This is a genomic window from uncultured Metabacillus sp. (assembly GCF_947503125.1).
Lineage (GTDB): Bacteria > Bacillota > Bacilli > Bacillales > Bacillaceae > Metabacillus.
In genome coordinates this window covers 1-45,423 of record NZ_CANNCR010000036.1, presented here as the reverse complement: position 1 = coordinate 45,423, position 45,423 = coordinate 1, and the positions used below count along the sequence as shown (strand labels likewise).

Sequence of the window (45,423 nt, the reverse complement as noted above, 5' to 3'; positions counted from 1 at the left end):
TGCGGCGGTCAACAAGTTCACTTCGGTGTTAATTAAAACTAAAACGTTGTTTTTTCATAGAACTTTTGACACTACCTACTTTTTTTAAATTGATTTAATCAGTCCGCCATCTATTAAAAGTGTTTGCCCTGTCATATAGCTATTTGCGTCAGATAATAGGAAGGCAACATAATTGGCAAATTCCTCAGGTTCACCATAGCGTCCTAACGGAATCGCGTTTTTTATTTTTTCTTCAATGACATCTCTTGATACTCCTTGCTTTTCGGCTGCTTTTTCATCTAAAAAGGCAACACGATCTGTTGCGATTCGACCAGGTGCAACTGTGTTAATCAGGATATGATATGGTGCAAACTCAGTTGCAAGTGTTTTCGTTAAGCCAACAATGCCTGTCCGAAAGGTATTTGATAAAATAAGTCCTGGGATAGGTTCTTTAACAGAGGATGATGCAATATTCACGATTTTCCCGCCATTTTTCTTCATATACGGTAATACCTCTCTAGTAATGCGAATATAGCTTAATAGATTTAATTCAAAGGAATGCTGCCAATCATCATCTGTCATTTCCTCAAACGTTCCAGCAGGCGGACCGCCGGCGTTATTAACAAGTAAATCAATCGAACCTAATTCAGAAACTGTTGTCTCAACAAGTAGTTTAATGTCTTCCTTATTCTTTATATCACATGCTTTATATTGAATTTTTCCTTTTGCCGTGCGCTCAAGCTCATTTTTTACCTGTTTCAATTTTTCTTCATCACGGCTGGAGATCATTACATTTACACCTTGTTCTGCAAGCTTTTTCGCGATTGCCTTTCCAAGTCCTTGACTTGAAGCAATAATTAATGCACTTTTCCCCTGATACTCTAACTGCATTGTTAAACACCCCTTATGTAAAGATACGTTTATTTTACCATTTCCTTTATAAAGCTTTAACTAAAGAATCCTGAAAACTTGAATATAGTGTTGAAAGAACATGCCCAGCTATCATTCGAATAGTCAGAACAAGTTAATTGAGGCATTTGTTCAAAAAGTTATGGTTTGGATACAAATGCTTTTGTAAGTTATTTAGAGGGGAATTTAAGAAGAAGGACAAGTCCCCACATTCTTTGTGAGGACCGTCTTGAGTAAAAACTACTGATGCCATATTATGTGAAATATTCAACCTTACCATTTGGAAAATAATCATCGACATAGCCTTCAAGTGTTTCACGGAGTTCTTGTTCCTGATCCTTTGGATAGATGTATTTCCCTATTCCATATCTTCCCCATTTGTATCTTCTTTCTTCTTCATTTAACTCCAACTTTGTTTTCGGATAGTTTTTTTGAATCACACGTTTTGCTGGTTTTGTAAATCTATGCTGGATCATTTCAAAGGTGATATCATCGCGAACATCTGCTGGAAGATGGGCATTGAGCTTTTCAAATAATGTCTTGTAGCCTTCCTGCCAATTTTCGTGTATATAAATTGGTGCAACAATAAACCCTAACGGATAACCTGCTTTCGCCACCTTTACAGCTGCCTCAATTCTCTGCTCTAATGGAGAAGTACCCGGTTCAAAATTTTTAATCACATAATCGGCGTTTATACTGAAACGAAACCTGGTTTTTCCATTATGTTTTGCATCTAATAGATGATCAACATGATGAAATTTAGTTACAAAGCGCAGCCTTCCCATATCCGTTTGACCGAAAAATTCAATCGCTGCCTTTAATGAATGTGTTAAATGATCAATTCCGACAATATCTGACGTACATGAAGCTTCGAAACGGGTCATTTGCGGACTACGCTCTTCCATATACTTTTGTGCTTGGTCAAGAATCTCATCTACATTAACATAAGTCCGTATATAAGGCTTACTGCCCATTGTCGTTTGCAAATAACAATAATGACAGTGGCCCATACATCCTGTAGCGAGAGGAATAGCATATTCTGCAGAAGGCTTTGAGCTGTCAAATTCAAGTGTTTTTCTAACACCAATGACTAAAGTAGATTTTGCTGACCGGTATTGCTGAAGATGATTATTACCAGGTATATTTCGCACTTGATTATGGGAAGTTGTTTCCCTAATCTCCAACCCCATTTCTTCAAACTTTTGTTTCAATTCAACTCCACGAGGATACTCTAGTGCTCTCGGTTCGATATAAACTAATTGTGGAACAAAAGGTTTTATCAACACTACCATCTCCTAAAAAAGAAAGACATATTATGTGATTAACCTTTCCATATCTCTTTTTTATTAATCAGTAAGAAATTTCAAATTAATCATATTGCTGATAATCAAATAATTGATTATAAAGCTTTTCTGCTTCAGCATAACTTGAGAATACAGCATCTTCCTCTTCTAATGGATGGTATGCATCATAAAGAAACAAAGCCAGCTCATTCGGATTTTTTGGATGCCTCACAACTTCTGCTTTTTCGATATTTGCTACATTTACTGCATGCGGGTTTCGATAGATCACATAAACCTCTTCCCCGATTTGAAAATGATTATGTTCCATTTGGACCTTCCCTTCAAAATTAGTTCATTCTAGAATAGGTTGTCCAATTGAAAAAAATTTGAACATAAGAAAAGAGCAAGGCACAATCATAAGGCGAATAGGAATTACATTCAATTTCTATTTGAATAGACCATTTAGCCGATGGCACATGAATCTGGACACAAAAAAGAAATAAATCGTTAAAAAGGACAGGTATAATACCTGTCCTAAAAGATTCATTATGAAATTTTAAAGGTTTCTTTTACAAATGCAACAACTTCTTCGGTTGTTGTCATTGCTAACACTTTCTCTTTAAAGCTTTGTGCTTCTGCTTTAGAAAGATCTTTAATTTGTGAACGTGCCGGAAGGATGGATGTAGCACTCATAGAGAACTCATCTAGTCCTAGACCAAGTAATAATGGGATGGCAACTGGATCTCCTGCCATTTCCCCACACATGCCAGCCCATTTTCCTTCCTTATGAGCAGCATCGATCACCATTGAAATTAAGCGAAGAATCGCTGGATTATATGGTTGATATAAGTATGATACACGTTCATTCATACGGTCTGCAGCCATTGTGTATTGAATTAAATCATTTGTTCCAATGCTAAAGAAGTCAACCTCTTTTGCAAATTGATCTGCCATTACTGCTGTTGATGGAATTTCAACCATCATACCAATTTCAATTGAATCAGATATTTGCACACCATTTGCAACTAGCTTTTCTTTTTCTTCTAAAAGAATCGCTTTTGCTTCTCTAAATTCAGAAACTGTAGCAATCATTGGAAACATTATTTTTAGATTTCCGTAACTGCTTGCACGTAATAATGCACGCAATTGTGTACGGAAAATATCCTGCTCTTCTAAACATAAACGAATCGCTCTGAAGCCTAAGAATGGATTCATTTCTTTAGGAAGATTTAAGTACGGAAGCTCCTTGTCACCGCCAATGTCTAGTGTACGAACAACGACCGGCTTTCCTTCCATTCTTTCTAGAACTGTTTTATAAGCATCAAATTGCTCGTCCTCTGTTGGAAGTTGGTCTCTGCCCATGTAAAGGAACTCTGTACGATAAAGGCCGACAGCCTCTCCGCCATTTTCTACTACACCTTTTACATCCTCAGGTGTACCAATATTAGCAGCTAATTCTACATGCATTCCATCTTTAGATAGGGTTGGCTCATTAACAAGCTTTGCCCACTCTGCTTTTTGTGCTTCATATTTTGCTTTTTTCTCTTCGTATTGAGCAATGACTTCTGGCGCGGGATCGATAATGACATCTCCATCAAGTCCGTCAACAATGACCATTACACCATTTTCAATAGAAGAGGTTGCTTGTTTCGTACCTACGACCGCTGGAATTTCCATTGAGCGAGCCATGATAGCTGAATGTGAAGTACGACCTCCAATATCAGTGGTAAATCCTTTTACGTATTGACGATTTAATTGTGCAGTATCAGAAGGTGTCAAGTCTTCAGCAATAATCACTACTTCTTCAGAAATTAAGCTTGGATTTGGAATTTGAACGCCTAGTAAATGTGCGATAACACGTTTCGTCACATCACGAATATCAGCAGCACGCTCTTTCATGTATTCGTTATCCATAGCTTCAAACATTGAAACAAACATATCAGCTGTTTCTTTCATTGCAAATTCAGCATTTACACCCTCAGTGCTAATCTTGTCCTCAACAGGGTTAAGCAGCTCCGGGTCGCTTAAGACGAGTAAATGAGCAGCAAAGATTTCTGCTTTATCCGCGCCTAGTTCACGATTTGCATGTTCTTTAATTTTTTCAAGCTCAGCTTTTGATTGACTAATCGCTTGTTCAAATCGTTGCTTTTCAGCTTCTTTATCTGTGACTTCTATCTTTTCGATCTTAAGTTCTGGTTCCTCCAGGCGGTATGCTTTTGCAATTGCAATACCAGCAGAAGCTCCAATCCCTTTTAGGTTTGCACTCATTATTCGCCAAGCCCTTCTTTTTTCAGTGTTTCTTCGATGCCAGCAATTGCATCGTCTGCATCTGAACCAGCTGCAGTGATCTTAATTTGAGATCCTTGAGGAATTCCTAAAGACATAACACCCATGATTGATTTTAGATTAACTGTTTTGCCGTTATATTCTAAGTTAACATCTGCATCATATTTACTAGCTGTTTGTACTAAAACTGTTGCTGGACGTGCGTGAATTCCTGTTTCTGCTGTTACTGTAAATGTTTTTTCTGCCATTTTTCATCAATCTCCTTTTAGTTACATTATTCTACAAAATACTATTTTATCAGTCCCAAATCAAAAAACAAGTTTTATCTTATTGAAAATTCAAATTAATCTTCAATCGAAATGATATTATCATCCTTTGCACTTACCTTGCCTTTAGTTTGTAATTTAATGGATTGACCTTCTTTTAAGTTGGTAAACACAATTGGTGTCATTGTTGTAGGTGCATGTTGTTTCACATAGTCAAGGTCAACTTCAAGTAATTTTTGTCCTTGTTCAACAATGTCACCTTCTTGAACAAATGCTTCAAAGCCTTCACCTTTAAGGTTAACTGTATCTATACCGAAGTGAATTAAAATTTCTTTTCCTCCGTCAGACTGAATACCAATCGCATGTTTGGTTGGGAAAACATTTAAGATTTTACCATTAACTGGTGATACAACAGTTCCATTATCAGGTAAAATAGCAAACCCGTCTCCCATCATTTTGCCTGAAAATACTTGGTCAGGAACTTCGGTAATGTCTTTCAATTCACCTGTAAGTGGAGATACGAATGTTTCATCTGCCACATCATTTTTCAAGCCATCTGCCACTACATCTTCTACTTGTTCTTGAACTTCTTGAGTTTGAGAGTGTGTTTTTGTTGCTCTTGGCTTTTTACCGGCCATAACATCCTGAATTTGTGTTTTTAGATTATCTGACTTAGGTCCAAAAATGGCTTGAATATTGTTTCCAACTTCTAATACTCCTGAAGCTCCAAGCTTTTTCAAACGGTTTTTATCAACTTCTTTTGCGTCATTAACTGTTACACGTAAACGTGTGATACATGCATCAAGATGTTTGATATTCTCTTGTCCACCTAATGATTGTAAAATTTGGACTGGCAAATCATCAGAAGCTCCTTTTGTTTCACCTTCATCAGCTGTTTCAACATCTGCAGCTTCACGTCCAGGTGTTGCAAGATTCCATTTGCGTATCGCAAAGCGGAAACCAAAATAGTAAATGACCGCAAGCACTAAACCAACTGGAATCACTAGCCACCAATTTGTTTGCGGGTTCAATACTCCAAATAACAAAAAGTCAATTAATCCCCCTGAGAATGTCATCCCGATTTTTACATCCAATAGATGCATTGTCATAAAGGATAAACCAGCAAAGATAGCATGAATTCCAAATAACACTGGTGCGACAAACAAGAATGAGAATTCAAGAGGTTCTGTAATACCAGTTAAAAAAGAAGTTAATGCAGCAGACCCCATTAAACCAGCTACAATTTTTTTATTTTCAGGTTTTGACTCATGATAAATCGCTAATGCAGCAGCAGGTAAACCGAACATCATGAATGGGAATTTACCAGTCATAAATGTACCTGCAGTTAAATCCTGTACTCCATCTTTAATTTGGTTAAAGAAGATCGTTTGGTCACCACGGACTGTATCGCCTGCAGCGTTCACATATGAACCAAATTCAAACCAGAACGGGGAATAGAAAATGTGATGTAACCCAAATGGAATAAGGGAACGTTCGATCACCCCAAAAATAAATGCTGCTAACGTTCTATTAGCATCCAACAAATTTGTTGAGAATGCATTTAAGCCTGATTGAATTGGCGGCCAAATGAAATACATAATAATTCCAAGAACGACAGCTGAAGCAGCTGTTGCTATTGGTACAAATCGTTTGCCGGCAAAGAAACCTAAATATTGCGGCAATTCAATTGTAAAGAACTTATTGTACATATAGGAAGCTAAAACACCGACAATTATTCCACCGAAAACCCCTGTTTGCAAGGTAGGAATTCCGAGTACATTCCCATATGCAGCACTATTAGCTGCTAAAAATTCTCCTAGTGCAGCTGAATCTGTCGGCATAACACCTAAACCTTTTAAAATACTACTCATCGTAACATTCATGATTAGGTATCCAATTAATGCAGCAATGCCTGCAACCCCATCACCATTAGCAAGACCGATGGCAACACCGACAGCAAATAATACCGGTAAATTTGAGAAAACAATATTACCAGCATTCTCCATAACACTCGCGATTAATACAACCCAATCGCTAGTTAAAAATGGCGCTATTTCAATTAATGTCTCATTTTGCAAAGCATTGCCTAATGCTAATAAAAGACCTGCAGCAGGCAATAAAGCAACCGGCAACATGAGTGCACGTCCAATTTTTTGCAGGACGCCAAATGCATTTTTAAACATGATAGTTAACCTCCATTACTTTTTTAGTGACAACTAGCAGTTAAAAACCATTGAACAAGAGCTTTATAAATTTTTTGACCGTTTACATTAGTACAGATATAAAAAGGTAAAAACAAATAAAAAAGGCATGGTGAACAGAGGTTTATCCGCTAATAGGTATACTTCCCCAAAATAGCAAATAAAAACACTTCTTGTTCACTCATGCCTGATCGAATCAGTAACACGTGAAACGCATCGTATCTTCATTTATTTGTTAATCGATATAAATGCATGGTTAAATACACAGCTTCTGCTTCATAGACTGGTTTCTTTAACGCCTGTTGCATCACTTTAATCATTTTCCAAGAGGTATTGTAGCATAGAGGATATTCATTTTTCAACAAAAAAGCTAATTTTTCGGGTTCAGCAACTGTTTCACCTGTATTAACTCTTTCAATCGTGTACCGAAGATGCCGAACCAGCCTTAAATAATTCACACTTTCCCGATCCACTTTTATTTTTAATGAATCCTCAATGACATCTGTTAAGCGGCTAATTAACTGAGAATATTGGTTTACTTCTGAAAGCGGTTTATTTGTAATGGAACTATGAATGTGTAAAGCTATAAATCCAATTTCCCCATCGGGCAGCTTGACATTCAGTTTTTTATTAAGGCGTTCAATGACTTCTGTTGCAAGCTGAAATTCAAAAGGATAAAGAGATTTCGTTTCAATTAAAAATGGATTTTTTAAATCCATCCCTTGCTGTAAACGCTTTAACGCAAACGTGATGTGATCTGTTAAGGCAATATGAATATGTTCATTTAACGGATGCTCAACACGATCGGATATATATCGGATCACATCCTGTACCACATCAAGCATATCTTCATCAATATCCGTTAATAGCTTTTTATATTGTTCCTGTTCCTTTTGATTTGTTAACACAAACATTTTTTCAAATCGATTTTCTTCAAGGATGTCGTCTTTCTTTTTACCAAAGCCGATTCCCTTACCAATTAAAACAACCTCACCAAAAGAATGATGATGGGCAATTAATACATTATTATTTAATGCTTTTTTTATTTGAAAGGACTCCTTCACGAAATCCACAGCTCCTTTTCATTCAATCTTTCTCATCGTACAAGAGTTCACAAAGAACGTCAATGAATTTGTCGCTTTATGTAGAAAAAAATAGCGGAATTATCACTTGACATTTATGATACCAAACCCGAAGCATGATAAAAACACTTACCTTCAAGCTTTTTTACTATAATGAAAATTGTTATTTGTAAGGATCGAATAAATTGGGAACGATAAACTAGAGGTGAATAAATTATGAAAAAAGCAATAAAGATTATGCTGCTATTTCTTTGCTTTTTCATTTTCGACAAACAGCAAATCAATGCAGAGAATCTGAAAATTAAGGTTTTGGATATTGAAACAAGCAATATCATTAAGGAGATTGAGAGCTCAGAGGAAATAGATGCGGAGATACAAAAGGCAATACGATCAATTAAAAGAGTAACCGTACAAGCAAATCCAATTCCAAAGAAAGGGTATTTAATAAAAATTCCGCTTACAAAATCGATAAAAGTTAAAAACAAATGGTTTGAAGATATTGTAAGTGAGGTTCTGTTGTTATACATTCCCGAAACAAAGAATGAAGGTAAAATTATTCTTTATAATGATGAAAATAATCCCATGTTTTTTGATATTGAATATGTTTTTTCTCCATTATTAAAAAAATTAAATCTTGAATAAGAAAAAGGTTCCCTGCATTCATCATAGAAGTTTGCTGTATCATATTTATCTTTATGCTATAATATATTTAAGTAATGACCGTGGATGTTGCCGCATCCACAGTCTACAGTCAAAATTGGATCTAACGATAATGTTTTATAGACCTGGCCAAGGTCTATTTTTTTTGTGAAAAGGCTAATATAGCTACTATCAAGGAAGCAAAACTAAACATAGCGACTAAGCTTTCATAAATGGTCAACAGGCATCACCCCCCTTCACTAGGGGCTTGTTTGATCCATTTGACTGTATCCTTATTGTATCATAAACCGAAACAAGATTGGAACATATGTTCTTATTTAGTTATATCATCCTATCCTTATGAACAATTCAACCCCTCTGATCATTTACCAGGTAACTTTTTAAGTTTGATTTATTCTTGTAACATGCAGCTTAGTTGTTTTGATCCGCTCAAGAGTATTATAAGCAATCTTTACTTTTGCAAGTGTCCCTTTAAGGGCTTCTTCATGGTTTGTCTGTGGTGATAGGTACATAACCGAAAAATCATATAAAGCTCTAGCTAGTAATTCAACTGCTTTTTCCTGTTCACTTCTTCTTTTCTCTTGATGATCTTTAACAGAAAGACGAATGATATCCTCTGTTATTTCTTGAATTAATTTCACCTTTTCCTGCTCAGTCATTACCTTCTCCCCTTTCAAAAGTTAATAATTGAATAAATAAATCCTTTAAAAATTTTCTTTTTATCATCATACGTTTTTAGAGGAAAAAATATGGCAAAACTAGGTAAGGAAAGTAGAAAATATTTCTGCTTTCTTTTATATAAAAAACCGAACATATTTTCGGTGAAATCGCGTATAATAGAATGTATGTTCGCTTATTCTTTTTATGTTGATGGAGGTGTATTATTTTGAAGCAATATTTTAGATTAAGCCTGGAAAAGCAACTACCAATCGATATTATTTACCATTCAAAAGGAGGAGAGTTTTCACATCGAAAAATCATCGTGAAAAAAATCAGCAACAATAACGTTTTGGCCTACTGTTACTTACGAAACCAAGTTCGCAGCTTTTCTATTGAGCAAATTTTATCTGCAGGGTGGTGTAAAAAAACAAACGTTTCATAAAAAACAAAGATCATGTTAAACTTAAACTTTGTGTTTAAACCTTATTCCCTCACTTTCAATCTAATCTTCTTAAATCTCCCAAACAACAACCATTTCGTAATATCAAGCTGACATTCGTATTCTGTTTTGTCAGCTTTACTAGATCTTACAAACTGTATATTTTTTATGCTAAAGGTTTTGTCATCTGAAAAATGGGTATTAAAAAAGTAGCGCGCTTCTTGGATGAATGGTCAACACATCATGACGCTTCTTTACTTTGGCGCGGCCTAGGAGCCGTATTGATATAAGAGAGGTAGGGCTTATATCGTTTATGCGTCAATGTTCTATTGTCTATATCTTGAGCTAAAGAAACTTCACATTAAAATGTACAAATTTTACATAGGTTTACGAAAGATGGGATTGCCGAATCAAATATTTGTCAGTTTCAATTACATGATGCAAAAAGAGCTGCTAATAAGGCAGCTCTTTGTCAATTTTTCACTATCTGTTTACTGCTCGATACCCTTCTGCAATGGCTTCAGCTTCTGTACAAAACATTTTTTCAGGCTTTGTTACCTTATAGGAAGGGGAATTCTCAGTATGGAAAATCTTTTCGCCCTTTGAATTAATATTCCCTTTGATCGTACATTCATCTGTCTTATTTTCTGCATGAACAGCTGAGGGATCTTCATTAAAGCCTTGATCTGTGGCATAATTTTCAATACTCCAAATACCAATCCCCTTTGCCATAGCATGTTTTTGAATCTTATAAAATTTATCAACATATTTTGTATTAGGCTCGAAAACATAGGCAACTCTTGCTAAACCTTTTTCGAGAAGTAATTGATTGACCATTTCATCGTTAACATAAAGATAAGCCAATAACCTGCCGTATTTATCACGTTCACCAATATCCAGCTCTAATTCTACATCAGCATCATGTAATAACTTTTTTACAAAACTGCTAGCCTCTGGACCGAATGGTTGGACTTGTTTAGTAGGGTGTACTGTTTCAGGAGTATCTACTAACAATAGCCTGACAGTCTCCTCTTTCCCATTTACAGTTACATGAACAGTGTCGCCGTCAACAACTCTTGTGATATGTGCAGAGATTCGATCAGAACCATTCTCTTTTAATACACAGGCAGTTGTCAAAAATAAGGTGATAACAGCTATCATCCAAATTCTCAAGTTTCGTTTCCCCTCTGGAATAATTTCACTCGTAATTATTTTAGCTTAAGAACAAATGTTACATTTAATTAATCACAGTAAACTCTTTCGTAAATTTTGTTAATACTTCAAAACCATCTTTCGTAATCATTACATCATCTTCAATTCTAACTCCGCCAACGGTTGGTACATAAATTCCTGGTTCAATAGTAAAAACCATGCCTTCTTTCAAAACTTCGTTATTTGTATGACTCATGGAAGGATATTCATGAACGTTTATACCTAGGCCATGGCCAAGACGGTGCGGAAAGTAGTCACCATATCCAGCATTTGTAATAATTTCTCTTGCAATTAAATCCAAATCGCCGATTCGCTTTCCAGGTTTACTGGCCTGTAAAGCTGCTAATTGTGCTTGCAAAACAGTATCATATATTTGCTTTTGTTTTTCAACATAGGACTTATATACAAACGTTCTCGTAATATCCGAGCAATATCCATCAAGAACCACACCTAGATCAAACAATACAAAGTCTCCTTCACTTAACGTTTTTAATCCTGGGTTCCCATGAGGCTGACCTGACTTTTCTCCGAACAATACCATCGTGGAAAAGGACATTTCACGAATACCTTTTTTCTTTAATTCATATTCGATCGCAGCAAGTACTTCCATTTCGGATATCCCTTGTTTTAGTGCATGAACACCTACTTTGACTCCATAGTCCGCTAATTCTGCTGCCTGCCGTAAAATCTCTGCTTCTTTTTCGTCCTTTATAACACGGTGTTCGTTTAAAATCTGTTCAATTGATACGATTTCTTCAGGCTGAATGATTTGCTGTAAATTCTCAGCTCTACTGTATGAGATTGTTTCTATTTCAACTGCCAACTTCTTAATAGATTTGAGATCACGTTTATCAAGAACATCTTGTATTCGTTCCCAAGGGTTTTCATGATCACCGTAGCCCACAACCTCGTAATTCCATCCTGCTTCCTTCACTTGCCCTGCTTCCATTTGCGGGCAGATGAAAAATGGCTCATTTTCTTTAAAAAGAAATAAACCCATTAATCGTTCGTGCGGGTCACTATAAAAGTTAGTTAAATAAAAAACATTTTCTTTAGAGTGGATAAAACACATGTCAATCTCCTGCTCTTGCAGCGAATTCATTAACTTTATTAAACGTTTTTCCATTCACCTTTCACTCCTATGCTATTTCACTATAATAACATCATAACAAACCTGATCGATTCTGTGGTACATGATCATTGACATTTGTAACAAGTTTTTAATAATTCTCGTGTACTCTAAATAATTATTTTCCTGTATAATAACTACATACAAATATTCGAACAATAATGATTAAGAAATAAACGAGAATGAAGCTTATACTCTTATTCTAAAAAATTTATTATCTTTATTTAATCTTACTTAATTTTTTCTTCCTGCTAAGGAGTTGTTTTCCGTGCTTCATTGGGTAAAACGTCAGCTAGTTCCGATTCTTTGCATAATTGGCGTTCTCTCGCCAATAATTGGTATGTCATTAATTGATCTATATTATTATAGTACAGTGTTCGGTTGGATTATAGGCTTTTGTTGCTTTGTTACTTCCTATATCATCGTTAGCAAAAGACCTGATGATGAAGAAAAAACATCTTCTCCTTCAGCTAGTGAAACTTGACTAAAAAGAAAGGGACTGTCTCAAAAAATGAAACAGTCCCTTTAATAAACTAATATAGTAACATGATTGACTTATTGATTGACAGAGCATGAGCAAGGCACTGACGTTTTTGTTTACCCTCTTAATAAACGAAGACCATTCAAAATAACAAGAATTGTGCTTCCTTCATGACCTATTACACCTAATGGAAGATCAAGTACTTGAATAAAATTCGAGCAAATTAAAAACGCAATGACTGACATCGAAAATACAATATTTTGTTTGACAATTAGATTCATTTTTTTCGATAACGTAACAGCCTTCGTAAGCTTAGATAATTCATTTTTCATGAGCACAATATCCGCGGTTTCCAAAGCAACATCTGTTCCTTCGCCCATTGCAATTCCTACATCAGATACAGCCAGCGCTGGCGCGTCGTTAATCCCGTCTCCAATCATCGTTACAGTGCCATATTTTTCTTTTAAAGCCTTAATTTCATTTACTTTATCTTCAGGAAGGCACTCTCCAATAAAATAATCAATTTGTAATTCTTTCGAAATTGCTTCTGCTGTAGATTGACTGTCACCTGTTAGCATAACAGTTTTTATGCCATTTCTCTGTAAGGTTTGAAGAGCTACTTTTGCATCCTCCCTAACAGTATCTTTTAATGCTAAAAGACCGACAATTTGATCTTCACGTACAACATAGACAATTGTTTTTCCTTCCTTAGCCAGCTTCCCGCTAACGCCATCACCAAAACTGTCCGCTAGATCTCTGCCAACAAAATCAGCTTTTCCGATTTTCCATTTAACATCATGTAAAACGGCACTTATTCCAAAGCCGGATTTTTCATCCACAGATGCCATATTGGCAATACTCATCGGAAAATCCTTTTGAATTTTTGCAACGATCGCACGAGCTAATGGGTGATTTGATTGATTTTCAATTGATAAAACTGCTTCATAAAATGAATCGTGATCAACAGAATCTGTAATGATGATATCTGTTACAGTTGGTTCCCCTTTAGTTAATGTACCTGTTTTATCAAATACAACAACCTTTGTTTTACTCAATTGCTCTAAATGTACGCCGCCTTTAAATAACAGACCATTTCTTGCTCCATTTGAGATAGCCGATAAAGTAGCCGGCATAATGGAGGCAACTAAAGCACATGGGGAAGCAACCACCATTAAGACAAGTGCACGATAAATTGTTTCATTCCAGCTCCAACCAAGTGCAAAATGAGGAAGCACCATCATAATTGCTACAAGAGCTAACACTGCTTTTACATAGGTTCCTTCAAATTTTTCGATAAATTGCTGTGAAGGAGATTTTTCAGATTGAGCCGATTGGACGAGATCCAGGATTTTCTGGAACATTGTTTCGGTACTCTTTTTTGTTACCTTTATGGTTATAGATCCGTTCCCGTTGACAGTTCCGGCAAATACTTCATCACTTATCTCACGTTCAACAGGCATTGATTCACCAGTGATTGCAGATTGGTCAATATTAGTTTTACCAGATAAAATAATTCCATCAGCAGGAACACGTTCACCAGGCTTAACTAGAATCGTATCACCGATTTGCAATGAGGAAATATGAACCCTTCGTTCATTGCCATAATGATCAATCACCCATGCCTCTTCAGGCTGAAGACTCATCAAAGCCGATATTTCCCGTTGGCTTTTATTCATCGTATACGTCTCAAGTGCCCCACTTAATGCAAAAATAAAGATTAAAATAGCTCCTTCTGTCCAATAGCCAATAATAGCTGAACCAATGGCCGCAAAAATCATTAACAGCTCAACATTTAGTGTTTTTTCGGAGATTGTTTCCTCAATACCCTCCTTCGCCTTAGCATAGCCGCCAATGACAAATGCCAAAATAAATAAAGGAATCGCAATTGATTGATTTCCGTTGCTCTCCAAAAAACAGCCTAACCCAATAAGCACTCCAGCAATAATGGCATTTATAAGTTCAATATGTTCAGTCCATTTTGAAAAGGTATGATGTTCCGATTGTATAGGATTTGCTAGTTTACTTGCTGTATTTAGTTCCAATTCTCTCACTCCCTCTAACCTAAGAATAAAACTATCTTTCGTATTTTCTTACACTTCATGATTAAGCAATATCCACCTAAAATTTTTACTTATATTAATTATTATATATAATAAAGTAATATTTTCAAGTAATAATTATTATAATTATCATTTAATAATTATTATTGATAACGATAACCTTTCTCATTCTTTTTCAAGAGAAATTCATAAATGCTCTTCTTTTCTTTTACCCTTTAGTATAACGTTTAAAGCTTGTAAAGGTTCAAACGCAAAAAGCCAGAGGTGTTAAGCTTCACCCTCTGGCTTTTTCTATTTTTTTATATGTATAATGGTTTCTTTAAGAATAGGAGAAGTTACGGGCCCTAAGATTTTTTTTTGAACAATTCCTTGCTCATCTATGATATAGGTTGTTGGGATTCCGATAATCCTATACAATTGTGAAACTTCGCCCTTTACATCTAATCCAACTCTATAAGGCATGTTAGCATGGCTAATAAATTGAATAACCGCTTGTTTATTCTCTTCAGCTGATGTCACATTTACGCTTAAAAGCTCAACGTTAAATGACTTCATCTCTTCACTGAATTTATTTAGTTCTTCCATTTCTTCTTGGCAATACGTACACCAAGTTGTCCAAAAATTTATAACAACAACCTTGCCTTTATATTCTGATAAAGATACTGTCCTCCCTTCAACTGTCTTTAATGTGAAATCTATTGCTTGCTTTCCTTCCAGCACAACCTTCCTCTCTGATGCTTTGACAACGTTAGCTGATATAAAAAAATGACAAATTAGCAGACTTAAAAGGAAGCGGATGATCAGATTTTTTTTCATTATATCCACCTTTTTTAATACTATTTATATAACCGTTTAACTTTAGCTTCTGCAAAATAGAGAAATGAAATGCAATTTAAACAAAAAAAAACGGTTGCAATAAAGCTCACCGTTCCCTTTTTTTAATAAATAAATTTTCTTTTCATAAAATAGACACTCACCCCCAGTTTCTTACAGATCGTGACATAATGCATCAACATAAGCAGTACAGCCCCCATATTCATTCCTATTATAATTCCTTTCATATGAAGAAAATCCAATGAACCTAGGACATACATCATCCCAAATGAAATTACATGCGACCAAACTGTATGGTACAGTGCATCCTTAACAAGACCTAATCCAATTAAATAAGCCTGCATCGGAATGATGAAGAAATGAAATAGAAAATACGGCCACAATAATTTTAAATAGAATGAGGCTGAGGTGGATTCGAAAAATAAATGTGTTAAAGGTTCTGCGAAGATATAAATGGCGATAACAGCAATGGTACCATATATAACAGTAATCATCATTGACTGTTTAAGCAACCGTATAAGCCTTGCCATATCATGATTCGCAAATGCCTCAGATACATTAGGAATTAGCATGATCATTAAGGAATGTCCGATAAATGCTGGAAAAAAGCCGATTGACATTGCAACTCCAGCCAGCATTCCATAATGCTCAGTTGCCATGACACTAGTAAACCCCGCACTTATTAACGCAGCTTTAACTAAAAAAGGCTGAATTGCATGTGTAAAAGAATGAAAAAGCCTTAAGCCAGTTGTTGGTAATGAGACTGAAAACAGCGCCCTTCTAACATTCCTTCCATTAATATACTTATTAGTTTCTTTTCGTAATAGTTGATACTGAATAAAATATGCAGCCACTAAATATGTACATACGAGAAGCTCACTTGCAATAAGAGTTCCTAGTGCAATGAGCAGCGCTACCTCTAGTTCGAAATTAAAGGTTTGATAGACCCAAAATAAGAGGACAAGCTGTACCGCTTTTTTCAAAAAATTTGAGAATGCGATCTTCCCCATATGCTGTACACCCATAAAATAGCCTCTTGCAAAAGAGGAGAATGAGACAATTGGAATAATTAGGATGACCAGCCATTTAACATATGGATGGTATTCCTGAAAAACGGAAATAGAAGGCAATAACAACGCTGATGCAAACATAAAAACAATCGTAAGAAAAAGGGTTAAATGAAAAGAATGCCTTAGCATATGATAATGTGTTTCACGATGCTTCTCAGCAATAAACTTTGAAATGGAAATCGGAAGCTCTAAACTAGCAATAATGACAACGAAGAAAATAACAGGAAGGATTGTCATATACAATCCCATACCCTCTTCGCCAAGCTCTCTAGCCAATATCATATTCACAAAAAACTCAAGGCACTCTCCAAAAAACGCTGCTATAACCAGCAATAATGTTCCTTTAACAAAAGTATTCATGATGTCGTCCCCTCATTTTAAACTAGTCCACTATTAAAGAATATGAGACAAGGCATCAAATTATTATTGAATTTAAAAGCAATAAAAATGGTTTTCCATGCTAATCAATGACTCCTGTTTCCGAAATAAGAACATCTGCTTTGACATCAACGTTTAAATCTTTAATTTCTTCTCTCCAATTTGAAATATCGAAATCTCTTGATTGTGACCGGATATCATCTCCAATACCAAGAGGGTCAATCTGTAATTCCTTAAATTTGTCAATAAGGGCCAATGATTCTTTTTCAATTTCGTCCTTAAATGCTTTTTCTGCCTTCTTAATAACTTCTTGGGTTATTTTTCTCCCCGTGTACTCATTTATATAACCCTCGACATGTGCTGAAATTTCTACTTTAAGGGGATTGAGTGAAATTAAATTTAATTTTCTTGAAGATGAAATACTTCTTATTCCAGCTTTTTCTTTTGAATCAGGGATATTTAATGTATACGAACCCTTTGAATATTGGTCTGCAAGAATCTTAAAGAAAAGCAATTTTTCATTCGATATTTCTCCAACCAACTTAACATCATCAAATAATGCTAACCCGTCAATTAAAACATCCTTACCTTTTTTTGAAAGAATCGGTAAAAATGGATCTTGTCCCTTTGAATAATATTGATATAAAAATAAATGCAAATTAGACCTTGGCAAATCACGGTGAAGATTATTATGGAGGATTAAACTTGATAAAAACCTGGACGCTCCTTGTGTGCCAAAGTCCGCTTCCAAAACGCTTTTCGCTTCATCCCGTGTAACAGCAAGCAAAAGCCGCTCGCTAATCGAAGCATCACGCTGCAGCGTATCTACCAGATCGGTTATTCCTGATCTTGATAAGGCTTCACCAAATAAAACAACCTGAAGCTTTCCGAGTACTAGAGGATCCGGTGATTTCTTTTGCATGTCTGAAAGGATATCTCTGCTTAGTTCCGAAATTTCAACAAGTTGGTAATCTTGTACAGGCTGATCTTTTAAATAAGTATTAATAATTGCTGTTCCCCTAATTTTATCTTTTTCCACTTTATCAAAACCAGTAACAGTAACAAGGTTTACATCATCAATAATTTCCTGTTCTACACAACCTATTAAAAACAACGGAAAGAGAATGATTAGCAGGAACATTTTTTTCATTTACTTTTCTCCTTTGCTTTACGAATTTTTCGGATAATGATCGTTAGAAAGAAGATGACTGGAATATAAGCAAATATGATATAAAACCCAACTTGACCGACAATATCATTAACAAGGCTTATTTCTCTGCGTGTTTCTGATAAATTTACAAAAATATAAGCGAGAATTAATACAAATATTTGCGAGAATTTTTGCTTAATAGAAAAAGCATCCTTTAAACATCTGCTCGCAGACCAAATGGTTAAACAGACATTAGGCAAAATAACCAAACTCCAATTCGCGATACCGATATATTCAAAACGCTCAACAAATGGCAATTCGATAATTTTCCAAATTGTTAACGTTGCCCAAACATTTTTCCCGAGCTGTTCTTCACTAAAATAAATGATGGTGATAATGCAGACAAAGGTATATGTTAACGTACTAAAAGCAACGGCCATATGGGCCCACTTTTTTGATTTATTTTTATTTTTAAGAAAAGGATAATAAACAAGCAACGCTTCAAAACCGATAATTGTCAGTGACATGTTCTTTGTTGACATGGCAATATCTTTAATTGAATGATCCATTATTGGAAGTAGATTTTTTATCTCCGAGAACTGAAGAGGAAATAAGAAGGTTAACAATAAATAGAGCGTCAGTACAACCCCAAAAAAACTTATTCCTGCTACCACACGGGACCCTCCGCTTATTACATATAAAACCAACAATAAAAAAATGAATGAAAACACCCAAACATTTAAATCCGGAAACATCCATACCTCAACGATTTCGACATAGGTTCTTAAAACGGTGATCGCCATTAAGATAAAATATAATGATAAAAAAATGCTAAGGAATCCTCCGACCCATTTTCCAAAAAGCTCCTGATGAACGGAAACTATATTGCCGTCTGATTCCTGAAGAATCCGATAAATCATCCACAATGAAACATGAACAAGAATTCCAGACACAATAACAGCTATCCATGCATCCCGACCAGAATCTTCCGCAATAACCCGTTGAAATCCTAATACACCAACTCCAAATTGCACAGAATGAATTAAATAAAACACTAAAAAATGAGAAACCTGGAACCTCTCTGCTATTTTTATCATGGAATCATCACCTCAGTTACTCATCGATGTCTCTGTTCCTTGTCGCATTTGCTTTTGAAAAGCGTTTAGGGTTATGTGTTCGCAATTGCTGTGGTCGCTTAGACATCCATGAAAAGGGGAGCCGTATAAGGGCATCCTTCATATCAATTGATCTAGGAGGATAAATTGGTTCTAAAAAAGGTCTACCTAACGAGGTTAGCCTTAATAAATGGGTTGTTAAAAAACTAAAACAAATAACGATGCCAACTAAACCAAACCATTGTGCTAATATTAAAAATGGAAACCTAAGCATCCTGATCGTATTACCCATCGCATAAATTGGTGTCGTAAATGAAGCTAGTGCAGATAAAGCAACAATTATCAGCAGAATATTACTTGTTAACCCAGCTTCAACTGATGCTGTCCCGATTACGATCCCTCCAACGATACCGATTGTCTGACCGACCTTCGATGGCAACCTTGCTCCAGCCTCTCTTAATAATTCAATAGTCAATTCCAAGAACATAGCTTCTAAAATTGGCGGTAACGGGACATCTCTGCGAGAGGAAATTAATGTATTTAATAAATCACTTGGTATTAACTCATAATGATAGGTTAGAGCTGCCACATAAACTGGTGTCACCAAAATTGAGAATGCAACGGCAAAGAGTCTGATTAGCCTAAAAAAAGAGGCGGTTAGCCAATTATAAAAGTAGTCATCAAATGCTGAAAAAAACTCAACAAGAGTTGTGGGTCCAATTAATACATGTGGTGAACCATCAACAATAACTCCTACTTTCCCTTCTGCTAAGATTGAAGCAACACGATCCGGCCGTTCAGTATCTAAGAGCTGTGGAAAAGGGGAATTATGATCATCTGAAATCATCTGGGTTATGAATGAACTATCACTGATTTGGTCAAATTGAATATCTTTAATACGCTGTATGACAGTATGGACGTTGTCTTCATTACAAACACCTTCAACATATAATACCGCAAGCTTTGTATTCGATAGATCTCCAATTTTCATTTCGAATATTCGAAGCTTATCATTTGTCACTCTTTTACGAATAAGGTTAATATTGGACTCAATCGATTCAACGAATGCTTCTTTAGGACCAACAACACTAAATTCTACTTCTGGCAGGGATACGTCACGGGCCTTGTTAAGGGTCGCCTTAACTAGCAAGCTCGGAATTCCATATTCGGACAGGCTGATCAATACATACCCATCGAGAAGCTTTTCCTTAATAACATCTGTATCAATTGTTATGATAATGTTTTCAATCGGGATCCCTTTTTTTAATTCATCTAACGTATTCCAGCTATCACTTTTTAGAATAGGCATGATTAATTTTTGGAGAGTTTGCATGTCTACCAATGTTCTTATATATGAGACCCAGTACACAAGCCGATTTGTTCGTTCTTCAAATTGAATGAAGTCAGATGAAGTTCGAAACCGGGCAATCACTTTAGCTAATGAAGGTTTGTTTTTCCCATTCTCATACCTCATATTGTTCATGACATCCACCACACGCTTTTCGTTTTCTCTGGGAATAGTATTCGTTTTGTTCACTTTTAGTGTTCTGCTATTTTTCATATCATGCCACTAATGAATGGAATTATGCACCATTAGAGGAAAAGTTAAATTAAGGTTAAAGGGTAAATTATTCAGCAAAAAAATAAGAGGTCGTCTCGAAACGAAAGAAGTGGACCTTTCAGAGACAGCCTCTTATTAATATTCTTTCTATTTATTTTGCAAATCGATGCTTGCCGATTGTAACAGTCACTTCACGTGTAGTGATCCATGGGCTTTTTGCTGTTACAGGATTGTAAAAATACAATGAACCATTCCCCATGCCACGGAATGCTAATGCTTCCTGAACGGCTTCTTTTGCTTCAGTGTCAGCTGGTTGATTAATCGTACCATTTTGTACAGGTGTAAAAGCATAATAGCCTTGATCAACTTGATAAATGACACTTTTAATATCATTTGGGAACAATGAGCTATCAACTCGATTTAAAACAACAGAGGCAACAGCAACCTTACCTGCATATGGTTCGCCTTTTGCTTCCGCATGTACAAGACGCGCTAATAAGTCTTTCTCCTCTGCAGTAATCGATTGAGGAATCGTTAATTTTTCTCCGGCATATAATAAATCTGAAGACTTCTGATTAACAGATTTTAACGATTTTACAGATACTCCATACTTTTTTCCAATTAACCACAACGTATCACCTGTTTGAACTTGATGTGTTGTTGCAGCATTAGCTTTTGATTTTGGTACTGTCATCGCAGTAAGCGATAAAGCTAATGTTGAAACAGCAACAAGTTTTAAAATTGTCTTTCTCATGTTTTCGTATCCTCCTACTGATCTCCTTATTTTGAAATTTAGGACTTGCACATGAACTAGACTAACAGGTTTTAAGATCTAAAACACCCCTCAATTTCTGGAAACGATTCCAATAGTTTAATGGCCTGCTACGGTCATAAAATAAGCTAGAATCATTAGGGTATCGAAAAATTTTAAAAAAGCGAAGAGGTTAGATTAACTAACTTCTCGGCTCTTGCAAATAACGGTAAATAACACTCCCTCCTTGTTGAGCAATTCCCCGAAAATGTTTAAAATCTTCTCGATTAACAAGAACGGTTCGAAATGACAAAAACCGGTCCTTTGTTACAAGGTATTCATGTAATTCACCATCCTTAAGCTTATCTAATATTTCGTGAATCGTTTGTTCATCCATGGTAATACCTCCACCTGCCCTATAAATTTCATCTATAGTTTACTAGAAGGAAGTTCTATATGTCTAATTTTTCGAATAGATTCCTCTTCCCTAAGCCTGCAGCCAGATTTCCAACTGTGAAACGTTTTGTTTTGTATCCCTAGTGAATAGGATTGTTCATGCTTCCCTTGATTCCTTTCAATTTTGCCCAAAATCACTAATGTCGATTCTTAAGTAATCTTCCATGATCTGTAAAGTTTTTTCCTTTAATTAGAGTGAATGGCTTTACTTACAAAGAGAAATAGTGTTAAATAATGCTAATAGAAGGTTTCTAGCAATAGTAAGTGCCTATGGCTCAAGGCGCAGCAATAACTTAGATTGATTAGTGTAGGACATACAGAGATTCTGATCGTCGAAGAATATGTAAAGGAGCGAGGCAATGAAGATCGCTAAAGTAGGAAGCATTATTGAATTTAAAGAAGGTTTAACAGGTGTTGTTGAAAAGGTAAATGAAAATTCCGTAATTGTTGACTTAACGTATATGGAAAATTTCAGAGAATTAGATCTTGATAGACGCACCGTTGTCAATCACAAAAACTATAAAATTGTAAAAGAGTCTTTCTCTTAGTATAAGACAAAAAAGGGTCAGCCTCCCGCAAACACTACGGATCATCACTGTGTTAGCGGGTGGCCGACCCTTTGATCTTGAAATTACTTAACGATTATCAATTTTTTCAGGATACAAGTCATGGTTCATTAAGCGGTATGCCGCCATTTCCTCGTATTTTGTTCCTGGTTTTCCATAGTTTGTATAAGGATCAATGGAAATCCCGCCGCGTGGGGTAAATTTCCCCCATACTTCAATATAGCGGGGATCCATTAGCTCTATAAGATCATTCATAATAATGTTCATACAATCCTCATGAAAATCTCCGTGGTTTCGAAAACTAAATAAATATAATTTTAATGATTTGCTTTCAACCATTTTAATATCAGGAATGTAGCTGATATATATTGTGGCAAAGTCTGGTTGATTGGTAATCGGGCATAAAGATGTGAATTCAGGACAATTAAATTTTACAAAATAATCACGATTAGGGTGCTTATTTTCAAAGGTTTCTAAAACTTGTGGTGAATATTCAAATAGATATTTTACTCCTTGATTCCCAAGCAGTGTTACATCCTTCATCTCTTCTTGTTTTCTTCCAGCCATGTCTTTCCCTCTTTTCATCGATTATACACCGCGCTTATTGCCCCAGACTAATGTATGCAATTGAGGCAACACACGAACATGATTTAATTCAGAATCAGCAACCACTTGATCAATTAGCCATTCATATTTTTCTAATAAAGACTGTACTAATCGTTTTGTGTCTGATGCGAAAACATCTTCATTTCCTACTTGTAAATAAAACGAAATCTCCGGATATCGCAAGTGGATATTCTTTGCAAAACGTAAATCTTCTTGATCAAATACAACAACCTTGAGGCTGATAAATTGTTTTTTATTTGCATTTATTAATGTATGAATAATCTCATCCAGCTTTGCAAAATCAGTTTTCATACCAGAGCTTGGCGGCTTGGGAGAAATCGTCAAATCATCAATTTCCTTCAGCCAATCCTGATATTTACTGCCTTGTGTTTCAATCGCAACCTTTTTTCCATTCTCTTTTAACAATGAAATAAGCTCATGTAAATTTGTTAATAGTGCCGGATTGCCTCCTGAAATCGTGACATGCGAGAAACGATCTCCTCCTAGCTCCACTAACTCTTCCCAAATTTCATCCGCCGTCATTTGACGGATTTCATCCTTAGCAGTGCCATCCCATGTAAAGGCCGAATCACACCAGCTGCATGAATAATCACAGCCTGCTGTACGAACAAACATCGTTTTTTGCCCAATCACCATTCCTTCACCTTGAATAGTTGGGCCAAATATTTCTAATACAGGGATTTTTTTCAATGTTGTTCCTCCTTCAGCTTAGGACGAAATACGACATAGCTTGTAGGTGTCTCCCTGACAAAAACTTGAACACATTTTGGTTTATTTGGTTTTGTATCAAGCTCCTTTTGAATCACTTCCCAAATCGCCCGTGCTACCCCTTCGGTTGTCGGGAAATAATCCGGATTTTCGTCCGAGAATAAATCAGTATGATCATTTAAGAGCGAATGATCAAAACGGTCATGAATCAGCTTTTTCAAACTTGCAAAGTTCACTAAAAAGCCGGAGTCATCTAGGTCATCACCAGCAATCGTTATATTAACAAAATAAGTATGTCCGTGCACCTTTTGACATTTTCCTGCATCTTCATGCGGAATAAAATGCGCTGCTGCAATATGCATATCTTTATTTAATTCAAATTGATAAGAATGCTGTACTTGAGGATAGATTTGTTGAATCATCGGACATCAGCACCTTTTTCAAGTAAATAATCATCCAAGCCTTTTTTTCTTAATTTACATGCCGGACATTCACCACATCCATCAGCAATCACACCGTTATAACAGGTTAAGGTTTTCTTTCGCACATAGTCAAGTGCACCAAGTTCATCTGCTAACTTCCATGTTTCCGCCTTGTTAATCCACATTAATGGAGTATGAATAACAAACGGCTTATCTAAAGCTAGGTTTAATGTAACATTACATGATTTAACAAATGCGTCCCTGCAATCCGGATATCCGCTAAAATCCGTTTCACATACACCTGTTACAATATGTTTCGCACCAATTTGATCAGCCAAAATTGTCGCAAAGGATAAGAATAAGAGGTTTCTTCCTGGGACGAAAGTGGACGGCAGCTCTCCATCCCTATGCTCGATCTCAATATCTGCTCTTGTTAATGCATTTGGTGCAAGCTGATTTAATAAAGACATATCTAAAATATGATGCTTTACGTTAAGCTCTTCTGCAATTGACTTCGCCACTTCAATTTCTAAGCTATGACGCTGATTATAATTAAAGGTCACCGCGATAACCTCTTCAAATTTCTTTAAGGCCCAAAATAGACATGTTGTACTATCTTGTCCCCCGCTAAATACAACAACTGCCTTCTCATGTTTCATTTAAAACGTTCCCTTCTTACTTAATAAAGAAATAAAGAAAACTTGACTAGCGCCAAGCATTAAAGCGCCGGCGATTGCCTAGTTACCCTGATACTTTAAGCTTAAAATTGTCCTCTACGTCGAACTTTCATCTTTGCTGACAATTTATACTCTTAAAATATAAAAAAACACCTGCGAAATTAATTCGAGGTGCCTAGCACTTTTTTCTATAATAAAACTACAATAAGGATCTATTAGTTTTTTATAGAGGGTTTTGCTAGAACCTCTCCCGATTCTAAAAAGACTAAATCGGATTTGCTTTTTAATTTTCAACTAAAAAAATATATCACGAAAGTAACATTTTTGCAATGATCATATAAATGGTTCATCTACAAATATCATTATACCATTATGATATTATAATCACTTTGAAATAATTACGGAAGTAAATTAAAAACTTTGCTTGCATGAACTAAAGCGCAAGCATAAGGCGAATAGGAATAGAAGGTGTTCTTTACCTTCAATTCCTATTTGACTAGACCCTAGAAGCAGTTAAAAACTAGGGCGGCCTTATCTCTTAACTGCATTTGCACGTCCTGTGCTTCGCCGATGGCGACTGGTGCTAGACACTAAAACTAAGTACAGAATTTTATGCTTTCTTAAACTTTAAAAAACAAGGTGTCTAAAGTCCAGACACCTTAGACACCCCATTTCTCCACTATTTCTCTTCTTTTTTTCCCGCTTCACTTGCAAGCTGATCAAAGGATTTTACTTTGCCATGAGGATTTTGTGATTGTTTACGAACAGTCCATTGACGCTCTTGCTGTGATTTTGATTGTGTCATAAGATAACCCCTTTATCATCTAAGTGAACTACAGAAGCTCTTTAGCTTCTTATCTATTTTTTCTAATGAAGCATTTTCATTCTAGAACCATTATGCTTTAAGAAAACTCATCGACTGGCGAGTGTTAAAAAAAAGAACTTACAAATGTAAGTCCTTTAAGAAGTGGCAATATTTTTTTCAAGTAAGGCGGGGTTTGGCATTGCTTCCTTGTGCATCTTCGTTATTTCAAGATAACGGATATGATGATTTTCCATTTCTTTCACCTTAAAATTGTAGGAACCAAATTCAACAATGCCTCCTGTTTCGATCTCATACTGATTGGTTAAGACCCAGCCTCCAATTGTATCAACATCGGTATCGTCAATATTGATACCAAGCAGCTCATTTATTTCACTAACAAGCACTTTACCGTCAATAATATATTTCGAATCACTAATTTTTTGAATAAGCGGAACCTCGTCGGCATCAAATTCATCACGAATTTCTCCGACTATTTCTTCTAAAATGTCCTCAACCGTAACAAGACCAGCTGTTCCACCGTATTCATCAATTAGGATCGCCATGTGAATTCTTTCCTTTTGCATTTTTAAAAGCAGTTCTTGAATAGGAACCGATTCTGGTACCTGAATAATTGGCCGAATATACTTTTTAATGGAAAAAGACTGCCCGGCATCGACATGGATGAGATCAGTAAATATTTCTTTGATATTAACCATACCAACTACATGATCCTTGTCTCCATCTACAATTGGATATCTGGTATATTTTTCATCTTTAATAATTTCTAATTGCTCCTGGATCGGAGCATCAATTGATAAGGAAATAATTTCGGTGCGCGGCACCATGATTTCTTTTGCAATTCGATTATCAAATTCAAAAATTTTATTAACATATTTAAATTCAGACTGATTAATTTCTCCGCTCTTATAGCTTTCAGAAAGAATGATCCTTAACTCTTCTTCACTGTGTGCTAGCTCATGCTCTGAGACTGGTTTTAAACCAAAAATTCCTGTAATAAAGCGAGCTGATCCGTTTAAAGCCCAAATAAACGGGTACATAATACGATAGAAGCCCATCAAAGGTCGTGCAAACCATAAACTGATTGCTTCTGCCTTTTGAATGGCAACCGTTTTCGGTGCTAATTCACCAACAACAACATGTAAAAAGGTAATCGTTGAAAAGGCAATGACAAAGGATAATACTGTAGCGATCGAGTTAGGAAGATCAAAACGTTCAAATAAAGGTTTTAACAAATGTTCAATTGTTGGTTCACCAAGCCACCCTAAGCCCAATGCTGTAATCGTTATTCCTAATTGGCATGCTGACAAATATTCATCTAGATTATCAATGACTTTCTTTGCAGCATTTGCCTGTTTGTTTCCTTCTGCAATTAATTGGTCAATACGAGAGCTCCTAATTTTAATGATTGCAAATTCAGAAGCAACAAAAAAACCCGTAAGAGCGATTAAAATTGCAACAAGCAACAAATTGACTATGTCCAAATAAGCTTCCTTACTCCGTCATAAACGGAAAAGGAGTCACCTCCTGAGTGTTAAATCAGAATCAAAAAACACAGGCTCCTTGTTTAGCTCTCTAACTTTAGACGTTCAGGTATAATAGTTTAAACATATCCATTCATCATAAAAATGTACTTTCAAGGCTAAACAAAAGTGCCAAGTCAATTTCTAATTATTTATATGAGCGTCCGCTTGGAGTAAAATAAGGGATGCTGTTTGTATATTCAATTTTAACACTGCCCCATATTATCACCCCACAATATATATTGAATTAATCATAATACGATCAAACTATACAGTCAAACGTAACACTTAGCTGATTTCTTAAATAAATATGTGAAATACCGTTTAAAAATACCTTTTCCATTGAAAAACAGCTTATTATGACCGTAAATGAGTGATAAAGCGATAATTGGCAGGTTTTAACTAGAATCAAGAGTATTTTTTTGAATTTTTCAATATTTCGAATGGTGTTTATGTATGTAGCTTTACAATATTAAAAAAATCCTCATAAGTATCCAAATAAAAATCAGCGCCTTTTTCCTGGTTTTGAAACAAGCAAGTATACAAACCCACTTCTTTAGCAGGAATAATATCTATAAGACGATCTCCTATTGCTAAATCCAAACTGTATTTTTCATGTAAATACTGATAGGCCGTAGAATTAGGTTTCCTTGGAAAACCATCATCGCCGGCTACAATTTCACGAAAATAATGATTCCAGCCATAATAATCGAGAATAAATTGAACCTCTTCTCTCGGCTTATGTGTCATAATAACATTTACATTGGAATATTTTAAAACCTCTTCAACAAAAGGAAACGGTTTCTTACGCTCTGGTGACAAGGATTTATCCTTCTCTTTAAATTCAACTATGCTTTCATTTGTAAGATTAAAATACTTAGCGGCATTTGAGACAGACACTTTAAGCTGATTTAAAATGTCTTCCTTTGGTATTTTTCCATTTAATATCTCATACATAACTTCTGTAAATGCAGGGTATGTATCAAACAAAGTGCCATCAAAATCCCATAAAATGTTCAATATATTCTTCCTTTCAATGGTTAAAATTCTTAGTGGTTTTGAGATTGTTAATATATATCCATTTTATCATATTCAACTTATTTTCTTGGGACCTTCTTCAACATTAATAGAGCTAACACCCCTAGGCAAATATAGCCGAAAATTGGATACAATAACGATATTAAAGAACTATAACCAAACTTACTAATAAAAGCAGCAGCACTTAAAATAGCAATCACAATGACCATCCGCGGTAGATTAATATAAGATAAAACCTGTTTTTCAAGTCCAAATAAGTTACCAATAACCGATGTAAAAACTTCTCCATAAATTACTGCAATGTAGATAAAATAAAAGGCATAAAACGTCGTTTTCATAGCTTCAGCCATCGGTATTTCATATTGAGTTAAATTTGGTAATGTAGATAATGCCAGATGGCTGCTGATTAAAATAATCGTTAAGATAAGTCCGCCAAGAAATCCTCCTCTTTTCAACACTTTTTCATCCTGAATCTCATTTGCTAAAGGCACTAGAACAGCTGCAGACATTGTCAAGTTAAACGCGGCATATGAAAAAGCAGACAATATCCATTTAAAAGACGAAGCTGGTTCGCTCGGTATGTTAAAAAAAGGTTCAATAGAAAACGACCGAACAGCAAGTATGGTACTAAATAATATTAACATCGGAACAACAATTATATTTACGCTGAATAGCCCGTTTACACCAAAAAACATAACTCCGATTGTAAGCAAAATCGTTATGATTACTCCGATTCTTACGGGAAGATTAAGCTGCTCATAAAAAATCGCACCAGCACCAGATAACATAATTGAAGTTAAGCCTAATAGAATGATAAGCATAAAAAGATTAACAAAGCTCCCGAACTTTCTCCCAAATAAAAAAGTCATTAAATCCTGGTACGACGCTGCATTTATTCTTTTTGAAAGAACAAGCATTTTGATCCCAAGAGATATAAAAAGAAATCCGGCTAACAAAATACCAGCAAGTCCAAAAACACCGTATTTCGTGAAAAATTCAACGATTTCCCTCCCTGTTGCAAATCCCGCTCCAACTACAGTCCCGACATATACTGCTGCAACCTGAAAGGAAAAAACCCAAGATTTCTTCTTCATCCAACACACCTCACTAAAGTTTACCAAAGCTTGTATCATTATATGAAGAAAAGCTGGGATGATTCTTTTCTCTTTGAAACTATGATTATAATGGTAAAAATTCCTATATATTTTTTAAAAGCAAAACACTTGAAAGTCAAAAAAGGTCAAAGTATACTATAGTCAAAGATGGTCAAACAAATGACCATTTTCTTTATCACTCATTGGTCAAAAAACATCAAAGCATCTTATTTAAAGAACTTTACAAAAAATTTATCCCATCTTAACGGGCAATAACCCTCCACCTCAAGATTCAAAAGAAGCTAAGAAGATAAGTGGGGGATAACTTTCCGTAAAGGTCCGATAAGTCTTGCTAACCATCAGTGGGGAAGCAGAAAAACCCCACTGATAGAAGTCTCACTTTATAGAAAAGGGGTTTTTTAAATGATGTGTGAAAAATGTAATAAGAATAAAGCTGCTATCAATTTAACAGTACAAATTAATAGTCAAAGAGAACAAGTAACATTATGTCATGATTGCTATTCAACCTATAAACAGTCAATTCCTACAGGATTTTCAAGCGGATTCTCAGCATTTCCATTTGATGAGTTCTTTAAAGGAATACAACAAAGCCAAGCTTCACAATTTACAAGTACTAAGCCGCAAACACAAGGAAGCGGCGGAGGAATATTAGATCACCTTGGCCGCAACTTAACAAATGCAGCTCGTGCCGGACTAATTGATCCTGTCATTGGCCGTGATGAAGAAGTTGACCGTGTTATCGAAATTTTAAATCGCCGTAATAAAAATAACCCGGTTTTAATCGGTGAGCCTGGTGTTGGTAAAACAGCAGTTGTTGAAGGTCTAGCCTTAAAAATTGCAAATGGCACTGTTCCATCAAAGCTTGCTAATAAAGAAGTATATCTTTTAGATGTTGCTTCACTTGTTGCAAGCACAGGTATTAGAGGTCAATTTGAAGAGCGCATGAAAAAACTAATTGAGGAGCTTCAACAGCGTAAAAACATCATTTTATTCATTGATGAAATTCATCAGCTTGTAGGTGCCGGTTCTGCAGAAGGTTCAATGGATGCAGGCAATATTTTAAAACCTGCATTAGCCCGTGGTGAACTTCAAGTTGTTGGTGCAACAACACTTAAAGAATACCGAACTATTGAAAAGGATGCTGCACTTGAACGTCGCTTCCAACCGGTAATGGTTAACGAACCGTCCCTTGAGCAAGCTGTAAATATTTTAAAAGGACTTCAAGAGAAGTATGAAAATTATCATCATGTAACATACTCAGAGGAAGCAATTAATGCTTGTGTTACTTTATCCCATCGCTATATTCAAGATCGCTTCTTACCTGATAAGGCAATTGACCTATTAGATGAAGCAGGTTCTAAAAAGAATTTAGCGATTACAAACGTTAATGAAGAACAAATAAAAGAACGTTTAAAACATCTGGCTAAACAAAAAGAAGAAGCAACAAAAAATGAACACTATGAATTAGCTGCTAATTTAAGAGATGAAGAAGACCGTCTCGAGGCTCAATTAAACAAAGAAGCAAATTCCGAAAAACCGACAGTTGATGTTGAGGATATTCAAGAAATCATTGAAAAGAAAACAGGCATACCTGTCGGAAAGCTTCAAGAAAATGAACAAGCAAAAATGAAGAATTTAGAGAAGCGTTTATCGGAAAAAGTAATCGGACAAGCTGATGCAGTCAAAAAAGTCGCTAAAGCGATTAGAAGAAGCCGCGCAGGCTTAAAGTCTAAAACAAGACCAATTGGTTCCTTCCTCTTTGTTGGACCAACAGGGGTAGGGAAAACCGAATTAACTAAAACACTGGCTGAAGAGTTATTCGGCTCAAAAGATGCTATGATTCGTCTTGACATGAGTGAATATATGGAGAAACATTCTGTTTCCAAAATCATCGGTTCACCTCCAGGTTATGTTGGCCATGATGAAGCAGGTCAATTAACCGAAAAGGTTCGCCGAAATCCTTACAGTATCATTTTATTAGATGAAATTGAAAAAGCACATCCAGATGTTCAGCATATGTTCCTGCAAATTCTTGAGGACGGCCGTCTCACTGATAGTAGCGGACGCACAGTAAGTTTCAAGGACACCGTCATTATTATGACAAGTAATGCAGGGATTGGAGAAAAGCGGATCACTGTAGGCTTCGAAACGGACTCAAATACTGGAGTTGAAGAAAGCCAGCTTTTACAATCACTAGGATCTTTCTTCAAGCCTGAATTCTTAAACCGCTTTGATAATATTATTGAATTCTCTTCGCTTAAAAAGGACGACCTTAACAAGATTGTTACATTAATGCTTAATGAATTGGCTTCTGTTTTAGCAGAACAAGACATTACCTTAAAAGTGACAGATAAAGCGAAAGAAAAACTAGCGATTTTAGGCTACCATCCAACATTTGGTGCAAGGCCGCTTCGTCGTGTCATCCAAGAACATGTTGAGGATAAACTAACTGACCTTCTATTAGATGAAGGGGATGTGACAAGTATAACCGTAGATGTTGAAAATGATGAAATTATCGTTAAAAAGTAAAATAAATATAAGGCTGTCTCACTCAGATGAGGCAGCCTCTTTTTATATTTTATCTAATTAACAACATGAAATATGGTAAAATTTCCTTATTATAAAACGTATTGACCTTTAAGAGAGGAGAACTTAGATGATTTTTTTTCGACGATTTTTCACTAGAATCATTCATATGAATAATTGGATTCTTATTTTCGCTACTTTATCGTTAATTCTTGGCAGCAGCTACATCATTTATTTTTTAGAGCCTAAAACCTTTACCACCCCTTTTGAAGGTCTTTGGTGGACAATGACAACCATTGCCACTGTAGGTTACGGAGATATTTCCCCTACAACTGTCAACGGGAAATTATTTGCCATGTTTTTGTATATAGTCGGGATTGGACTTATGACGATTTTCATTGGAAAGGTAATTGATTTTTTGAGCATTCGAAAAAGGTTGAAGGAGGAAGGTAAATTGAAAATTACTGTAGAAGATCATATTATTTTAATCAACTGGACAAAAAAGGCTGAAATTACGTTAAAAGAACTCTTAGCTACATTCCAAAACATACGAGTTGTTATTATTGATGAAGAGATGTCCAAAACTCCTATTTTCCATGAACAGGTTGATTTTGTAAATGGAAATCCTGCAAATATTGATATCCTTCACCAAGCAAATTTACTTCAATGTAAATCGGTCATGATTTTTTCTCCAGAAGGATTAATGACAGCTTCTCAAGCTGATGGACGTACTTTGCTAATTGCTTCAATGATTGAAGGAATTGGAAAACAGAATCATCGAAACATTTATACGATTTGCGAGGTATCAGATTCAAAACATATAAACGCATTTGTTCATGCAAATGTAGAAGAATTTATAACCCCTAACGATACGGCAGCAAACTTAGCGGCTCGCTCAATTCTCTTTAACGGATCAAGTGAAATTATTAGGCAGTTGACAAGTCTCCAAGGTTTTGACCTATATTCCATTCCAAAAAACAATGAATGGACGACATATGCAGATGCAAGTCAAGCATTGGCTGCTAAAGGTGCACTCCTTATTTCCAATGGAAATGACTTATCCATCATTAATCAACATAATCACCCCATCCCTCATGATGCTAAATTATTTATTATTTGCAATCATTCTACTTATCTTGAGATTATTTCGTAATTCATTATTTCGAGGGGCAGGCACATCTGCTCCTTGTCATGGTTGAACCTTTTTATACATAGATATGTAAAGAGGTGTTAACGATGATTAAATACTCAACTCTATTACTCTTAATTTCCTTCCTTTTTCTCATTTTTAATGGATCTTCATTAGGATTTATTCTTTATCAAGAACGATTGGGTGATCTGTTCGGGATTATTCTATTTTGCAGTACTAGTCTGCTCGGTGCTTTGCTTTCTTCCATTGCCTTTGAAAATCAATCAACCTATTATTCCAGTCTTTTTTTCAATGCTCACCTAGCTGTAACCCTCTTACCCCTTTATTATTACGGAATCTCAAACCTATTAATGAAGTTGTAAGTACATCTTAAGTCTCAAATTTTTCAGACACATATATGAATGAAACCTCCTCCATTCACCTGATGAAAAAGGAATAATCTTCCTTTAAGATAAAGGCACAACATCAAGAATGGGGGAAGTAAGATGTATCCTAATGAATACACTTTGAAAAAATTATATAAATTAAATAATGATGCGCTTGAAAAGAACTTACATGAACAAACCTATAGAATGTTTGATAAAAATATACAGAAAGCTCCTTTCATAAAACGAATCATCACATTTATTTTTAAAACACGGTGAAATGGTACCGTGTTTTCTTTTTTATCCCATTAGTTTTTGCTAAAACTGTTTTCGTAAACTTTGTTTCAAAAGGCCCTTTGCTAAAAGAAAAACTAAAAAGTTATTAAAAATAACCGATATAAGTAATAAGAAAAATTTTAGGGAAAATGGTGATTTACAATGGATAAAACGTCAATAATCGGACTGATTCTGGCTATCATAGCAGTTGGATTAGGTATGATTATGAAGGGTGTCAGCCCTGCTGTCTTACTTAATCCTGCTGCCTTATTAATTATTATTTTAGGAACTATTGCATCGGTTACAATTGCATTTCCTATTAGTGAAATTAAAAAAGTCCCCAAGCTTTTCGGAATTCTTTTCAAAGATAATAAATCTCATACCATTGAAGAGCTGATTCCTTTGTTTTCTGACTGGGCTCAAGTTGCTCGTAAAGAAGGATTACTTGCTTTAGAAGCAAGGATTACAGATATCGATGATCCTTTTTTAAAAAATGGTTTGCTTATGGCGGTTGATGGCCAAAATGCAGAGTTTATTCGCGATGTTATGAGTGAAGAAATTGCAGCAATGGAGGAACGTCACCAAGCATCTGCTGCGATCTTTACTCAAGCTGGTACTTACGCGCCAACTCTTGGCGTACTAGGAGCTGTTGTAGGCTTAATTGCCGCCCTTTCACATATGGATAATACAGAAGAGCTGGGAAAGGCAATTGGTGCGGCGTTCGTTGCCACGATGATGGGCATTTTCACAGGATATGTCCTTTGGCATCCATTTGCGAATAAATTAAAGCGGAAGTCCAAGGAAGAAGTGAAAGTTAAGGAAGTGATGATCGAAGGTGTCCTCTCTGTTTTAGAAGGACAAGCGCCAAAAGCTATTGAACAAAAGCTATCTACTTATCTACCTGTTCATGAAAGAAAGAAATTAAACACTGCACTTACTGAAGGAGAGAGTGTAAATGGCTAGAAGGAAGAAACATAAACACGATGAAGATCATGTGGATGAATCATGGCTTGTTCCCTATGCCGATTTATTGACACTTGTTTTAGCTTTATTCATTGTTTTGTTTGCAATGAGCTCTGTAGATGCTCAAAAATTCCAGCAAATTGCAAAAGCCTTTAATTCAACCTTTGCAGGTGGAACAGGTGTTTTGGATTACCCAAGCCCAACAACTAGTGATGAAATGGAGCAGCTGAATATTCAAGATAAACAATTGACAAAAGAAGCCGCTGAAGAAGCTCAGAAACAATTAGAACAAGAAAAGCTAAAAGAAGTACAAGAGAAAATTAATGCCTATATTAAAGAAAATATGCTTGAAACAAAATTAAAAACAACCCTTACCGATGAAGGCCTGTTGATTACCATATTAAATGATATTTTTTTTGATTCTGGTAAAGCTGAAATTCGAGAGAAAGATAAAAAGCTTGCAATGGAAATTTCCGAGCTACTTGTGATGAATCCACCCCGTAATATTATTGTAAGCGGGCATACTGATAATGTTCCTATTAATACTTCAGATTATGATTCTAACTGGCACCTAAGTGTTATGCGGGCCGTTAACTTTATGAAGCTGTTAATTGAAAACGAAAAGCTGGATCCGAAAGCGTTTAGTGCAAAAGGCTTTGGTGAATATAAACCTGTTGCAACAAACGATACAAAGGAAGGCAGACAAAAAAATAGACGTGTCGAAGTATTAATTCTTCCCTATAAACAAAAATAAGGAGATAAATAACCTTTAAAAAAGGGTCTCCCTTAAAAACAATATATGGAACCACTTGTATTTGAGGTTCTATATAATAAGTTTTTAAAAGGCAGACCCTTTGTTTTTTAGAAAATCCATTACCAATCCTACTTGTTCAAAAGATCGTTTGCATGATAACCTACTTTTTTAAGAAGCTCTGTGACCAATTTTTTTTCCTCATCAGAAAGGACGCTTACAATTTCATTGATCCTTTCTTGATGCGGTGGGAAAATTTCTTTGATCAACTGCTTCCCTTTATCAGTAATTTGTGCGTGTGTGACTCTTCGATCTTTTGGGCACGCTCTTCGTACAAGCAAGCCTTTTTGCTCTAATTTATCCACTACATAGGTAATACTTCCGCTTGCCAGTAAAATTTTCCCTCCTATTTGCTGTAAAGGCTGATCACCTTTATGATAAAGAAGCTCTAATACCGCAAACTCTGTAGGGTTTAAATTAAATGTTGATATATGCTTATTTACCACATCGTTAAATGCTCGATGTGCACGTGAAAGAACGATAAAGAACTTTAATGATTCTTCAATTTGATTTGATTTTTCCATTTCAACTCAATCCTTTAATAATTATCTTGAATTCAAAACAATTTTATTTCTATAATAGAGGAACATTTCCATCAAGTCAATATTTTATATTCTTTTTTGTTTGCAAACTTTTATGATGAATAATAGATGGTATCTATCATTATCTTATACATTTACATAAATGACTATAAATAAAAGGTGAGATTGCCCAAGTTTTTGTGTAAATCCCATACCATTCATGTCATTTTCATCACTATATTTGCATAGAATTTTATACATTGTTTCAATTTTGAATATTTCCGCGCTATAATAATTCATATGGATGAATTATTGCAAAGGTATTATCATTCAAAGGAGCATACATATATGTCTGGCGTTTTATTAGGTAGTATATTATCTGCATTATCTACAGGATTAGGAGCCCTCCCTATTTTGTTCTTACAAGGCACGATCACCCATCGTTGGCGTGATATTTTACTAGCATTTACTGCGGGGATTATGATGACAGCTGCAATGCTTGGGTTAATTCCAGAATCATTAAAATATGGCGGTATACTGGAAGTTTCGATTGGTTTATTTTTAGGTGTGCTTATTTTAACAACATTGGAAAAGGCGATTCCACATATTGATTTAGAGCATACCAAAAGCGGTATTAAATTCGACGAAAAGGCAATGCTGATTATCGCAGCGATTACCTTGCATAATTTGCCTGAAGGATTATCAGTTGGGGTTAGCTATGCCTCTGACATAAGTGATACAGGAAACTTAATTGCATTTGCAATTGGATTACAAAATGCTCCAGAAGGATTTTTAGTTGCCTTGTTTTTAATTAACCAGAATATCGGCAAAGCAAAAGCATTTTTAATCTCCACAGCAACAGGAGCGGTGGAAATTGTCGCATCTCTGCTTGGTTTTAATCTAACCAATATTGTAAGTTTCCTTGTCCCATATGGTCTATCCTTTGCAGCAGGTGCGATGCTGTTTATTATTTATAAAGAGCTCATTCCTGAAAGCCATGGTGATGGTAATGAACGAAATGCAACCTATTCATTTATCACCGGGATCTTATTTATGGTGATTTTAATTAATAGCTTTTAATGATTCGACAAAAAAAGAGACTGTCTTAAAAGGGTTTTACCTCCCATTTCGACAGTCTCTTTGCACTGAAAACTCAACTTATTTTTCAATGAACTGAAGAGCATAATTGTCCGCTAGTGTCCAGCTTGTCATTGTGTGGACAAATTCATAAAATGGATCTATTGTACCTTCCTTTTCTTCTATAAGAATAAGTTGATATTTATTTAAAAGCTTGTCCAAATCTTGACTACACTTTAAAGCTGAATCACTTGTTAAGCCCTCTGTATTTGCAGTCTCAATCATTTCTTGTCTCTTATTGTTAATTGTTTCAAGAAGCTTTTCTTTTAATCGATCACGATTCATCGAGAGCCCCTCCTTGTATTTAGGTAAGCTTTATTTAATCCTTTGGATAAAACTTACTTACTTTTGTAAGTATTACAGATTTTGCCAAGTTTGTAAATACTTTTGCATATTTTGACAATCTTTTAGTCACATTACTTTGACATTTTTCAACTATCCTCATTTATTTACTTGTTACTCTATTCCCATTCCATTCCAAATTTAAACTCTTATTATAAATAATGTATTCAGAAAGACATGTTTTTTCAATTCCTGGTTAGACTATTCAAAAACCAATTATCCTTTAGCGGTACAAGCAGGGTATAGCAAGGAGACATGTATATGAAAATGCTTCTATTACTCGGATTCCTTTTCACAACATTTATGCCATTAGAAATACATGCAGCAAACAATCAACAAGTCCGTGAGGAAAAACATGTTGCGATTGTCATTGATGACTTTGGTAACGGGATGAAGGGCACTAAAGAAATATTGTCATTACCTATTCCACTTACTGTCGCTGTCATGCCCTTTCTTTCAACAACTGAAAAGGATGCAAACCTTGCCTTTGCAAAGGGGCATGAGGTGATTGTTCACCTTCCAATGGAGCCGTTACATGGTAAAAAAAGCTGGCTGGGACCTGGTGCGATAACAACAGATTTATCAGATGGCGAAATAAGAGAACGAGTGAATAAAGCAATTGATGCTGTTCCTCATGCAGTAGGAATGAACAATCATATGGGATCAAAGGTAACAGCAGATAGGCGTATTATGAGAATCATTTTGGAGGTTTGCAAAGAAAGAGGCCTATATTATTTAGATAGTAAAACAACTGGTAAAAGTGTTGTTGCAGATTTGGCAATGGAACTCGATGTTCCCTATTTAGAAAATGAGCTTTTTTTTGATGAGCAATATACAATCGCTCATATAACGAAACAAGCAAATCTGTTAATGAATAAAATAGCGATGGATAATGAAATTATTGCCATTGGCCATGTTGGAATTGCAGGGGAAAAAACAGCTTCTGTCCTTAAGCAATATATCCCTATGGTTAAACAAAAGGCAGAAGCAGTAACACTTTCAAAATTAATTTTTGATCCAGAAGAAGTGACAGACATAGATTAAGAAAAAAATGGTAAAAAATTTTCACTACTATTGCATTTTTGTTTATTTCTTCATATACTATTTTTATATGAATGATCGAAAGGGTGAATGTTGAAGCAATGAAGTTCTAATCTTTTTTCTTAGGCCATTATATTCAATGATTTGAAATATAACGAAACCTAGAGAAATTGGATTAGTCTGCCATTCTTCAACATATACATGAAACAGCAAAAATTGATAAATAGTTGGTCACTTTTTGTTTATATCATTATGTATATTTTGGCATGTCAAATCTCTCTAGGCTCATAGGGAGGTTTTTTTATATTTATGTTACAAGTGAGAAATCTAAAAAAGGTTTTTGGTGAAAAAATCGTATTAAACGATCTTTCATTTGATCTTTATAAAGGTGAGCGAATCGGCCTTGTTGGATCTAATGGAGCTGGAAAAACAACCTTGGCAAATATACTGTATGGAAGCTTAGCACCTGATGAGGGAAACATAAAAAGAAACAATGATTTACGGATAGGATACCTGCTGCAATCAGTTGATTATTCTGTAAATGATTTCAACTATTTATCCGCTGAATTTCTTGAAAGTGCAAGTGAATTAGGATTAACTAAAATACAAACTTGGGAGCAGGAACGTTTTCATCATTTAAGCGGCGGTGAAAAACTAAAAATTGCCTTAGCGCAAATCTGGTCGTCAAATCCTGATATTCTCATTTTAGACGAACCAACCAATCATCTTGATTTTCAAGGAGTCCATTGGTTAATTAGCCAGCTTGAAAATTTCCGCGGTACTGTCATCATCATTTCACATGATCGTTTTTTCTTGGATAAAACAGTTACCAAAATATTTGACTTAGACCATGGAAAATTAACGAAATATAATGGTAATTATTCTGCTTACCATAAGGAAAAGAAAAAACGTTACGAAGACCAATTACATCAATTTGAAGTTCAACAAAAATATAAAGCAAATGTGGAAAGCCAGATCACTCAGCTACAACAATGGTCTGGAAAAGCGCATCGAACCATGCGAGATCAAGAAGGCTTTAAAGAATATCATGGCGTAAAGGCAAAGAAGATTGATAAAGCAATTAAATCAAAAATGAAGAGATTGAATAAAGAGCTTGAAAAAAATAAAATTGAAATGCCTCAAGAAGAGAAAAAGGTTCGCTTTCAATTTGAAACGAATAGAAAACGAGGAAAGAGAATTGTTGAAGCCAAACATCTTACTAAAATGTTCGGAGACAGGTTTCTTTTTAAAGACAGCCATTTTTATGTAAATCATAGCGAGCGAATTGGAATCGTTGGACCAAACGGATCTGGAAAAACGACTTTCCTAAACATGCTTTTGGAAAAAGAGACATTAACGTCTGGTGAATTAATAAAAAGTCCTTCCTTAAAAATCGCTTACTTAAGCCAAGATGTTGCTGACATGGCTCTGTCTCAAACAGGGATTGAAGCATTGCAAATTACTGCAAAGGATAAGCTGTTTCAAGCGAGAACCATCCTTGCAAATATGGGGATGAAGGCAGATAAAATCTCGCAACAAATTGGCACACTCAGCTTAGGTGAACGCACTCGGATTAAACTGACCAATATGTTAATGAGCGAATATGACGTGTTGATATTAGATGAACCAACCAATCATTTAGATTTAGCCAGCCGTGAGCAATTAGAAGAAACATTAAGTGAGTTTACCGGAACACTCCTCATTGTTTCACATGATTATTATTTTATGAATAAGCTCTGTGATAAACTTCTCGTTATTGAAGAGCAAAAAATCAAGCGAGTAGAAATGAATCTCGAGCAATACGAATTGAAAAAACAGCAGCAAAAAGCCAGCCCAAACAAACAGCAATTGGAAGAGGAATTATTGCGTATAAATACCAAAATATCTGCTGTTCTTGGTGAATTAAGCCTGCTTACGCCAGAAACAGATAAATATAAGGAGTTAGATGCTGCATTTACAGCTCTGACAAATAGAAAACGTGAAGTAAATAAAAAGCTTGGTCTCTAACTAATTGATCACTACGTGCTACACTATAGAAAAAAGCGTAGAGTTTATGCAACACCTCTACGCTTTTTATAATTATTTATTAACTTCTTCTTGATAAGGGTGCGCCACCCATCCTTCTGTTTCAATAAATAGCCGAACAGCTACAACTTGGCGATCGTCCATCAATGTGAAGAAATGTGGATTTCCTTCAGGTACAGAAATGACATCCCCTGCTTCAAGCTCAACATCAAAATAGCCTGTTTCTTCATCACCTTTAATGATAAAAATGCCATGTCCGGCAGTAATAGCTCGAACTTCATCTTCTGTGTGAGTATGTACTTGTTCAAATTTTTTGAGCAAGTCCTCTAAGTTTGGCGTAGCATCTGATAATGCAACAATATCCCAGGTTTTATATCCTCTTCTCTCAGCTAAATCTTCAATCTCTTCTTTGTAAGTTGTCAAGATTTCTTCTTTTTCTTGATCAGTTAAAACAAACTTATCCTTTAAAGCAGCCGGAAGTTTATTTACATCCCAGTGTTCATATAATACACCTTGTTTTTCTAAAAAGCTTAAAACATTGTCATGACCTTCAATCACTTCTTTTGTATTTCTGACTTTGATCACTGCCATTTTCCTTCTCCTCCATTTTAAATAATATGTTATATTAATCAGGATTAACTATTTGTTCAGCATAAGGTTTTTGCAGGTGAGCAGCTTTAAATGATAGGAAAACAAAAATTCACTCGCTTCTAAGTATTTTTTAGCTTCCAATGCATCTCTTCCCCATACAGTAATTCCATGATTTCTTATTAAAACAGCGCCAGCATCTTCGTTTACAAATTGCGTGAATTCAGCGGCTAAGGTTGGAATATGTGCATGATTATAAATAATTGGGATGGTAAATTCAGCATCTTCATCCCACAATCCATATGCTTTAATGATTTCTACCCCTTTAAACGTAATACATCCTTTGTCACCATAAAGTTCAGAAATGACATTATTGTCAACTGTATGAACATGCAGGCCGCAGCCAGCATTTGTTTTGTTAAAAACCTCTACATGAAGCAGTGTCTCTGCAGAAGGCTTTAAATGAGTGTTCTCAACTGGCAGACCTAGGCCATCTACAAGCAGGAAATCCTCTTTTGTTTCCTTCGTCTTATCCTTCCCGCTAGCTGTTACAAGAAAGCTGAGGGGGTGATCATCAACCTTTATGGCTAAATTACCGCTAGTACCAGGAAACCAATCACGGTTAGCTAACACTCTTTTTATATCAGCAAGTTCTTCCCATCTTTGGTCCAATAGGCTCATGCTTTCACCTCCTCAAGGGAATCTAACACTTGAATCACATCATAAAAGGTTGTAAACGGTCGATGTGGCAGCTGTAAGTCTTTCGATTTTTCCAATAATAAATCCCTTGCTATCACGAGATCTGCCAGCTTTGCAGCTTGTAAATCTGTTATTGAATCGCCAATGACTATTTTGCCTTGTTCGTTATCTGTTAACCTTTTAATAAGTGAAGGTTTACAGCAGCCGCAATCATTTTTACAAGTTTCATCACAGCTATACGGCCATTCAATCTGGATCATTTCCTGTGAAAAATCCGCTCTGTTACAATAAATTTGTTTCTCATCCACCAAACCGTTAAGGAGCGGATAAACAAAAAAGTCAATTCCCCCGCTTACGATGTATAGAGGAATATGGTTATCTTTCGTATATTGGACAAACTCTTCAAACCCTGAACGAAGTTTTGCATGAGTTAAAATAAACTCGATAATCTCATTTTTTAACGAAGAAGGCAGCAGCTTAAACATGCTGCCTACACCTTCTTTTACAGATACCCTTTGTGAAAGAACATCATCTTTAAGCTCATTCCATTCAGGAGGCGCAAATCTTTTCATGATCGCAATAATGTTATCCGTTTCCGTGATCGTTCCATCAAAATCACAGATAATTGCTTTGTTGATCATTTGCTCACCTCTTTTGCACCCCAGAGGTCAATGGCAAAATTAAGATCTGCACTTTCCGTTGCCGCTTCATGTAAAGAAACCCCAGAGAGCACAGCATCAATTGCCGCACGAAATGCCCGTCCGCCTCCTATTGCTCCGTTTGGATGCCCGTGAACTCCGCCGCCTGCATTAATCACTGAATCTTTACCAAAATCATGGATTAAGAGTGGTACAAGCCCCGGATGAATGCCGGCAGAAGGTACAGGGAATGACTGCTTATATGTTTCCTCATGTAAACAATTTGCAGCAATACCTAACGCTTCTTCACGATCCAATGCCACACTTCCGTACGGAGACGGAAATAAAGAAAAATCTGCTCCAGCGACACGCAAAAGTTTTCCAAGCAAAAGCGAGCTTGAAAAGCCGTAAAGACTTGAAGCTGTTGAAGCTCCGCTTACAGCTGGATGCGCCATAATTGGAATCGAAATATCAGGATCTTCAGCCAAACTTTGCAGCACATCAAGACCATAGGCAAACACATTGAATAATAACACATTCGCCCCAAGCTCAACCGCACGCATTGCTTTGTCTTTTAATTCGAATGTTTTTCCAGATAAATTGACTGCATATAATGCCTTGTGGCCTGTTTCTTCAAAGACATTTCGCAACACCTCTTTACCTGCGATTATTCTATCTTCAAAAGGTGTTAACGGATTATCAAACAAGATCTCATCGTCCTTGACTAAATCAACGCCGCCTAATACCTGCTGTTTTAGCTGCTCCTTCAAATACGTAAGGTCTCTCCCAATCACGCCTTTAAAAATACTCATCAACAGAGGTCTGTCATAGACACCAAGTAAATCGCGAATCCCAGAAACACCAAATTTAGGACCAGGAAAAGCTTTCTTGACTTCATCTGAAAATTCTAAATCTATTAACTTCACTTCTCCATCTAGTGAAAGCTTGCCAAAAACAGTCGTTAAAATGGCAGGAAGATCATGACTATAATTTAAACTAGGATAAGCAATTTTCAGCTTTCCAATCGTAACACGTTTCCCTAAATAGTGATTTGTATTTTCACAATTTTCTAGTTGCACGACTTCTAATACTCGACCTTTATGTGCTTTTAACTGTTCCTGCTCAAGCAATGGAAGATCTGTCCAGGACCCGACTGTTAAACCTAAAGCAATCCCTTCCGCTTTTTTATTTAAATCTCCTTTAGCATCATGAACAAGATAAGTAGCAATTACTTCACTCACTTAAAACCCTACTTTCTTAAAACACTTTTAGATTTTCTGAATTTTTTTATTTATCATTCTAATAGTACCACTTTTTATAAAGGCATGCTTCTTAAAACAATTCCTATTTCTTGAACAATTATGGCCGTATACAAACTAAAACAGCCTCTTCGATACTCATAGATATCGAAGAGGCTGTTACAAGCATGAATAACAAGCATATCTCCTTATCTATCAGCATAATGCTGCAAGAATTAGCACCGTGCTTAAATCCATCTTAAGTCGGTTGCCGGGCTTCATAGGGCTAGTCCCTCCACCTGCTCTTGATAAGAACGAAACGTTCATAATAATCATTAAATTTTGTGAAATTACTAAGGATTATGACAGAACACTTTCCAACTGTCAATACTGATTTTTTAAAACAGGTTTAAAGCTTTTATTCGCTCAGCAGCTTCCGACAGTCTTTCTTCAGAAGTTAAAAGACCAATCCTTACATAGCCTTCACCATGTTCACCAAAACCGATCCCTGGCGCAACAACAACATGCGCCCTCTCTAATAAATAATCAGCGAAAGCCTCTGATGATTCAAACTGACTTGGCACTCGCAGCCAAGCAAAGAAAGAACCGGCTGGAGCCGTTACATCCCAACCAATTTCTGCCAACGCCTCTATAAAAACATTTCTTCGTGATTCATAAAGAACATTTAACTCTTCAACACATGATTGAGAGCTTAATAAAGCATGTGCAGCAGCCTCCTGGATCGCACTAAAAACACTGACATACAGATGATCCTGTAAAAGATTGAGCGCCTCGATAACAGAAGGATTTCCGACAGCAAACGCAATCCGCCACCCTGCCATATTAAAGGATTTTGAAAAAGTATAGATTTCAATTCCAACCTCTTTTGCTCCTTTTGTTTGTAAAAAGCTCATTGGCCGCTTACCGTCAAATCCTATAGCTCCATATGCAAAATCATGAACAACACAAATATCATTCTCTCCCGCAAATTTTACTGTCTCTTCGAAAAATTCCTTTGTAGCAGTAGCCCCGGTTGGATTGTTTGGATAATTTAAAAACATCAGTTTTGCTTGTTTCACCGCTTCCTTCGACAAGCTATGATAATCAGGTAAAAATTGATTTTCACTAATGAGCGGCATCATTTCCATTTTTGCTCGCGCAAGCTCAACACCTGACCAATAATCAGGATAGCCCGGGTCTGGTACAAGTACAATATCACCAGGATTTAATAAACATTGCGGAACCTCAACAAGACCGGCCTTTCCTCCGAAGAGAATGGCCACCTCTGTTTCCGGCTCGATTTCCACTCCATATTCCCGTTTATAAAAGGCTGCAACCGCCTCTTTTAGGAACAACTGCCCCCGGAAAGGCGAATATTTATGGTATGCCGGATTTTCAACCGCTTTCTGCATCGCTTTAACAATATGATCTGGTGTGGGTTGATCGGGATTTCCTTGACCTAAATTGATCACATCATGTCCTTGTTCAACTATTTTGTTAACCTTTGCAACTAGGCTAGCAAAAAATTGTTTTGGCAATGACTTTAATAGATGTGATTGTTCATAGTTTTTCATTTTTATACCCATTCCTTTCGCTTCGCTCAAGGCACAAAACGTAATGAAATAAGTTTTGTACCTCGAGC

The 45,423-nt window shown here is 35.9% G+C and carries 46 protein-coding genes and 1 riboswitch; of the genes, 12 read left to right on the top strand and 34 right to left on the bottom strand.

What is annotated here, in order from left to right; all coding sequences use genetic code 11:
- Positions 1 to 84 precede the first annotated feature (84 nt).
- From Q1B07_RS18750 to Q1B07_RS18720, 7 genes are all read right to left on the bottom strand, one after another.
- Complete coding sequence (locus tag Q1B07_RS18750) at positions 85 to 870, bottom strand: SDR family oxidoreductase (protein ID WP_299092959.1); 786 nt, start codon at positions 868 to 870, stop codon at positions 85 to 87.
- 272 nt (positions 871 to 1,142) lie between these two features.
- The gene (gene splB / locus Q1B07_RS18745) at positions 1,143 to 2,171 is read right to left on the bottom strand and encodes a spore photoproduct lyase (protein ID WP_299092957.1); all 1,029 of its coding nucleotides are present in this window, start codon (positions 2,169 to 2,171) and stop codon (positions 1,143 to 1,145) included.
- A gap of 85 nt (positions 2,172 to 2,256) precedes the next feature.
- Positions 2,257 to 2,499 (bottom strand): transcriptional regulator SplA domain-containing protein, encoded by a 243-nt coding sequence (locus tag Q1B07_RS18740; RefSeq protein WP_299092956.1) that lies wholly within the window; start codon positions 2,497 to 2,499, stop codon positions 2,257 to 2,259.
- A gap of 218 nt (positions 2,500 to 2,717) precedes the next feature.
- Entirely contained in the window at positions 2,718 to 4,439 is a 1,722-nt protein-coding gene (ptsP, locus tag Q1B07_RS18735; RefSeq protein ID WP_299092955.1) for a phosphoenolpyruvate--protein phosphotransferase, read from the bottom strand.
- On the bottom strand, positions 4,439 to 4,705 hold the full coding sequence (locus Q1B07_RS18730; RefSeq protein WP_046511491.1) for a phosphocarrier protein HPr: 267 nt from the start codon (positions 4,703 to 4,705) through the stop codon (positions 4,439 to 4,441). The genes ptsP and Q1B07_RS18730 overlap by 1 nt, the downstream gene beginning before the upstream one ends.
- A 95-nt stretch (positions 4,706 to 4,800) precedes the next feature.
- Positions 4,801 to 6,906, bottom strand: a complete 2,106-nt coding sequence (gene ptsG, locus Q1B07_RS18725; RefSeq protein ID WP_299092953.1) for a glucose-specific PTS transporter subunit IIBC — start codon at positions 6,904 to 6,906, stop codon at positions 4,801 to 4,803.
- Between the two features lie 242 nt (positions 6,907 to 7,148).
- Positions 7,149 to 7,988 (bottom strand): transcription antiterminator, encoded by an 840-nt coding sequence (locus Q1B07_RS18720; RefSeq protein WP_299092952.1) that lies wholly within the window; start codon positions 7,986 to 7,988, stop codon positions 7,149 to 7,151.
- A gap of 234 nt (positions 7,989 to 8,222) precedes the next feature.
- On the opposite strand from Q1B07_RS18720, the gene Q1B07_RS18715 reads away from it, so the two are divergent.
- On the top strand, positions 8,223 to 8,648 hold the full coding sequence (locus tag Q1B07_RS18715) for a hypothetical protein (RefSeq protein WP_299092951.1): 426 nt from the start codon (positions 8,223 to 8,225) through the stop codon (positions 8,646 to 8,648).
- Positions 8,649 to 8,802: 154 nt separating this feature from the next.
- Here Q1B07_RS18715 and Q1B07_RS27070 read toward each other — a convergent pair whose 3' ends face one another.
- Together Q1B07_RS27070 and Q1B07_RS18710 are read right to left on the bottom strand one after the other, a co-directional pair.
- Positions 8,803 to 8,886 carry a putative holin-like toxin gene (locus tag Q1B07_RS27070; protein WP_366945230.1) on the bottom strand — a complete coding sequence of 28 codons (84 nt, stop codon included), beginning with the start codon at positions 8,884 to 8,886 and terminating at the stop codon, positions 8,803 to 8,805.
- A gap of 160 nt (positions 8,887 to 9,046) precedes the next feature.
- Complete coding sequence (locus tag Q1B07_RS18710) at positions 9,047 to 9,325, bottom strand: hypothetical protein (RefSeq protein ID WP_299092950.1); 279 nt, start codon at positions 9,323 to 9,325, stop codon at positions 9,047 to 9,049.
- Between the two features lie 227 nt (positions 9,326 to 9,552).
- Between Q1B07_RS18710 and Q1B07_RS18705 the strand changes: the two genes are divergently transcribed.
- On the top strand, positions 9,553 to 9,768 hold the full coding sequence (locus Q1B07_RS18705; protein WP_299092949.1) for a hypothetical protein: 216 nt from the start codon (positions 9,553 to 9,555) through the stop codon (positions 9,766 to 9,768).
- A gap of 480 nt (positions 9,769 to 10,248) precedes the next feature.
- Here Q1B07_RS18705 and Q1B07_RS18700 read toward each other — a convergent pair whose 3' ends face one another.
- Positions 10,249 to 10,938, bottom strand: coding sequence for a thermonuclease family protein (locus tag Q1B07_RS18700; protein WP_299092947.1), 690 nt, complete (start codon positions 10,936 to 10,938; stop codon positions 10,249 to 10,251).
- A gap of 64 nt (positions 10,939 to 11,002) precedes the next feature.
- The gene (locus Q1B07_RS18695) at positions 11,003 to 12,103 is read right to left on the bottom strand and encodes a Xaa-Pro peptidase family protein (protein WP_299092945.1); all 1,101 of its coding nucleotides are present in this window, start codon (positions 12,101 to 12,103) and stop codon (positions 11,003 to 11,005) included.
- 271 nt (positions 12,104 to 12,374) lie between these two features.
- Here Q1B07_RS18695 and Q1B07_RS18690 point away from each other — a divergent pair, with 271 nt between their 5' ends.
- Positions 12,375 to 12,590, top strand: coding sequence for a hypothetical protein (locus tag Q1B07_RS18690; RefSeq protein WP_299092944.1), 216 nt, complete (start codon positions 12,375 to 12,377; stop codon positions 12,588 to 12,590).
- 113 nt (positions 12,591 to 12,703) lie between these two features.
- On the opposite strand, the gene Q1B07_RS18685 is transcribed toward Q1B07_RS18690, so the two are convergent.
- The 8 genes from Q1B07_RS18685 to Q1B07_RS18650 form a co-directional block, all read right to left on the bottom strand.
- Positions 12,704 to 14,593 carry a heavy metal translocating P-type ATPase gene (locus Q1B07_RS18685; RefSeq protein WP_299092964.1) on the bottom strand — a complete coding sequence of 630 codons (1,890 nt, stop codon included), beginning with the start codon at positions 14,591 to 14,593 and terminating at the stop codon, positions 12,704 to 12,706.
- A 345-nt stretch (positions 14,594 to 14,938) separates the two neighbouring features.
- Positions 14,939 to 15,463, bottom strand: a complete 525-nt coding sequence (locus Q1B07_RS18680; RefSeq protein WP_299092943.1) for a TlpA disulfide reductase family protein — start codon at positions 15,461 to 15,463, stop codon at positions 14,939 to 14,941.
- Positions 15,464 to 15,585: 122 nt separating this feature from the next.
- Entirely contained in the window at positions 15,586 to 16,911 is a 1,326-nt protein-coding gene (locus tag Q1B07_RS18675) for a polysaccharide biosynthesis protein (protein ID WP_299092942.1), read from the bottom strand.
- A gap of 100 nt (positions 16,912 to 17,011) precedes the next feature.
- A complete protein-coding gene (locus tag Q1B07_RS18670; protein WP_299092941.1) occupies positions 17,012 to 18,079 on the bottom strand; it encodes a Ger(x)C family spore germination protein in 1,068 nt (355 codons plus the stop codon).
- Positions 18,076 to 19,176 carry a GerAB/ArcD/ProY family transporter gene (locus tag Q1B07_RS18665; protein ID WP_299833263.1) on the bottom strand — a complete coding sequence of 367 codons (1,101 nt, stop codon included), beginning with the start codon at positions 19,174 to 19,176 and terminating at the stop codon, positions 18,076 to 18,078. Before Q1B07_RS18665 ends, Q1B07_RS18670 begins: the two co-directional genes overlap by 4 nt.
- Positions 19,177 to 19,192: 16 nt before the next feature.
- The gene (locus tag Q1B07_RS18660; protein WP_299092963.1) at positions 19,193 to 20,668 is read right to left on the bottom strand and encodes a spore germination protein; all 1,476 of its coding nucleotides are present in this window, start codon (positions 20,666 to 20,668) and stop codon (positions 19,193 to 19,195) included.
- 238 nt (positions 20,669 to 20,906) lie between these two features.
- On the bottom strand, positions 20,907 to 21,449 hold the full coding sequence (locus Q1B07_RS18655; RefSeq protein ID WP_299092962.1) for a cell wall hydrolase: 543 nt from the start codon (positions 21,447 to 21,449) through the stop codon (positions 20,907 to 20,909).
- Between the two features lie 259 nt (positions 21,450 to 21,708).
- A complete protein-coding gene (locus tag Q1B07_RS18650; protein WP_299092939.1) occupies positions 21,709 to 21,903 on the bottom strand; it encodes a hypothetical protein in 195 nt (64 codons plus the stop codon).
- Positions 21,904 to 22,321: 418 nt separating this feature from the next.
- On the opposite strand from Q1B07_RS18650, the gene Q1B07_RS18645 reads away from it, so the two are divergent.
- Positions 22,322 to 22,510, top strand: coding sequence for a DUF2187 family protein (locus tag Q1B07_RS18645; protein ID WP_299092938.1), 189 nt, complete (start codon positions 22,322 to 22,324; stop codon positions 22,508 to 22,510).
- 87 nt (positions 22,511 to 22,597) lie between these two features.
- On the opposite strand, the gene queF is transcribed toward Q1B07_RS18645, so the two are convergent.
- The 8 genes from queF to Q1B07_RS18605 form a co-directional block, all read right to left on the bottom strand.
- The gene (queF, locus tag Q1B07_RS18640; RefSeq protein ID WP_299092937.1) at positions 22,598 to 23,095 is read right to left on the bottom strand and encodes a preQ(1) synthase; all 498 of its coding nucleotides are present in this window, start codon (positions 23,093 to 23,095) and stop codon (positions 22,598 to 22,600) included.
- 21 nt (positions 23,096 to 23,116) lie between these two features.
- On the bottom strand, positions 23,117 to 23,845 hold the full coding sequence (gene queE / locus Q1B07_RS18635) for a 7-carboxy-7-deazaguanine synthase QueE (protein WP_299092936.1): 729 nt from the start codon (positions 23,843 to 23,845) through the stop codon (positions 23,117 to 23,119).
- Positions 23,842 to 24,285, bottom strand: a complete 444-nt coding sequence (queD, locus tag Q1B07_RS18630) for a 6-carboxytetrahydropterin synthase QueD (RefSeq protein ID WP_299092935.1) — start codon at positions 24,283 to 24,285, stop codon at positions 23,842 to 23,844. Before queD ends, queE begins: the two co-directional genes overlap by 4 nt.
- A complete protein-coding gene (gene queC / locus Q1B07_RS18625) occupies positions 24,282 to 24,944 on the bottom strand; it encodes a 7-cyano-7-deazaguanine synthase QueC (RefSeq protein WP_299092933.1) in 663 nt (220 codons plus the stop codon). Before queC ends, queD begins: the two co-directional genes overlap by 4 nt.
- Positions 24,945 to 25,641: 697 nt before the next feature.
- Positions 25,642 to 25,767 carry a DUF6254 family protein gene (locus Q1B07_RS18620; RefSeq protein ID WP_299092932.1) on the bottom strand — a complete coding sequence of 42 codons (126 nt, stop codon included), beginning with the start codon at positions 25,765 to 25,767 and terminating at the stop codon, positions 25,642 to 25,644.
- A gap of 155 nt (positions 25,768 to 25,922) precedes the next feature.
- Complete coding sequence (locus Q1B07_RS18615) at positions 25,923 to 27,269, bottom strand: hemolysin family protein (RefSeq protein WP_299092931.1); 1,347 nt, start codon at positions 27,267 to 27,269, stop codon at positions 25,923 to 25,925.
- A gap of 489 nt (positions 27,270 to 27,758) precedes the next feature.
- Entirely contained in the window at positions 27,759 to 28,328 is a 570-nt protein-coding gene (locus tag Q1B07_RS18610; protein ID WP_299092930.1) for an HAD-IA family hydrolase, read from the bottom strand.
- Between the two features lie 77 nt (positions 28,329 to 28,405).
- Complete coding sequence (locus tag Q1B07_RS18605) at positions 28,406 to 29,440, bottom strand: hypothetical protein (RefSeq protein WP_299092929.1); 1,035 nt, start codon at positions 29,438 to 29,440, stop codon at positions 28,406 to 28,408.
- 423 nt (positions 29,441 to 29,863) lie between these two features.
- Between Q1B07_RS18605 and Q1B07_RS18600 the strand changes: the two genes are divergently transcribed.
- The 5 genes from Q1B07_RS18600 (at position 29,864) to motB (ending at position 35,495) form a co-directional block, all read left to right on the top strand.
- The gene (locus Q1B07_RS18600) at positions 29,864 to 31,990 is read left to right on the top strand and encodes an ATP-dependent Clp protease ATP-binding subunit (protein WP_299092928.1); all 2,127 of its coding nucleotides are present in this window, start codon (positions 29,864 to 29,866) and stop codon (positions 31,988 to 31,990) included.
- 127 nt (positions 31,991 to 32,117) lie between these two features.
- Positions 32,118 to 33,140, top strand: coding sequence for a potassium channel family protein (locus tag Q1B07_RS18595; protein WP_299092926.1), 1,023 nt, complete (start codon positions 32,118 to 32,120; stop codon positions 33,138 to 33,140).
- Between the two features lie 83 nt (positions 33,141 to 33,223).
- Positions 33,224 to 33,499 (top strand): hypothetical protein, encoded by a 276-nt coding sequence (locus Q1B07_RS18590; RefSeq protein ID WP_299092924.1) that lies wholly within the window; start codon positions 33,224 to 33,226, stop codon positions 33,497 to 33,499.
- Between the two features lie 441 nt (positions 33,500 to 33,940).
- Positions 33,941 to 34,741, top strand: a complete 801-nt coding sequence (motA, locus tag Q1B07_RS18585; protein ID WP_299092923.1) for a flagellar motor stator protein MotA — start codon at positions 33,941 to 33,943, stop codon at positions 34,739 to 34,741.
- The gene (gene motB / locus Q1B07_RS18580) at positions 34,734 to 35,495 is read left to right on the top strand and encodes a flagellar motor protein MotB (protein ID WP_299092922.1); all 762 of its coding nucleotides are present in this window, start codon (positions 34,734 to 34,736) and stop codon (positions 35,493 to 35,495) included. Before motA ends, motB begins: the two co-directional genes overlap by 8 nt.
- A gap of 128 nt (positions 35,496 to 35,623) precedes the next feature.
- Here the strand turns inward: motB and Q1B07_RS18575 are convergent, their stop codons facing one another.
- Positions 35,624 to 36,076 carry a MarR family transcriptional regulator gene (locus tag Q1B07_RS18575; RefSeq protein WP_299092921.1) on the bottom strand — a complete coding sequence of 151 codons (453 nt, stop codon included), beginning with the start codon at positions 36,074 to 36,076 and terminating at the stop codon, positions 35,624 to 35,626.
- A 345-nt stretch (positions 36,077 to 36,421) separates the two neighbouring features.
- Between Q1B07_RS18575 and Q1B07_RS18570 the strand changes: the two genes are divergently transcribed.
- Positions 36,422 to 37,153 carry a ZIP family metal transporter gene (locus Q1B07_RS18570; RefSeq protein WP_299092920.1) on the top strand — a complete coding sequence of 244 codons (732 nt, stop codon included), beginning with the start codon at positions 36,422 to 36,424 and terminating at the stop codon, positions 37,151 to 37,153.
- A gap of 78 nt (positions 37,154 to 37,231) precedes the next feature.
- Here Q1B07_RS18570 and Q1B07_RS18565 read toward each other — a convergent pair whose 3' ends face one another.
- Positions 37,232 to 37,495 carry an aspartyl-phosphate phosphatase Spo0E family protein gene (locus Q1B07_RS18565; RefSeq protein WP_299092919.1) on the bottom strand — a complete coding sequence of 88 codons (264 nt, stop codon included), beginning with the start codon at positions 37,493 to 37,495 and terminating at the stop codon, positions 37,232 to 37,234.
- A 360-nt stretch (positions 37,496 to 37,855) separates the two neighbouring features.
- Between Q1B07_RS18565 and Q1B07_RS18560 the strand changes: the two genes are divergently transcribed.
- Together Q1B07_RS18560 and abc-f are read left to right on the top strand one after the other, a co-directional pair.
- A complete protein-coding gene (locus Q1B07_RS18560) occupies positions 37,856 to 38,596 on the top strand; it encodes a divergent polysaccharide deacetylase family protein (RefSeq protein ID WP_299092961.1) in 741 nt (246 codons plus the stop codon).
- Positions 38,597 to 38,902: 306 nt separating this feature from the next.
- Complete coding sequence (abc-f, locus tag Q1B07_RS18555; RefSeq protein WP_299092918.1) at positions 38,903 to 40,600, top strand: ribosomal protection-like ABC-F family protein; 1,698 nt, start codon at positions 38,903 to 38,905, stop codon at positions 40,598 to 40,600.
- 72 nt (positions 40,601 to 40,672) lie between these two features.
- Here the strand turns inward: abc-f and Q1B07_RS18550 are convergent, their stop codons facing one another.
- The 5 genes from Q1B07_RS18550 to Q1B07_RS18530 form a co-directional block, all read right to left on the bottom strand.
- Positions 40,673 to 41,209 carry a cupin domain-containing protein gene (locus Q1B07_RS18550; RefSeq protein WP_299092917.1) on the bottom strand — a complete coding sequence of 179 codons (537 nt, stop codon included), beginning with the start codon at positions 41,207 to 41,209 and terminating at the stop codon, positions 40,673 to 40,675.
- 48 nt (positions 41,210 to 41,257) lie between these two features.
- Complete coding sequence (locus Q1B07_RS18545) at positions 41,258 to 41,887, bottom strand: methylthioribulose 1-phosphate dehydratase (protein WP_299833259.1); 630 nt, start codon at positions 41,885 to 41,887, stop codon at positions 41,258 to 41,260.
- On the bottom strand, positions 41,884 to 42,546 hold the full coding sequence (locus tag Q1B07_RS18540; RefSeq protein WP_299092915.1) for a 2-hydroxy-3-keto-5-methylthiopentenyl-1-phosphate phosphatase: 663 nt from the start codon (positions 42,544 to 42,546) through the stop codon (positions 41,884 to 41,886). The genes Q1B07_RS18545 and Q1B07_RS18540 overlap by 4 nt, the downstream gene beginning before the upstream one ends.
- On the bottom strand, positions 42,543 to 43,784 hold the full coding sequence (gene mtnW / locus Q1B07_RS18535) for a 2,3-diketo-5-methylthiopentyl-1-phosphate enolase (RefSeq protein ID WP_299092914.1): 1,242 nt from the start codon (positions 43,782 to 43,784) through the stop codon (positions 42,543 to 42,545). Before mtnW ends, Q1B07_RS18540 begins: the two co-directional genes overlap by 4 nt.
- Before the next feature lie 203 nt (positions 43,785 to 43,987).
- Positions 43,988 to 44,096: riboswitch (SAM riboswitch) on the bottom strand.
- An 83-nt stretch (positions 44,097 to 44,179) separates the two neighbouring features.
- Positions 44,180 to 45,355: a pyridoxal phosphate-dependent aminotransferase gene (locus tag Q1B07_RS18530; protein WP_299092960.1), complete on the bottom strand. Its 1,176-nt coding sequence runs from the start codon at positions 45,353 to 45,355 to the stop codon at positions 44,180 to 44,182.
- Positions 45,356 to 45,423 lie beyond the last annotated feature (68 nt).

Coding starts and splice junctions, on each gene's coding strand:
- Q1B07_RS18665 (WP_299833263.1), bottom strand. CDS start 19,176: ATGATAAAAATAGCAGAGAGGTTCCAGGTTTCTCATTTTTTAGTGTTT.
- Q1B07_RS18750 (WP_299092959.1), bottom strand. CDS start 870: ATGCAGTTAGAGTATCAGGGGAAAAGTGCATTAATTATTGCTTCAAGT.
- Q1B07_RS18540 (WP_299092915.1), bottom strand. CDS start 42,546: ATGATCAACAAAGCAATTATCTGTGATTTTGATGGAACGATCACGGAA.
- Q1B07_RS18550 (WP_299092917.1), bottom strand. CDS start 41,209: ATGGCAGTGATCAAAGTCAGAAATACAAAAGAAGTGATTGAAGGTCAT.
- Q1B07_RS18680 (WP_299092943.1), bottom strand. CDS start 15,463: ATGAAAAAAAATCTGATCATCCGCTTCCTTTTAAGTCTGCTAATTTGT.
- Q1B07_RS18660 (WP_299092963.1), bottom strand. CDS start 20,668: ATGAGGTATGAGAATGGGAAAAACAAACCTTCATTAGCTAAAGTGATT.
- motB (WP_299092922.1), top strand. CDS start 34,734: ATGGCTAGAAGGAAGAAACATAAACACGATGAAGATCATGTGGATGAA.
- Q1B07_RS18595 (WP_299092926.1), top strand. CDS start 32,118: ATGATTTTTTTTCGACGATTTTTCACTAGAATCATTCATATGAATAAT.
- motA (WP_299092923.1), top strand. CDS start 33,941: ATGGATAAAACGTCAATAATCGGACTGATTCTGGCTATCATAGCAGTT.
- Q1B07_RS18710 (WP_299092950.1), bottom strand. CDS start 9,325: ATGACTGAGCAGGAAAAGGTGAAATTAATTCAAGAAATAACAGAGGAT.
- Q1B07_RS18670 (WP_299092941.1), bottom strand. CDS start 18,079: ATGAAAAAAATGTTCCTGCTAATCATTCTCTTTCCGTTGTTTTTAATA.
- Q1B07_RS18545 (WP_299833259.1), bottom strand. CDS start 41,887: ATGAGCCTATTGGACCAAAGATGGGAAGAACTTGCTGATATAAAAAGA.
- queF (WP_299092937.1), bottom strand. CDS start 23,095: ATGGCTGGAAGAAAACAAGAAGAGATGAAGGATGTAACACTGCTTGGG.
- queD (WP_299092935.1), bottom strand. CDS start 24,285: ATGATTCAACAAATCTATCCTCAAGTACAGCATTCTTATCAATTTGAA.
- Q1B07_RS18605 (WP_299092929.1), bottom strand. CDS start 29,440: ATGAAGAAGAAATCTTGGGTTTTTTCCTTTCAGGTTGCAGCAGTATAT.
- Q1B07_RS18620 (WP_299092932.1), bottom strand. CDS start 25,767: ATGACACAATCAAAATCACAGCAAGAGCGTCAATGGACTGTTCGTAAA.
- Q1B07_RS18675 (WP_299092942.1), bottom strand. CDS start 16,911: ATGAATACTTTTGTTAAAGGAACATTATTGCTGGTTATAGCAGCGTTT.
- Q1B07_RS18590 (WP_299092924.1), top strand. CDS start 33,224: ATGATTAAATACTCAACTCTATTACTCTTAATTTCCTTCCTTTTTCTC.
- Q1B07_RS18740 (WP_299092956.1), bottom strand. CDS start 2,499: ATGGAACATAATCATTTTCAAATCGGGGAAGAGGTTTATGTGATCTAT.
- abc-f (WP_299092918.1), top strand. CDS start 38,903: ATGTTACAAGTGAGAAATCTAAAAAAGGTTTTTGGTGAAAAAATCGTA.
- queC (WP_299092933.1), bottom strand. CDS start 24,944: ATGAAACATGAGAAGGCAGTTGTTGTATTTAGCGGGGGACAAGATAGT.
- Q1B07_RS18600 (WP_299092928.1), top strand. CDS start 29,864: ATGATGTGTGAAAAATGTAATAAGAATAAAGCTGCTATCAATTTAACA.
- Q1B07_RS18565 (WP_299092919.1), bottom strand. CDS start 37,495: ATGAATCGTGATCGATTAAAAGAAAAGCTTCTTGAAACAATTAACAAT.
- Q1B07_RS18650 (WP_299092939.1), bottom strand. CDS start 21,903: ATGGATGAACAAACGATTCACGAAATATTAGATAAGCTTAAGGATGGT.
- Q1B07_RS18530 (WP_299092960.1), bottom strand. CDS start 45,355: ATGAAAAACTATGAACAATCACATCTATTAAAGTCATTGCCAAAACAA.
- Q1B07_RS18570 (WP_299092920.1), top strand. CDS start 36,422: ATGTCTGGCGTTTTATTAGGTAGTATATTATCTGCATTATCTACAGGA.
- ptsP (WP_299092955.1), bottom strand. CDS start 4,439: ATGAGTGCAAACCTAAAAGGGATTGGAGCTTCTGCTGGTATTGCAATT.
- Q1B07_RS18730 (WP_046511491.1), bottom strand. CDS start 4,705: ATGGCAGAAAAAACATTTACAGTAACAGCAGAAACAGGAATTCACGCA.
- Q1B07_RS18575 (WP_299092921.1), bottom strand. CDS start 36,076: ATGGAAAAATCAAATCAAATTGAAGAATCATTAAAGTTCTTTATCGTT.
- Q1B07_RS18655 (WP_299092962.1), bottom strand. CDS start 21,449: ATGACAGTACCAAAATCAAAAGCTAATGCTGCAACAACACATCAAGTT.
- Q1B07_RS18560 (WP_299092961.1), top strand. CDS start 37,856: ATGCCATTAGAAATACATGCAGCAAACAATCAACAAGTCCGTGAGGAA.
- Q1B07_RS18695 (WP_299092945.1), bottom strand. CDS start 12,103: ATGGAAAAACGTTTAATAAAGTTAATGAATTCGCTGCAAGAGCAGGAG.
- Q1B07_RS18645 (WP_299092938.1), top strand. CDS start 22,322: ATGAAGATCGCTAAAGTAGGAAGCATTATTGAATTTAAAGAAGGTTTA.
- ptsG (WP_299092953.1), bottom strand. CDS start 6,906: ATGTTTAAAAATGCATTTGGCGTCCTGCAAAAAATTGGACGTGCACTC.
- Q1B07_RS18715 (WP_299092951.1), top strand. CDS start 8,223: ATGAAAAAAGCAATAAAGATTATGCTGCTATTTCTTTGCTTTTTCATT.